This is a genomic window from Corynebacterium sp. ACRPS (genome assembly GCF_022346005.1).
In the GTDB taxonomy this organism is placed as follows: Bacteria; Actinomycetota; Actinomycetes; order Mycobacteriales; family Mycobacteriaceae; genus Corynebacterium.
The window spans coordinates 1-44,244 of the sequence record NZ_JAKRMY010000018.1 but is presented as its reverse complement, the minus strand read 5'-3'; the positions used below and the strand labels follow the sequence as shown (position 1 = coordinate 44,244).

General features: G+C 59.8%; 39 protein-coding genes. 33 read left to right on the top strand and 6 right to left on the bottom strand.

All coding sequences use genetic code 11. The features are described 5' to 3' along the window. The first annotated feature begins 1,137 nt into the window (after window positions 1-1,137). The 6 genes from MHX65_RS10095 (at window position 1,138) to MHX65_RS10070 (ending at window position 6,928) form a co-directional block, all read left to right on the top strand. Window positions 1,138-1,767: a C40 family peptidase gene (locus MHX65_RS10095; RefSeq protein WP_239269954.1), complete on the top strand. Its 630-nt coding sequence runs from the start codon at window positions 1,138-1,140 to the stop codon at window positions 1,765-1,767. Window positions 1,768-1,888: 121 nt separating this feature from the next. Further along, window positions 1,889-2,932: a C40 family peptidase gene (locus MHX65_RS10090; RefSeq protein ID WP_239269953.1), complete on the top strand. Its 1,044-nt coding sequence runs from the start codon at window positions 1,889-1,891 to the stop codon at window positions 2,930-2,932. Beyond that, window positions 2,933-4,036, top strand: coding sequence for a glycosyltransferase family 4 protein (locus MHX65_RS10085; RefSeq protein ID WP_239269952.1), 1,104 nt, complete (start codon window positions 2,933-2,935; stop codon window positions 4,034-4,036). Between the two features lie 38 nt (window positions 4,037-4,074). Further along, window positions 4,075-5,007, top strand: coding sequence for an ROK family protein (locus tag MHX65_RS10080; protein WP_239269951.1), 933 nt, complete (start codon window positions 4,075-4,077; stop codon window positions 5,005-5,007). Window positions 5,008-5,030: 23 nt separating this feature from the next. Further along, a complete protein-coding gene (locus MHX65_RS10075) occupies window positions 5,031-5,771 on the top strand; it encodes a lysophospholipid acyltransferase family protein (RefSeq protein ID WP_239269950.1) in 741 nt (246 codons plus the stop codon). Between the two features lie 62 nt (window positions 5,772-5,833). Then, window positions 5,834-6,928: an acyltransferase family protein gene (locus MHX65_RS10070; protein WP_239269949.1), complete on the top strand. Its 1,095-nt coding sequence runs from the start codon at window positions 5,834-5,836 to the stop codon at window positions 6,926-6,928. On the opposite strand, the gene MHX65_RS10065 is transcribed toward MHX65_RS10070, so the two are convergent. Then, on the bottom strand, window positions 6,834-8,021 hold the full coding sequence (locus tag MHX65_RS10065) for a glycosyltransferase 87 family protein (RefSeq protein ID WP_239269948.1): 1,188 nt from the start codon (window positions 8,019-8,021) through the stop codon (window positions 6,834-6,836). The two genes, MHX65_RS10070 and MHX65_RS10065, sit on opposite strands and share 95 nt — an antisense overlap. A 75-nt stretch (window positions 8,022-8,096) precedes the next feature. Between MHX65_RS10065 and MHX65_RS10060 the strand changes: the two genes are divergently transcribed. Together MHX65_RS10060 and MHX65_RS10055 are read left to right on the top strand one after the other, a co-directional pair. After that, on the top strand, window positions 8,097-8,606 hold the full coding sequence (locus tag MHX65_RS10060) for a polyadenylate-specific 3'-exoribonuclease AS (protein WP_239269947.1): 510 nt from the start codon (window positions 8,097-8,099) through the stop codon (window positions 8,604-8,606). Window positions 8,607-8,650: 44 nt separating this feature from the next. Beyond that, entirely contained in the window at window positions 8,651-10,039 is a 1,389-nt protein-coding gene (locus MHX65_RS10055) for a class II 3-deoxy-7-phosphoheptulonate synthase (RefSeq protein ID WP_239269946.1), read from the top strand. A gap of 6 nt (window positions 10,040-10,045) precedes the next feature. Here the strand turns inward: MHX65_RS10055 and MHX65_RS10050 are convergent, their stop codons facing one another. Next, a complete protein-coding gene (locus MHX65_RS10050; RefSeq protein ID WP_239269945.1) occupies window positions 10,046-11,401 on the bottom strand; it encodes a serine/threonine-protein kinase in 1,356 nt (451 codons plus the stop codon). Window positions 11,402-11,411: 10 nt separating this feature from the next. Between MHX65_RS10050 and MHX65_RS10045 the strand changes: the two genes are divergently transcribed. Next, window positions 11,412-11,816: an Rv2175c family DNA-binding protein gene (locus tag MHX65_RS10045; RefSeq protein ID WP_239269944.1), complete on the top strand. Its 405-nt coding sequence runs from the start codon at window positions 11,412-11,414 to the stop codon at window positions 11,814-11,816. Here the strand turns inward: MHX65_RS10045 and MHX65_RS10040 are convergent. From MHX65_RS10040 to MHX65_RS10030, 3 genes are read right to left on the bottom strand one after another with little or no spacing between them, the layout of a single operon-like run. Then, a complete protein-coding gene (locus MHX65_RS10040) occupies window positions 11,785-13,308 on the bottom strand; it encodes an alpha-(1->6)-mannopyranosyltransferase A (RefSeq protein ID WP_239269943.1) in 1,524 nt (507 codons plus the stop codon). The genes MHX65_RS10045 and MHX65_RS10040 overlap by 32 nt on opposite strands. An 8-nt stretch (window positions 13,309-13,316) precedes the next feature. Then, the gene (locus MHX65_RS10035) at window positions 13,317-14,396 is read right to left on the bottom strand and encodes a polyprenyl synthetase family protein (protein WP_239269942.1); all 1,080 of its coding nucleotides are present in this window, start codon (window positions 14,394-14,396) and stop codon (window positions 13,317-13,319) included. A 51-nt stretch (window positions 14,397-14,447) separates the two neighbouring features. Next, window positions 14,448-15,002 carry a GNAT family N-acetyltransferase gene (locus MHX65_RS10030; RefSeq protein WP_239269941.1) on the bottom strand — a complete coding sequence of 185 codons (555 nt, stop codon included), beginning with the start codon at window positions 15,000-15,002 and terminating at the stop codon, window positions 14,448-14,450. Between the two features lie 235 nt (window positions 15,003-15,237). Between MHX65_RS10030 and MHX65_RS10025 the strand changes: the two genes are divergently transcribed. The 21 genes from MHX65_RS10025 (at window position 15,238) to MHX65_RS09925 (ending at window position 37,382) form a co-directional block, all read left to right on the top strand. Further along, entirely contained in the window at window positions 15,238-15,681 is a 444-nt protein-coding gene (locus tag MHX65_RS10025; protein ID WP_239269940.1) for an SAV_6107 family HEPN domain-containing protein, read from the top strand. 130 nt (window positions 15,682-15,811) lie between these two features. Continuing rightward, entirely contained in the window at window positions 15,812-16,213 is a 402-nt protein-coding gene (locus MHX65_RS10020) for a DUF3040 domain-containing protein (RefSeq protein ID WP_239269939.1), read from the top strand. A 440-nt stretch (window positions 16,214-16,653) separates the two neighbouring features. After that, window positions 16,654-17,088: a division/cell wall cluster transcriptional repressor MraZ gene (mraZ, locus tag MHX65_RS10015; protein WP_034654127.1), complete on the top strand. Its 435-nt coding sequence runs from the start codon at window positions 16,654-16,656 to the stop codon at window positions 17,086-17,088. Between the two features lie 168 nt (window positions 17,089-17,256). Next, window positions 17,257-18,297 (top strand): 16S rRNA (cytosine(1402)-N(4))-methyltransferase RsmH, encoded by a 1,041-nt coding sequence (rsmH, locus tag MHX65_RS10010; protein ID WP_239269938.1) that lies wholly within the window; start codon window positions 17,257-17,259, stop codon window positions 18,295-18,297. Beyond that, complete coding sequence (locus MHX65_RS10005) at window positions 18,294-19,124, top strand: hypothetical protein (protein ID WP_239269937.1); 831 nt, start codon at window positions 18,294-18,296, stop codon at window positions 19,122-19,124. The genes rsmH and MHX65_RS10005 overlap by 4 nt, the downstream gene beginning before the upstream one ends. A gap of 211 nt (window positions 19,125-19,335) precedes the next feature. Continuing rightward, window positions 19,336-21,204, top strand: coding sequence for a peptidoglycan D,D-transpeptidase FtsI family protein (locus MHX65_RS10000; protein WP_239269955.1), 1,869 nt, complete (start codon window positions 19,336-19,338; stop codon window positions 21,202-21,204). A 9-nt stretch (window positions 21,205-21,213) separates the two neighbouring features. Continuing rightward, a complete protein-coding gene (locus MHX65_RS09995) occupies window positions 21,214-22,749 on the top strand; it encodes a UDP-N-acetylmuramoyl-L-alanyl-D-glutamate--2,6-diaminopimelate ligase (RefSeq protein ID WP_239269936.1) in 1,536 nt (511 codons plus the stop codon). A 2-nt stretch (window positions 22,750-22,751) separates the two neighbouring features. Next, complete coding sequence (locus MHX65_RS09990) at window positions 22,752-24,281, top strand: UDP-N-acetylmuramoyl-tripeptide--D-alanyl-D-alanine ligase (protein ID WP_239269935.1); 1,530 nt, start codon at window positions 22,752-22,754, stop codon at window positions 24,279-24,281. A gap of 30 nt (window positions 24,282-24,311) precedes the next feature. After that, window positions 24,312-25,424 (top strand): phospho-N-acetylmuramoyl-pentapeptide-transferase, encoded by a 1,113-nt coding sequence (gene mraY, locus MHX65_RS09985; protein ID WP_239269934.1) that lies wholly within the window; start codon window positions 24,312-24,314, stop codon window positions 25,422-25,424. Window positions 25,425-25,463: 39 nt separating this feature from the next. Then, window positions 25,464-26,861, top strand: a complete 1,398-nt coding sequence (gene murD / locus MHX65_RS09980) for a UDP-N-acetylmuramoyl-L-alanine--D-glutamate ligase (RefSeq protein ID WP_239269933.1) — start codon at window positions 25,464-25,466, stop codon at window positions 26,859-26,861. Window positions 26,862-26,885: 24 nt separating this feature from the next. After that, window positions 26,886-28,289 (top strand): FtsW/RodA/SpoVE family cell cycle protein, encoded by a 1,404-nt coding sequence (locus MHX65_RS09975; protein WP_239269932.1) that lies wholly within the window; start codon window positions 26,886-26,888, stop codon window positions 28,287-28,289. A gap of 20 nt (window positions 28,290-28,309) precedes the next feature. After that, a complete protein-coding gene (gene murG, locus MHX65_RS09970) occupies window positions 28,310-29,419 on the top strand; it encodes an undecaprenyldiphospho-muramoylpentapeptide beta-N-acetylglucosaminyltransferase (RefSeq protein ID WP_239269931.1) in 1,110 nt (369 codons plus the stop codon). Then, on the top strand, window positions 29,420-30,883 hold the full coding sequence (gene murC, locus MHX65_RS09965; RefSeq protein ID WP_239269930.1) for a UDP-N-acetylmuramate--L-alanine ligase: 1,464 nt from the start codon (window positions 29,420-29,422) through the stop codon (window positions 30,881-30,883). After that, on the top strand, window positions 30,883-31,554 hold the full coding sequence (locus MHX65_RS09960; RefSeq protein ID WP_349819903.1) for a cell division protein FtsQ/DivIB: 672 nt from the start codon (window positions 30,883-30,885) through the stop codon (window positions 31,552-31,554). Before murC ends, MHX65_RS09960 begins: the two co-directional genes overlap by 1 nt. 310 nt (window positions 31,555-31,864) lie before the next feature. After that, window positions 31,865-33,217 (top strand): cell division protein FtsZ, encoded by a 1,353-nt coding sequence (ftsZ, locus tag MHX65_RS09955; RefSeq protein ID WP_239269928.1) that lies wholly within the window; start codon window positions 31,865-31,867, stop codon window positions 33,215-33,217. Between the two features lie 24 nt (window positions 33,218-33,241). Beyond that, the gene (gene pgeF / locus MHX65_RS09950; RefSeq protein ID WP_239269927.1) at window positions 33,242-33,979 is read left to right on the top strand and encodes a peptidoglycan editing factor PgeF; all 738 of its coding nucleotides are present in this window, start codon (window positions 33,242-33,244) and stop codon (window positions 33,977-33,979) included. After that, entirely contained in the window at window positions 33,972-34,670 is a 699-nt protein-coding gene (locus MHX65_RS09945; RefSeq protein WP_239269926.1) for a YggS family pyridoxal phosphate-dependent enzyme, read from the top strand. Before pgeF ends, MHX65_RS09945 begins: the two co-directional genes overlap by 8 nt. Before the next feature lie 102 nt (window positions 34,671-34,772). After that, window positions 34,773-35,246, top strand: a complete 474-nt coding sequence (locus MHX65_RS09940; RefSeq protein WP_239269925.1) for a cell division protein SepF — start codon at window positions 34,773-34,775, stop codon at window positions 35,244-35,246. Window positions 35,247-35,340: 94 nt separating this feature from the next. Further along, window positions 35,341-35,631 (top strand): YggT family protein, encoded by a 291-nt coding sequence (locus MHX65_RS09935; RefSeq protein WP_005278444.1) that lies wholly within the window; start codon window positions 35,341-35,343, stop codon window positions 35,629-35,631. A gap of 208 nt (window positions 35,632-35,839) precedes the next feature. Further along, window positions 35,840-37,036 carry a DivIVA domain-containing protein gene (locus MHX65_RS09930; protein ID WP_239269924.1) on the top strand — a complete coding sequence of 399 codons (1,197 nt, stop codon included), beginning with the start codon at window positions 35,840-35,842 and terminating at the stop codon, window positions 37,034-37,036. A gap of 139 nt (window positions 37,037-37,175) precedes the next feature. Next, on the top strand, window positions 37,176-37,382 hold the full coding sequence (locus MHX65_RS09925; RefSeq protein WP_005278448.1) for a hypothetical protein: 207 nt from the start codon (window positions 37,176-37,178) through the stop codon (window positions 37,380-37,382). 336 nt (window positions 37,383-37,718) lie between these two features. Here the strand turns inward: MHX65_RS09925 and MHX65_RS09920 are convergent, their stop codons facing one another. After that, window positions 37,719-38,717 (bottom strand): HNH endonuclease signature motif containing protein, encoded by a 999-nt coding sequence (locus MHX65_RS09920; RefSeq protein ID WP_239269923.1) that lies wholly within the window; start codon window positions 38,715-38,717, stop codon window positions 37,719-37,721. A 285-nt stretch (window positions 38,718-39,002) separates the two neighbouring features. Between MHX65_RS09920 and ileS the strand changes: the two genes are divergently transcribed. The 3 genes from ileS (at window position 39,003) to MHX65_RS09905 (ending at window position 43,969) form a co-directional block, all read left to right on the top strand. After that, the gene (gene ileS / locus MHX65_RS09915) at window positions 39,003-42,167 is read left to right on the top strand and encodes an isoleucine--tRNA ligase (protein ID WP_239269922.1); all 3,165 of its coding nucleotides are present in this window, start codon (window positions 39,003-39,005) and stop codon (window positions 42,165-42,167) included. A gap of 439 nt (window positions 42,168-42,606) precedes the next feature. Next, complete coding sequence (locus tag MHX65_RS09910; RefSeq protein ID WP_239269921.1) at window positions 42,607-43,116, top strand: hypothetical protein; 510 nt, start codon at window positions 42,607-42,609, stop codon at window positions 43,114-43,116. A gap of 142 nt (window positions 43,117-43,258) precedes the next feature. Then, window positions 43,259-43,969 carry a hypothetical protein gene (locus MHX65_RS09905; RefSeq protein WP_239269920.1) on the top strand — a complete coding sequence of 237 codons (711 nt, stop codon included), beginning with the start codon at window positions 43,259-43,261 and terminating at the stop codon, window positions 43,967-43,969. The last annotated feature ends 275 nt before the right edge of the window (window positions 43,970-44,244 follow it).

Here is a 44,244-nt window from a genome sequence, read left to right as displayed (position 1 = left end):
CCAAAAAGTAGTTAGACATCCTGTCCATAAACTTCCTGGACTCCGCGTCAAAAAACTAACTGGACTCCGAGTCCAAAAAGTCAATGGACTCCGAGTCCAAAAAGTCACTAGACATCACAAGACTTACCTAGGTCCTTTGCTACAGCTTTTTGCCGATGCCAGGACTCTTCGAGCGTATCGTCTCCATGAGCAGTCGCAGGATCCACGTTCGTATCCTCTTCGCCATTTCGCCTGGGTAATTTAAGAGCACCGTGCTCTGTGCAGACACTTGGCTTGAGACTCGTCGGGAGCCGGCAGGCGACCGTTCCTCGGAGCGCGAAGAGTAGGCGTTATTCTCCGCCCTTAGATACTGCAGTGAGGTTTTCGTTCGTGCCGGACCTTTAAAACAAGTATTGCCGGCCGCTGCAATGACTAGGCGGACCAAGGCCTTTCTATAGGGGCGCACGCCGTAAAGCGAGGGACCGGGCTAGACTCATCCTCCTTTGCCCGGTGGGTAGTGGAAGCGGCGTTACCTAACAGGGCCCAGTGCTTGGCAACAAGCCGGGGGATGGGCCCCTAGGTTTAACGCGCAATAGGCTCGCGGGTTCAGTAAAACCCCGGAGGGGGTACCGCTGCATAGGGCGGCCGGTTTTACGCGATCAGAGGGCGTTAAAGGACGGGGCTGATGGTACGAAAGTGATTGTCACACATAGTATGTGTCGAAAGTCACCAAATATAATTTTTGAACTTGTTGAAGCCCTCGTTTATGGAACGAGTAACCGCCGGAGGTGGGGTACGCCTAGGCTATTGTCCCAGTGTAGGGGCCTTAAAAATCAGTAATAGCTTTATTGAATCTTCGACAGGTCCGGTTTGTCTCGGCTTGGTCAAAATAAGATAACGAACGTGTAACAAAGCTAGATCCGGGGTAGTGAATGGACATTGATTGTGATGATTTCGTAACCTATTCGGGACATTGAGTTACCGCCCGAAAGGTGCTCAATAGGAAATGAAAATTTAAAGCGTCGCATCTGGCTCCTCCTAGTGAGGGGCCGAGTGGAGGAAGGCCTAAAGGAACGGTCTTCTAATGAACACTAGGCCCTAGGGTCAGAGCTTTTCTACAAGGAAAGTAGACGCGTAGGAAGATTTGGAGTTTTTCTCGTGGCAAAGCACCGTCGTCAGGGCACTGTAAATACCCGTCGTATCGCATCTACTGCAGCTATCGCTGCAACCGCAGCTGTCGCCGCCCCGGGCGTCGCTCAGGCTGCCGAGGTCGTTGTTCCTAATACCGACTACCGTTTCGAGGTTGCCGGTCTGGAAAACGTCCCGAACATTGACCAGGTCCCAAACATTGACAAGTACGTCCCGTCCTTGGGCCAGGTTTCCAACCAGGGTGGCGACGACTTCGTCGCTGCTGCAGAGCAGCAGGCTGCTCCGGCCCCGTCCACCGTTGGTCAGAAGGCTCTGGAAGCTGCACGCTCCGTCCTTGGCTCGCCGTACGTTTATGGCGCTGCTGGCCCGAACGCTTTCGACTGCTCCGGTTTGACCAGCTGGGCTTACTCCCAGGCTGGCGTTCAGATTCCGCGTACCTCCCAGGCTCAGGCTGCTGGCGGTACCCCTGTTTCCTTGGACCAGCTCCAGCCTGGTGACATCATTTCCTACTACGGTGGCGCTTCCCACGTCGGTATCTACACCGGCAACGGGACCATCATTGACGCGCTTAACTCCGGCACCCCTGTGCAGGAGCGCGACTTGAACTACATGCCGATTAACAATGCCGTGCGCTTCTAATTGGCAGTGATATGACATGCCCTTCCCTTTGTGAAAAAGGGAAGGGTTTTGTTGTGCAACGGCGGCTAAAACCCGCTATAGTAAATTTGATTTTTGAAAATTTTGAGTTGAAGGTCTTTTCGTGTCTAAACGTGTGCTCCCAGCTGCCGCATTAACCGCAGTCCTCGCTGTCACTTCACTTTCTGGCCTCCCGCAAGTTATTGCGCAGGAGGCGGAACCGAACCAAGAGTCTGCTTCTGAAAACGTCGATGATCTGGTCGATCGCGTCGGAGAGGTTGCTCGAAAGGTCTCGGCGAAGAATGAGGAAGTCAAAGAGCTAGAAGATAAGCTCGCGGCCAAGGAAGAAGAGGTCGCTCAAGCGGAGCAAGACTCCGCAGAGGCCCAAAAACGCGTACATGACGCGCAGGGCGATGTCTCCACGCAGCAAGGCCGCGTGGACGACTTGGCACAGTCTCGCTACCGGGGAGACTCCCGTTCCGCCGTTTCGGGTGCGCTGGCTGCGGAAGACCCAGCAGACGCCGTAGAGCGCATGGGATACTTGGGCGCGCTTTCGCGCAAGGCGCAACGCACCCTCGATGCCAAGGCAGATGCAGCCTCAATGGCTGAAGCGGTTCAGCAAGAAGCCGCTGACGCTGCGAAAAAGGTGCGCGAGGAAAAGAAGGACCTCGAAAAGCAGCGCGATGAACTGGTAAAGCAAAAGGATGCGCTGGAAGAGCAGCAGGCAGATATCGAAGCTCAGGTGGATGCGCTGAGCGATGAGCAGCGCGAAGCTTGGGAAGGACAATTCGGCGGCACGGATAAGCTGGATTTCGACTTGGGAGAGATCGCCGATGGCGCTAGCTCTGCGGCTCTGTCCAAGTTGGGTTCGCCCTACGGCTGGGGTTCTGCCGGTCCGAACCAGTTCGACTGCTCTGGCCTGATGTACTGGGCATACCAGCAGATTGGAAAGACCATTCCGCGTACCTCGCAAGCACAAATTGCAGGTGGCACGTCCGTGCCGGTGGATCAGCTGCAGCCCGGCGATATCGTGGGCTACTACCCAGGAGTTACCCACGTCGGAATGTACATTGGCAACGGCCAGGTAGTACACGCCTCGACCTATGGCGTGCCAGTTCAGGTCGTGCCACTCAACTCGATGCCTATTTCGGGGACTGCGCGATTCTAAGTGGCCCGCATACTGCTGGTAACGAATGACTTTCCTCCCAAAGTCGGAGGAATCCAGTCCTACCTGCGGGACTACCTAGAAGCGCTCAACCCAGACGATGTCGTAGTATTCGCTTCGACCCAAGAGCCACCTGAGGACTATGACGCCTCTGTCGCCTACAAAGTCATTCGGTGGCCACACCGCGTGATGCTGCCCACCCCGGCCACCATGCGCCGCATGCAGGAAATCATCCGGCAAGAGGCCATTGAGGTTGTGTGGTTTGGTGCAGCGGCACCGCTGGCGCTGATGGGAAAAGCCGCGCGGCAGGCGGGGGCGCGCCGCGTGGTGGCAACGACGCATGGCCACGAGGTGGGGTGGTCTATGGTTCCACTGGCCCGGCAATGCCTGCGGCTGATTGGCAATAACGCCGATGTCATTACGTATATCTCGGATTACACTCTACGGCGCCTGCGCGGGCCGTTTGGTCCGCACCCGGAGTGGGCTCACCTGCCTTCTGGGGTCAGCCTAGATTCACTTTCCCCCGCAACCCCTGCGCAGCGCGCGGCCGCGAAAGCGGAGTTCGAGGTGAGCGGGCCAACCATCGTCTGTATTTCCAGGTTGGTCCCGCGCAAGGGGCAAGACCAATTATTGCGGGCGATGCCGCAGGTCAGAGAAGAATTCCCCGATGCGCAGCTAATGTTGATTGGTCGCGGGCGCTATCACGACGTACTGCAAGAATTGGCAGAGGTGTACTGTCCCGATGCAGTGATTCAGCCTGCCCCCAGCATTGAGACCGCGCTTCATGCCGCAGATATTTTTGCCATGCCGGCCCGCACCCGGGGCGGCGGCTTGGATGTGGAAGGCCTGGGCATCGTCTATCTGGAAGCACAAGCCTGCGGGCTGCCGGTCGTTGCCGGTGATTCTGGGGGAGCGCCGGAGACCATTACGGAAGAGACGGGGATCGTCGTCAAGGGCGCGTCCGTCGATGAGCTCGTGGAGGCCTTGAAGCAGCTCTTGCGCTCGCCAGAAATGCGTGATCGTATGGGGCAGGCGGGGCGCAGGGACGTTGAAAAGCACTGGAGCTGGGAGATCATGGGGCAGCGGCTGAGAAAGCTTATGGCTTGATGTGACCCTGGCCCGGTTGTCGGTATATTCTGATATCCATGCTTGAAAACAACTCCGCCGATCTTACTATCGGCTTCGATGTCGGTGGCACCAATGTGCGCGGTGGAGTAATCACTCGAGACGGGGAAATCCTTGCGAGTCGCACCATGCCAACCTCGGGGGATCCGCGCCAGCTTAATGATGACCTGGTAGCGATCGTCGAGGAGCTGCGCGCGGACTACCCCGTGGGCGCGGTGGGCCTTGCCGTGGCGGGATTTTTAGACCCAGAGTGTGAGACAGTCCGCTTCGCCCCGCACCTGCCGTGGCGGAATGCCCCGGTCCGGAGAAACCTCGCGGAACGCTTGGGGCTGCATGTCCGGCTGGAGCATGATGCCAACTCCGCTGCTTGGGGAGAATGGCGCTTTGGCGCGGGGCGCGGCGCGAAGGATTGGGTGTTTTTTGCCGTTGGCACCGGCATTGGCGCTACCTTGATGACTCACGACACCATCTACCGAGGCGCCTTTGGCACTGCTCCGGAATTTGGTCATATCGTCGTGGTGCCGAATGGCAGGCAGTGCTCGTGCGGCAAACGAGGCTGCTTGGAGCGCTATGCCTCAGGCACGGCCCTGCCGGATACCGCGCGCGAACTGCGGCCAGACTATGAGACCTCCTTGCCGCCGTATCCCACCGGTGAGCAGGTTGCACGCGCGGCACGTGGGGGAGACCCACTCGGTATTGCGGTAATGGAGAACTTTGGACAGTGGTTGGGCCAAGGCTTATCCATCGTGTCTGATGTGCTCGATCCGGAGCTCATTGTCATTGGCGGCGGGGTGTCCCAAGATGCGGATATGTACTTAGAGGAAGCCACCGCTGCCATGGGCCGGGATATAGTCGGCGCTGGACATCGCCCCCTTGCTCGCGTTGCAACCGCGGAATTGGGTTCGGCAGCAGGTATGATTGGCGTAGCTGACCTGGCCCGCCGCGGCCACTAGAATGAGCGAAGGACGAGCTGGAGATGAAAAACAAATGGTACTGGGCGTTTAAGCACATCTTTTTCGGGCCCGCCCTGCGTGTATGGAACCGCCCTTGGTCAGAAGGAATGGAAAAAATCCCTGCTGAAGGTCCCGCGATTTTGGTATCCAACCATCAAGCGGTGATGGATTCCTTCTTCTTCCCCCTGCTGTGCCCGCGCCAAATTACTTTTTTGGCCAAGTCAGAGTACTTCACCACCCCCGGCCTCGTGGGCGGCATGCAGAAATGGTTTTTTAGCTCCGTCGGGCAAGTTCCCATTGAACGGGATCATGAATCAGCCAGCCAGGCCATGCTCGAGACCGCGCGAAAGATTTTGGGGCGCGGTGATCTCTTTGGTATCTACCCAGAGGGCACTCGGTCCCCAGATGGACGTGTGTACAAGGGGCGTACCGGGATGGGGCGCATTGCCATGGAGACCAATCAGCCGGTCTATCCCATCGCTATGATCAATTCCCGCAAGGCTAACCCGATCGGTTCGTGGATTGTCCGCCCCGCCAAGGTGGGAGTGCGAGTGGGAGACCCCATTTACCCGCATGACTGGGCGCGCGAACACGGCCTGGATCCGCAGCAGCACGAGACCATACGCGCGTTCACGGACATGGTCATGGGGACATTAGCCGAGCTCTCCGGCAACCCCTATGTGGATGTCTATGCGGCTGATGTAAAGGAATCATTAAAGGCCGGCCACGGGTACCCCGCCGGTGCGGAGATTAAAGGGAGGTAATTACAATTCCTCAGGCCCGCTTAGCGTGGCCGGATACCGCAAAAGGAATTTCTATCATCGGCGTGGTGCTCCTACACATCACGCTGAAGGTGCCAGGAGCCGAACAAACGTGGCTAGCAAGTCTCAATACCTATCTCGACCCCCTGCGCCTTCCCCTGTTCTTTCTGGTCTCCGGCTACTTCTCTTATAAAGTCTTTCGTTACAGTTTCGCGGAGTTATTTACCCGCCGGCTCTGGTTTTTCCTCATTCCTTATTTGGTGTGGATGTCCGTGGAGCATATGACCAAACAGCTGGAATACCAGTGGGTTTTCGGTGACTCCTCCATGGGTATGACCGAGATGCTGCAAAATCTTTTACTTGGCCATACGATGGCGTGGTTTATCCACGCGCTCATTTTGTTCAACCTATTTCTGTGGTGCGTGCGCAAATTGCCTGCGTGGGCGGGCATCGGGCTGAGCTTTACCCCCGTTATTTTTATTGCCTGGCAGGAACAGTTTCAGTTTATTGGCAAGGCCATTATGTTCCTTCCCATCTTTGTAGGCGCCGCCTACCTTCGCGAACCGATTACCCGTTTTGCGGCCGCGGCAGAAGAAGTATTCCACGGCTCGTGGACCGTGCGCAGTGTTGGAGCGTATGCCGCGGCCATCGGCGCTTATTGTGCAGGCCTGGCCCTGCGCCACGCGTGGGACGGCAACGAAGCAGACATTGCTTTTAACTGGCCCCTGCTGGGCGCGGACTTTTTGGGTTGGGGAGATATAAACCTATTAGTGCGCTTTGTGGAACAGGTGCTAGAGGTGCCCGCGGGCATTATTGGGGCCGTGCTCATTAGCCACATTCCGTGGATTGCAGAAGGCGTGAAGTTCGTCGGCCGGCACACGCTGCCGATTTATCTCTCGCACCCCATCGGCTTGACCGTGGGCTATGGGTACTACATGGCGCATCATGACTATGCTGTGTCTTTGGCCGGGTCGTGGCCGCTGGAAAATACGTGGTTCTGGATCGCCATGTGCTTTATCTTTACGGCCATTTCTTCCCTGGCGCTGTGGGCGCTGGGGAAGGTCCCTATCCTTGGCTGGACGCTGGTTCCGCCGCGGATCGGTAGGCGCCGCCCCGCCGTAGAGCCAATGGTAGCGAACAAGCAACCAACAACACGGTGATGATGACGTAGTCATTGCCAACGATGTGCTGCCACCACGTCCAATCCAGCTCTTGGTCCTCGGTATGCGGAACCTGCCAGTGGCCGCGGGCGAAAAGCGCCAGCCAGGTGAGAGCGGCGAGAATCCAGCGGCGGCTGGCCACTAGGTAGATGCCCACTAAAACCAGCCAGGTGAAGTGGTGCGACCACGATACGGGGGAGCACAGCAGCGATACGGAGGCTGCCAGGAGCATGAGCACAACCTGGTTACCGTGAGACAGGCGCTCCATGGCAAACCACACGATCGCGATGACGACGATGACGCCAACGAGCCACAGGGTTTCTGCGTTATTGGGGCTGAGGCGGGTAAACAAGCCGCGCAAGGATTGGTTGGCGCTATAGGCTAGGCCGCCGATGCGCTCGGAATCGCGCAGGGTAGAGGTCCAATACTCAATCGAGCTATGCGGATTGGCAACAAAGGCGATGAGGCCGGCGGCCACGAAGGAACCCAGGGTGGTAAAGAAGGCCTTCCATTCGCGTCGGACGAAGAAGACAGCCAAAAAGACCGCCGGGGTGAGCTTGATGGCGATGGCGATGCCGGTCAGGATGCCGCGGGTCTTTTTCACCCATAGCAAATCAATGACCACGAGTGCGGTGAGCAGGATATTGATTTGGCCAAAGCTAAAGGTCTGCGTAATTGGCTCGGCCAGCATGGCGGCAAAAAGCCACCACGCCGCCCATTGTTGGCAGTTGAGGGTACGCAATACCAGCGCAATGCAGACCCACAAGGCGAGCACGGAGAGGACCGTGATCACCACGGCGGCAGCGGTGAGGGGGATCCACTGGAGCGGGGCGAAGAGCAGGGCCGCAAACGGTGGGTAGGTAAATGGGAGAGAGACGTTGCGGTCGGTGCCTACGAAATAGTCGCGGTTATAAAGGTCGCTGCCGAATCCGGCCCCGCCTTCGCGGTAAACATCGAGGTCAATGTGGTAAAAGGCGCGAAAATCACCGGAGAATAAGGCAGGAATATCGATAATCCACCACAGGGCGGCAAGCGCTGACAGGATTAGGGGGAGGGCGGTGGTCCACAGGGATTTATTATCGGTTCGGCTCACCTGCAAAATTTTACAGCGGCGCGATCGTGGGGCCAATTTCCCGCGCCCATCGCCGCAGCGCTAGGCTTGTACAACGTGCGTTACTTCTATGACACCGAATTTATCGAGGATGGCAAGACCATTGAATTGGTCTCCATCGGCATCGTCGGTGAGAACGGAAGTGAATATTATGCCGTATCCACGGATTTTGACCCGTCCAAGGCCAACTCTTGGGTTAAGGAAAACGTCTTGGCCAAACTGCCCAGTCCCCAGGATTCCGCATGGAAGCCGGCGAGCACCATCCGCACGGAAATCCTGGAGTTTCTAACGCGCAGCTCTACGCCCATTGAATTGTGGGCGTGGGTCGGCGCGTATGACCACGTGGTATTGGCGCAGCTGTGGGGCGACATGGCGAGTTTTCCCAAGCGCCTGCCGCGCTATACTCGCGAGCTAAAGCAGCTGTGGGAGTTCGCCGGGCGTCCTAGCTTGCCGGCCGTGCCTAAGGGCAACCACGATGCGCTTGTCGATGCCCGCCATAACCTCGTCAAATTCCGCGCCTGCACCGAGGTCTTGCCCTTGTCCAAGGGTAATAGAATCAATTTCTAGCAGTTAACTACCAAGCGACAGGCATTAAATGGTTAAATGGAAGAGTGAGTTGGACAGTAGATATTCCCCAAAGTGTTCTGCCTGATCTTCCGCCCTTGCCTGAGGGCATTGAGGAGGTCTTCCAGGACGTCATCAAGCGCGATGCAAAGCAACAGCCCAGTTGGGATCCCACCCAAGCCGATAACGTGCGCAAGATTCTCGAGTCGGTGCCACCCATCGTGGTTGCCCCAGAGATTGAGAAGCTCAAGCTGCAGCTTGCCGATGTCGCACTAGGCAACGCCTTCCTGTTGCAAGGCGGCGATTGCGCCGAGACCTTTGAATCGAATACCGAACCGCATATTCGCGGCAACGTTAAGACCCTGCTGCAGATGGCCGTCGTATTGACCTATGGCGCGTCCGTTCCAGTGGTGAAGCTGGGGCGCATTGCTGGGCAGTACGCCAAGCCGCGTTCCTCGGATACGGACGCGAATGGCCTGTTGAATTACCGCGGGGACATCGTCAATGGCGTGGACCCCACCGATGAGGATCGCCGCCACGATCCTGCCCGCATGATCCGTGCTTACGCTAACTCTTCTGCCGCCATGAACTTGGTGCGCTCTTTGACCTCCTCCGGCACCGCGGATCTCTACCGCCTGCACGAATGGAACCGCGAGTTCGTCCGGAAATCGCGCGCCGGTGCCCGCTACCAAGACTTGGCCCGCGAGATTGAAAATGGCTTGAAGTTCATGAATGCGTGCGGCGTGCAGGACTCCACCCTGCACTCGGCGGATATTTACTGCTCGCACGAGGCGCTGCTCAAGGATTATGAGCGTTCCATGCTGCGCTTGGGCCAAGATGATAATGGCGATACCAAGCTCTATGACCTCTCCGCGCACCAGGTGTGGATTGGTGAGCGCACCCGTGGGCTGGATGACTTCCACGTTAATTTCGCCGCCATGATCGGCAACCCAGTGGGCATCAAGCTCGGACCTGGAGCCACGCCTGAGCAGGCCGTGGAATACGCCGAAAAGCTAGATCCCAACCGCGAGCCTGGCCGCCTGACCATCATCTCCCGCATGGGCCACGACAAGGTTCGTAGCGTCTTGCCGCCCATCATCAAGGCCGTCGAAGACTCCGGGCACACCGTAGTGTGGCAGTCCGACCCCATGCACGGCAATACCTTTACCTCGTCCAACGGGTACAAGACCCGTCACTTCGACAAGATCGTCGACGAGGTGCAGGGCTTCTTCGAGGTACACCGCGATTTGGGCACCCACCCGGGCGGCGTGCACCTCGAGTTCACCGGCGAAGATGTTACGGAATGCCTCGGCGGTGCCGAGGACATCACCGACCTGGATTTGCCGGGCCGCTACGAATCCGCCGTGGATCCGCGCCTGAACACGCAACAGTCCCTCGAGCTTTCGTTCCTCATCGCGGAGATGCTGCGAAACTAGCCCCGACTAGACCCAGAGGGAAGGGGTTCCTTCGTAATAGGAGGAACCAAACCACCACCCGCTGATAGCGACCGCACCGGTTGCCACCACCACTGCGAGGAGAAAGACCAGCAGTGAGGCAGGATGGCGATTGGTTAGCGGCCGTTCGGCGGGTTCTTCTTCTGCCGCCTGTGCCGGAGGATGCGCGGGAGAATGTGCTGCTGCTCCCGCACCCGTAGCGGGCGCAGGTCCGGGGACAGGCGCTGGGGCTGGGGTCGGTGCTGGAGCAGGAGCCAGCGGCGGCTCGGGGGAATCGTCGACGGGCGCCTGGGGTACATCGAGGCGCGTTTCAAAGTCTGGCTGCGGCGGATCCGGCTCGGGCTCGGGAGGAATAACCTCGGTGGGCCCGCCGTCTAAATGCTCGGTGGCGCCCTGTGGGATTGTCCGCGTGGGCTCAAATACATCCGTGGCGCCGATGCCGGAATAGTCAGTGGGTGTTTGTGCGGTGCGCGCGGCAGCGGCGTTGCGGGGGACCGGGATGGTGACCGTGGGTAGATCCAACTCTCGGCAGATATCCTCGATGGCATCGAGAAACTCCCCCGCATCGGCAAAGCGCTCGCGGGGATCGCGGGCAGTGGCGGTGGCCACGAGGGCATCGACAAGCTTAGGCACGCCCTCAGCGCGCGTGGATGGGGCGGGAACATCCGCGTATAGGCGCGCGGTGGCGTGCGCGATCGGGGTATCCCCAGAGAAGGGCACGGTCCCGGTCAAGAGCTCAAAAAGCACAATGCCGGCCGAATACACGTCGGTGGCGGGGGTTATATCTTCACCGGTGACCTGTTCCGGCGCCAAATACGAGACGGTGCCGACGATCATATTCGAGGTCGCCTGCGCATTCCTCGCACGCACCAAGCCGAAATCGCCCAATTTCACCCGGTGATGCGAGGTAATGAGCACGTTATCCGGCTTAATATCGCGGTGGATAAGCCCCGTGGAGTGCACCTCGGTCAAGCCTTGGAGCACGCTCCGCAGCGTCGATAATGCGGCAGGAACGGTAAGCGGGCCACCTTCGGCAAGCAGCTCTCGCAAAGTGCCGCCATCGATAAGCTCCATGATGAGGTAAATGGGCTCGCCATCGGCGGAAAAATCATGAATGGCCACAAGGTTGGGGTGCTGCAACCGCGCCATCGCGCGGGCCTCGCGGGAAAAGCGCTTGATAAAAACCGGGTCATCGTCATAGCGCTCATCCATGACCTTTGCGGCCACTTGGCGGCCCAAGCGCATATCCACGCAGCGATAGACGGTAGACATACCGCCGCGGGCGATGGGGCGATCGATGCGGTAACGGTCTTCCAACACGTCACCAATTTCCAACCTAGTCATACCTCCCAGTATGGCCGATCCCCTAGGCCGCGTTAAAATAGGTGGCGTGACTAATGCAGAAAATTCCCTGAATTCCTTATTGGCCGGCGAAGAGCTGCTCAGCATGCAGCAGGTGGCAGACAAGCTAGGTCTTCCCATCACGCGCGCCTATGACCTGCTCCAGGATCGCAAATTCATTGTCTGGGACTCGCCCGAAGGCAAGCGCGTGCCGCTGGCATTCTTCAACGACAAGGGGAGCATCGCCAAGCACGTCACGGGCGTTATCACCGTGCTTACCGATGGCGGCTATGACGACGAAGAAATCCTGCGCCACCTTTTTACCGCAGATGATTCCCTGCCTGGCCGGCCAATCGACGCCCTGCACGGGCACCTGGCGCGCGAGGTCATTCGGCGGGCTCAGGCGTCTGCTTTTTAGCCCAGCGCTTGGGGAGTTGAGGGCCTTTTTGGCTCACGCCATCGAACATCCACTGCGTTGCGGACCAGGACAAAACGATGACGCCAATGACCCAGAACCAGTTATAGAGCTGGTGGTTGCCATCGCCGGAAAAGCTCAAGCTGATAAATAGCGCTACGCCAGAGGTAAACTTCAGCAGCCACAGCGGCGGGCGGAAGGTGCCCATGAGCGTAAAGATGGAGGCGTAGTACCACGGCAGGGTCACCGAGTTGAAGACGAAGGCAACCTGGTAGGCCGCCGCGGTGCCCATAATCGCATCGCGGGCCGTGTGCCGGCTTAGCCACCACACGATGACCAGCCCGATGAGCATGCACACCATCGCGATGGTGCGCAGGACGCCCAGGATGGCGTTATAGGATGCGTCCGGGTCAAAAATGTGGACCGCTGGGACGATGATGTCTGCGGCCAATGTCGGGCCCGCCAAGGGGTTAATCACCTTAGAATTTCCGCTGACCTGGGATAGCCAGCCCCATGAGGTGCCGGAGGCCCAGGTAATAAGCGCCACGGAGGCGATGATTTCCACGGCAGCGATGAGCCCTGAGCAGACGAAAACTACCGCCGTGCGCGCCGCGGTAGAACCCTTGGGCGCGTAGCGGTGCAGCATCAGCCAGACGATGAAGGGGGCTGCAAAGATCGCGGTAGCCTTCATCGCCACCGCCGTGCCGACTAGCAGTAGCGCGGCGTGGAAGCGCTGGTGCAGCGCGGCCAAAAGCCCCAAGGACACCAGGCCGACCATGAGGGATTCATTATGCATGCCGCCAATGAGGTGCAAGATGATGACCGGGTTGGCAACGCCAATCCACAGCGCGACCGCCGGGTCCGCGCCGAGCTTTCTGGCGATGCGCGGGACCGTCCACGCAATGAGGACAAAGCCCGAGAGCGAAAGCAGCTTATAGATGATGATCCCGGCGGTGACGTTATCGCCCACAACGGTGGTCACGATCTTGCCTATCCACAGGTGCAGCGGACCGTACGGGGTGGTGGTATTGCGCCAGTCTTGGGAGACCTCCAGCAGGAAGGGGCCGGGGTTGATGGCGGCGCCCTCGGTATAAGGGTCGAACCCATCGCGGACCATGGCGCCCTGCATGAGGTAGGAATACACGTCCCTAGAAGCCATGGGGCCGGCGAAAAGCAGTGGGGTGACCCAAGCGATAAGGATGCGTCGTAGCTCGCGCACCCCTCCCTCTGGGCGCGGGTTTTTAAGCTGCCGGCGGATAATCATGCGCCCGGCAAGCACCCAGGCGGCGGCGAGGAGGAAAATGCCCACCCAATACAGCACCAACCCAAGGTTGCGCCCGTGACCATAGGAGAAGAAGCCGATATTGAGCGCTTCGAGCACGCCGCCGCGATTGCGGGTCGAGCCGCCGGAAAAGGACGAGAAAAGGAGCACACACGAGGCCACGAGGCCCAGCGGGAGCGCGCGGGGGACTGGCAAGGAGTAGGTTTTGGCCACGGTGATACCTACTTTTGGCGCGTCGTCGCCTGAATGGCCAAGTGCTCTAGCGTTTCCGTGATCTGCGGATCCACGTTCGCCGCACGCAGATGGGCTAACCCGGATTCCGTCAACGCGGTAATGCGGCGCTCAATCTCATCCGGGGCGCCGGAATCCGCAATGATTTGGGACAGGCGCAGCAAGTCCTGCGTATCGGAGGTGCGGCCGATGAATTTCCGCAGGGTAGCGGCGGCACTGGGGTCGCGTTCATCGGCGCGCTGTAGCGCTAAGGCAAGAAGCTCCGTGCGCTTGCCCTCTCGCAGATCGTCGCCGGCGGGCTTGCCCGTAATTTCGGGGTCCCCAAAGACCCCCAGTTGGTCATCGCGGAGCTGATACGCGATGCCGATATCGTGCCCATAGCCGCGGAAAGCCGAGATTAATTCTTCGCTTGCTCCCGCGATGGCAGCGCCCAAATGCAGGGGCCGCTCGATGGTATAGGCGGCGGTTTTATAGCGATTGACGGAATTGCTCAGCGCCACCGATTCCGAACCGGCTGCCTCGAGGGAAATATCGAGCAATTGGCCGCCCAAAACCTCGGTGCGCATTCCCCGCCAGGGCTCGCGCGCACGCTGCAAAGCCTCTGGGCTGAGCCCAGAATCCTGAAACATATCCTCGGCGTAGACCAGCGCAAAATCGCCCACCAAGATGGCCACGGACGTGCCAAAGAATTCCGGATCCCCTAAGAAATCGGACTCCCGGTGAAGGCGCTCTGCTTCCCGATGCACCGTCGGTTTCCCGCGCCTCGTATTCGACGCGTCAATGATGTCATCGTGGATAAGCGCGCAGGCTTGGATGAACTCCAGCGAGGATGCCGCGCGCAGCATCGCCTCTGGGGATTCCGAACCGCGCCCGGCGGCAAGGTAACCCGCCCACGCGTACATGGGGCGCACCCTTTTCCCGCCATCGAGGACGAATGATTCCAAAAAGCTCATGGCGGTACTGACCGGGGCACCGATTTCTGCCACGTGTTCCCGGCGCTGATCCAAGAAGATGGCCAGTTTTTCGCGCACCGCGCCGGGGATATCCGCAAGCTCAGGAATATTCGTCATAGTCACACTTTCACACGATACCGCCTAGAGCCGAGAAGAAATAACGCAGGTTTATAGCGGCAGGCCCACTCCTAAAATGGCAAAGGGCCGGGGATCCGCCGGGTAGCGATGGTGGCGCACGACATCAAAGAAGCCCACAGACCGGTAGAGGCGAAAAGCCCCGTTGGCTTCCCGTGGCGATTCCGGCGTTGATAATAAAGCATATTGGGCAGGGATATTCCACAGCAGCCCTTTTAGTAGCTGCCTGCCTAAACCGTGTCCTTGAAAGGAAGGCAGCACGTGTACTTCGGCCACCTCAAAGTAGCTGCGCAGCATGCCCCATTCGGACTCAGTTATCCCGCCATTGCGGCGCAGGGCGCGGCGCAGTTCGGAATCCCACCAAGTATCTGGTGAGCCTAAAAATCCATAGGCCACTCCCACGACGCCGTTGTCATGCGCAGCGATAAGCGCTGTAAACCCGGGCCGCATGGAATCCGACTGCCAATTGTCCACGCTGCGCGAAAACGTGACCGGGTCATATCCCATGGCCTCGATGTAGATCTCCACGAGTTGGGGAGCCAGCATAGAGAACTCTTGCGGGGTTAAGCGGCGGATTTCGAAACTCACGGTATCTATCACACCAGATACGTGTGGCTACCGGCGGACGAGGGTGGGGGCGGGGTTATTCAGTCGAACAAAGAAAACTATCGAACGTTGTTCGATATGCATCGATTTATGGCTGGTAAAACTCTTGAGTAATTCGAACAGGTGAACTATAATAGGGGGTAGATGTCCGGTTGGCTACTTAAAGTCAACGGCAATCGAACACGGTTAGTTATTAGCGCAGTACAGGAGAAAAACAATGGCACAGATTATTTCGGCAACGCAGTCCCGCTCTACCGGTCGCTTCGCTGGCAAGCAGGGCGCAAAGCGGGCCCACTTTCTTTTCCAGGCCCGCGAGCTTCTAGATCAGGCCAGAAGCTACGCGGCGGATGGTCGCTTTGACCAAGCGCTAGAGGTGGCTTATCAGTCCGCATTGCGTACGGCGGGTGCGCGAGTAGCCGTGTCGGTGGTCTCTCGCCGCCGGCGCCTGCCAACGAGCGCGTGGGACCGCTTGGCTCTGGTCGGGGCCGAAGAAAAGCAGTGGGCGGAAGCTTTTAAGACCTATTCTCGTACTCGCGCCCGGGTGGGATCTGGCTTGGATGCAACTCCGGATGAGGAGTATGTCTACGGGCTAATGGAGCAGGCGGCGCAATTTTTAGATGAGAGTGAAACCGAGACGATTCTGGGATCCTTTGCGGCATAGCAGCAGCATTGCGGCGCCATAATCACTGTTGAGGGGAATAACTACCTTTTGGGGAACATACTGGTTACTCTGGGCGTTAGTATTGGTAGAAGATATATCGGCCGAAGCCCAGTCCCTAGTTGGAGGAAAAGTGTCTCTTTCTGAGCAGGAGCAACGCACGCTCCGTGAAATAGAGGAATCGTTATTAGCGGACGATCCTAAATTTGGCGCTTCTGTGTCTGAATCTACCTCGATCGGCGGATCCGGCGGCGCAGTTACCCTACGTGGGGTCGCGCTCATCGTGGTTGGTTTGTGCATGCTTGTTGGCGGCGTGGCCTTGGCGCAGCAAAGCTTGTGGTTTATTGCGCTCTCCATCGCCGGATTCCTCGTCATGTTCGCCGCTGGCGTGTGGATGCTCCGCGGCGACCAGCCCGCTAGTGCAGGAAAGAAAAAGTCCACCAATGGGCGGTCAAAGAAAGCAGCCTCGTCTCGTAACAGTGGGGTAGGCAGCAAGTTGGAAGAAAACTTCCGTCGGCGCTTTGAGGAAAGCTAGCTGCGAACTCTTCATTTCCCCAGTCACCAAGAAGGGTGGCTGGGGATTTTTTACGCCTTACCAAAATTTCCCACTTTGCCCCACCTTCTGACCAAAACCGCGGCGCGGTGGGGGCTTGTGGGTGGCAGAGGGTGGTAGCAGGTCGGATATGCAGGCATTGCGCTGTAAGTGGTGTATGAGGTGGGGCGATCTCGATGTTGTAAATGGGGCTAAAGGGGTGGATTTTCGGGGTTGTCAAGGTGGGGCGCGGGATTTCTCCCCACCGTAAAAATACCCTTTTAACTGCACATATTTTTTGAGTTATTAAGAATATGGCGATTTAAGTGGGGTATGTGGGGGAACGTGGGGTAGAGTGGGGCGCAGCGGAGGAATGGGGTTGAAAAACTCTCTTCTGACGTGAGGGAATCCGGAGTTGTCGAGTGAGGAAGGTGGACGCCGGGATGTTTCTCGGAACCTACACTCCGAAGCTTGATGACAAAGGGCGCTTAACGCTTCCTGCAAAATTTCGCGACGAGCTCGCCGGTGGCCTGATGGTTACCAAGGGGCAGGACCATTCTTTGGCCGTGTACCCGCGCGAAGAGTTCGCCGAACGCGCACGGAAGGCTGCGGCGGTTTCTCGAACCAACCCGGAAGCGCGCGCTTTCATTCGTAACTTGGCGGCAAGTGCGGACGAACAGCGGCCCGACGGGCATGGTCGCATCACCTTGTCCGCAGGCCACCGTGAGTACGCGGGCTTGTCCAAAGAGTGCGTGGTGGTTGGCTCAGTAGATTTCCTCGAAATTTGGGATGCAGCCGCGTGGGCTGAGTATCAATCGCAAACTGAAGATGCTTATTCGGCAGCAGATGCCGATGACGTACTTGCGGGCTTGCTGTAAAAGCCCGCATCTCGAGTGCGTGTAAGGACTCTGTCCGAGGCGGATGATTCTGGTGTACTTCCCCGATATCAGAAACCTGCCTCGGACAGGGCCCTATATGCACTCGTCGTGCTTTCCACGATAGGAAGTCCTGCACAGCGGAAATAAGAAAGGGGGACGCGGGGAGTAATGGCTACAACTGACCTTAATTACAATGTGGCGGATAACCACGGCCATGTGCCGGTCATGCGCGAGCGCATGGCAGAGCTCCTGCGCCCCGGAGTGGAGGCTGCGGGCTCGCAGGCTGTGCTTGTCGATGCCACCTTGGGTGCCGGCGGCCACAGCGAGTACTTCCTCCAGACCTTCCCGCAGGCACGCGTTATCGGTGTGGACCGCGATGAGCAGGCATTGCGCAATGCTTCGGCCAGGCTAGAGCCCTTCGGCCCGCGTTTTTGCGCGGTTAATGCTCGCTTCGATGAGTTGGGTACCGCCATTGCCCAGGGCGAGGGTGATATCTTTGATGCTGCCCGCGCCCACGGAATCGCGGGAGCCCTCTTCGATTTGGGCGTTTCTTCCATGCAGCTGGATCAGGCAGAGCGCGGCTTTGCCTATAAGACGGACGCACCGCTGGATATGCGGATGGATCCGAGCCACGGGCTTACCGCCGCTGACGTGCTCAATACGTATTCGCACGGGGACCTGGCGCGGATTCTCAAGACCTATGGTGACGAGCGCTTTGCGGGCAAGATTGCCTCCGCTGTGCTCAAGGAGCGCGAGAAGGAACCGTTTAGCACCTCGGGCCGCTTGGTTGAGCTTCTATACTCGACCATCCCTGCGGCAACGCGCCGCACGGGTGGGCATCCCGCAAAGCGCACGTTCCAGGCGCTGCGAGTAGAGGTCAACCGCGAGTTGGAGGCCATTGAAAATGTGCTTCCCGTAATCACCAGTGCGCTTTCCATTGGGGCGCGCGCGGTCTTTATGAGCTACCAGTCCTTAGAGGACCGCCTCGTAAAGGCAGCATTCAAGGAGCTATCTACGTCCACCACGCCTGTCGGTCTACCGATGGACCTGCCGGGCACCGCACCGGAATTCGCCACGGTTACCCGTGGGGCCGAAAAAGCATCTGCGGCGGAAGTAGAAGAAAATTCCCGCGCCGCGTCGGTGCGCGTGCGGGCTCTAGAACGGCTCGAAGGCACGCCAGAATTTTTACCCCCGGGAGGCAAGAAATGAGCACCATCCCACGCCGAAACCAGCACTTGACGGACAGCCGCGACAGAGAGGCCACTCGCAGCATGGGCGCCAGCCGAGACTTCACCACCGGAATCGACACCGGAGTGCCTACCGCTGTGCGCGAGCGCACCGCCCCTAGGGTTACCGGGAAAACGGCGCGCCGGACGGCTCCTAGCCGTACCCGGGTTCCGCACCGCGGGGCGAAGCGGCTTGGTTCGAAGCAGGTCGTCAGCTTCCGCGGCCGGCGGGTGCAACAGCAGACGAAGCAGAATAATGCTTTTACCCGCGTTGCTGTCTTAGCCGTTACCTTGCTGATTGGCGGGGTAGTGCTGGCCATGTGGCTATCTGGTTTGTCCACCTCGCAGACGTTTAAGATCCAGCAGCTAACGGTGCAGGAATCGCAGTTGGATAATCAGATTGAGTCGCTGAACCGTGATGCAGAGAACTTAAGCTCCTCGGCGGATATTGCCCGCCGCGCGGATGAGCTGGGCTTGGCCGTACCCAAGCAACCCGGCGTGACTGAGGTCGGCGGGGATGGCGAGATCATCGCCAAGCGCGAAGGCACTCCTGATACGGAAAAGCTTATCGATGTTAACGGTGAACCCATCCGCCCGGGCCAAGCCTCGAGCGACCCGAAGGATACGGAGGGAATGTCTGATTCCCTTAACGCTGTGCCGCGCGGGCAGCAGCAACATGCGCGCGGTAATGATGCGGACGAGGATCGGGATGAGCACCGCGGCAGCGATAACGACGATAATCGCGATGACGCCAGCGATAATCGCCCCAACCTTCCCGCCCGCGCGCCGTACACCAGCCAGGCCGATTAAACGGACAGAATAAGTGGTGAAATTCTCTGTGCTCGCGCGTGGTAGCGCGGGCACTGCCCATCTTGTAGGGCACAATCGATACACGCAAGAACCTGTGGCGGCGAAGGGAAGGTGACTGAGCACCGTGACTGCACCGAATAATGGTGGCAACCGTGGATACCGTCCGCGGCCGCGCCGCACCGCTAGCTCTGTTGTGCCCCAAAAAGCGATCATGCGCCAGCGCCTGCGCATCATTTTGACCTGTGTTGTCGTCGCCACCGTCGCCTTGGGCGGGCGCCTTGCGTGGGTCCAATTGGTCTGGGGCCCAGATCTTGCGGCAAAGGCTGTTACCCAGCGCGAACGCGTCTATATCGACCCGGCCCGCCGGGGAGAGATCCTGGACCGGGATGGCCAGCGTTTGGCCTATACAATGAAGTCTCGTTCCTTGACTGTCTCTCCCACGCGCCTGCGCGATGAGCTCAAAGAGCAGGCCAAGATGGAAGCCACCTCCGAGGGAAAACTCGAGGGCATGGATGAGGGCAAGAAGGACGAGTACCTCACCAAACAAATGGAAGACAAGCTCAAGGAGATGGCTGAGGGCATCCCGAAGATGATTGAGGATTCGGGTGCCTCTGCCTCCAAGGTTGATGCGAGCGATATTAAAAACAAGCTCAAGGCCGATACCCAGTACGAGGTCTTGGTCCGCAATGTGGACCCAGATGTCGCCGTAGAGATTTCCAATAAGTACCACGGCGTGGCGGCCGACCGGCAAGATATCCGCCAGTACCCAAATGGGGCGATTGCAGAAAACGCTGTGGGCAAGGTCTCTATGGATGGCCACGGCCAATTCGGCTTTGAGGCGGCCCGCGATACCGAGCTGACCGGCATTGATGGGCAGTCAACGGAGGATGTCTCCGCCGATGGGCAGGTCATCCCCGGCACGCTGCGCGATGTTGTGGATGCCGTCGATGGTCGCGATGTCACCCTCACCCTGGATTTGGACCTGCAGACTTACGTCCAGCAAAAGCTGGAAAAGGCCAAGGCCAATTCCCAGGCGGAGGGTGCCGAGGCCGTTGTGCTTGATGCCGCGACGGGCCAGGTGCTCGCCATGGCTAATACCGACACGGTGGATCCGAATAAGAATATCGAAGACCAGCTTAAAGAGGGCAAGGACTTCGAGAACCGTAGCATCTCCCACCCCTATGAGCCGGGTTCCGTTGCCAAGATAGTGACGGCGGCAGCCGCATTGCAGGAGGGTATTACCACTCCGGATGAGGTGCACCAGGTTCCGGGCTCCATCGACATGGCTGGCGTGACCGTCAACGATGCCTGGAATCACGGCACCGAGCCGTATACCACCACCGGCATCTTTGGTAAGTCCTCCAACGTGGGCACCTTGATGATCGCGGATAAGCTTGGCCCCGAGAAATATGCCGAGTACCTGAAGAAGTTTGGCTTGGGCGCTAACACGGGCGTTGAGCTTCCGAATGAATCCGCCGGCACGGTGCCAGACCAAGAGCAATGGTCCGGCGGCACCTTTGCCAACTTGCCCATCGGCCAGGGCCAGGCGTGGACGACGCTGCAGATGGCTAGCGTGTATCAAGCATTGGCCAACGGCGGCGAGCGCATCGAACCGCGCATCATCGACGAGATCAAAGACCCCGATGGCGAGACGGAAAAGCTACCCGAGCCTAAGAAGACCCAGGTAGTGGACAAGGAAACCGCCAAGACTGCGGTGGATATGTTCCGCGCCGTCTTCCAAGATGACGATGCCGGGGTGCAAAACGGTACGGCCGCCAACGCCCAATTGGATGGCTACCAGCTCTCCGGTAAGACCGGTACCGCGCAGAAGGTGGACCCGAATTCCGGGGCGTATTCTAATTCTGCCTACTGGATCACCTTTGCGGGCATTGCGCCTGCCGATGACCCACGATTCGTCGTCGCAGTCATGCTCGATGAGCCCAAATCCGGCGTGGAAGACAATGGCGGCGGCGGCCAGTCTGCGGCCCCAATCTTCCGGGATATCTCTTCCTGGCTGCTTAACCGCGATAATATTCCTACCTCGACACCAGCGCCGCGGATGACCCTGCGGGAACAATAGGAGCTTGAAATGTCTGTTTCCTTAGAAAAACTTGCGCAGCTTTCGCACGGACGCGTCATCGGTGATGGCACCGTTGAGGTCAGCGCGTGCGGCTTGGATTCCGCGAGCCTTCCCGAAGGCGCATTATTTGCCGCCCTTCCGGGCACGCGCGTGCACGGCGCCCAGTTCGTCGGCGATACCAAGGCGGGCGCGGTGCTTACCGATGCCCCCGGGCTCGATCACCTTCGCCAGGCTAACGAAACCCGGCCGATCATCGTGGTAGAAGATATCCGCGCAGTCCTAGGTCCGATTGCAGCAGAAATCTACGGACACCCCACCCGCGATCTCACGGTCTTGGGTATTACCGGCACCTCCGGCAAGACCACGACTAGTTACTTGCTGGAGGCTGGCCTCTTGCAGGCCGGGCACTCCGTCGGCCTTATCGGAACCACCGGCACCCGCATCAATCGCACGCCGGTGCCCACCTCTTTGACCACGCCGGAAGCCCCACGGCTGCAAGAACTTTTCGCCCGCATGAAGGACGAGGGCGTGACTCACGTGGTCATGGAGGTCTCCTCCCATGCTTTGGAGCTCGGCCGCGTGCGCGGAACCAACTTTGCTGTGGCCGGGTTCAGCAACCTCAGCCAAGACCACTTGGATTTCCATCCCACGATGGAGGAGTACTTTTCGGCCAAGTCCCGGCTATTCCTAGGGGAGCAGGCCGCCCAGCGCGCGGTCATCTGTGTTGATGATGAGTGGGGCGAGCGCCTCCGCGGAAAGATAGAAGACGCCGGTTCTCCGGTTACGACGGTGGCAACGCGTACAGGCGATGCCACGATCTCCGCCCGGCAGACGGCTACCGAGGCGACCGGTGCACAGGAGGTTGACCTCAACCTAGACGGCACCGACTATTCCTTCCGGCTACCGCTGCCCGGCGAATTCAATATCGCCAATGCTGCGCTCGCCCTAGGGATGGCTACTGCGGTGGGCGAAGACCCGCAGGTCTTTTTGACCGGCGTGGAAAACGTCGCCGTTCCGGGGCGCATGGAAAGGATCGACCGCGGTCAGGACTTCGTGGCCGTGGTGGATTATGCCCACAAGCCCGCGGCCATCGCGGCGGTGCTCGATACCCTGCGCCTGCAATTGGAGGGCACTACCGGTCGCGTCGGCGTCGTCGTGGGCGCCGGCGGTGACCGCGATAGCACCAAGCGCCCGATTATGGGAGAGGCTGCGGCCACCCGGGCGGATCTCACGGTGGTGACCGATGATAATCCGCGCACCGAGGACCCAGCCGCGATTCGCGCAGCGGTCATTGAGGGCGCTCGCCAGGCCGCACCGGACGCCGATATTCGGGAGCAGGGCTCGCGCGCACACGCCATCGATGAAGTGGTGGATTGGGCGGAGCCGGGCGATGCCATCATCGTCGTCGGCAAGGGCCATGAGGTAGGCCAGCTCGTCGGCGAGCGCACGCTGCACTTTGATGACCGAGAGGAAATGGCGCGCGCCATTGAGGAAAAGCTGGCAGGAACGGCGCATCGCGATACTCTTAGGGATACGAAGGAGTAGTAATGATTCCACTTTCTATTGGAGATATCGCCGCGATAACCGGCGGTAGCCTGGATGGCGTTGATGATCCCGATGAACGCGTGACCGGCTTCGTGGAGTTTGATTCGCGCAAGGTCACCACCGGCAGCTTGTTCGTAGCCCTGCCCGGTGCCCGCGTCGATGGCCATGATTTTGCAGAAAAAGCCATAGAGCAAGGCGCCGTGGCCGTGCTGGCCGCTCGGCCGGTGGGGGTACCGGCGATCATCGTCAAGCCCCAAGGCCGCGTGACCGGTAACGCCGCCAATGCCGATATTTATGCCAACGATGAGGATGGCTCCGCCGCCGCTGTGATCGGGGCATTATCCGATCTCGCGCGCGAGGTGACCTCCCGCCTCGCCGCGGAACAGGGCTTGGATATCGTCGGCGTTACTGGCTCTGCGGGCAAGACTTCTACCAAGGATTTGCTGGCTACCATTTTCCGCGCCGAGGGCGAAACCGTCGCCCCGCCCGGCTCCTTCAATAACGAGGTAGGCCTTCCCTATACCGCCCTGCGCTGCGATGAGCACACCCGCTTCCTCGTGGCGGAAATGTCCGCGCGCGGCATCGGCCATATTCGCCACCTGACCGAGATCACGGCCCCGACGGTGGGCGTGGTGCTCAACGTGGGCACCGCCCACCTAGGCGAGTTTGGCTCGCGGGAGAATATCGCCCAGGCCAAGGGCGAGCTTATCGAGTCCCTGCCCGCCGCGGCAGACGGCGGGGTAGCGGTCCTGAATGCGGACGATCCCTTCGTCGCCTCGATGGCACCGCGCACGCAGGCCAAGGTGGTCTATTATTCCGCCAACCGCCCGCAGGCCGCGGATGCGCAGTACTATGCCACCGATATTGAGCTTGACGATGTCGCCCGCCCGTCCTTTACCTTCCACGCCCCCGGCGTCGAGCCGATGAGCATTAAGCTACAGGTCTTTGGCAAGCACCAGGTCTCTAATGCCCTGGCCGCGGCCGCAGCGGCCATTGAATCGGGCGTGGAACCCGCCGTTGCCGCGCGGGCGCTCAGCGGACACCAGACGAGCTCGGCGCACCGCATGGACGTGCGCACCCGCCGCGATGGCGTCACCGTCATCGATGACTCCTATAATGCCAACCCGGATTCGATGCACGCGGCGATTGCCGCCTTGGCCTATACCTCCGCGGCCCGCCCGGATGCCCGCTCCATCGCGGTGCTGGGGGAGATGGGCGAGCTTGGCGGCGAAGCCGTCGAAGCTCACCGCATCCTAGGATCGGTGCTCTCGAAATACCACGTGGATCACCTCGTTGCGGTAGGAGAAGGCGCGCATACCGTAGCCATGGTGGAGGCCGCGCACGCGCACGGCATCCAGACCGAACTTTGCCCCGATATTGAGGCCGCGACGACGGCCGTAGAAAATATCCTGCGGGTAGCCCCTGCCGGGGTGGAGGACTGGTCCACGCGCGCGGCCAAGGACGTCGTCCTCGTGAAATCCTCGAATGCCCAGCGCTTGTGGCGCGTGGCAGAACAGCTCAATCGCCGTTAGTCCCTATCTCAAGGAGAAAGATCTCTAGCAATGACTCAGATCATTATCGCGGGCGTCGTTAGTTTCCTCGTCGCGATTTTTACCACCCCAGTTTTGGTTCGGTATTTTTCTGGCGTCGGAAAAGGCCAAGAAATCCGCGAAGACGGCCCGCAGCTTCACCTGCGCAAGCGGGGCACCCCGACGATGGGCGGTCTGGCGATCTTGCTGGCCATCACGGTGGCCTACCTCATCGTGGGCATCTATGCCCGCGCAACCGGCAACGGTGGATTTAGCCCCTCGGGGTTATTGGTCTACTTCTTGACCATGGGACTCGGCGGCCTGGGTTTTGCCGATGACTTCATCAAGCTGTTCAAAAAGCGCAACCTCGGCCTTAATAAAACAGCCAAGCTGGTAGGCCAGCTGGCCATCGCGCTCATCTTCGGCATCCTCGCCCTACAATTCCCGGATGCCAATGGGCTAACCCCTGCCTCGACCAACCTGTCCTTCGTCCGCGATTTCGATACGTTCGATATCGCCGTTGGCGGCGCCGTGATTGGCACGATCATTTTCTTGGTCTTTTTATACCTGCTCATCGCCGCGTGGTCGAATGCGGTCAACCTGACCGATGGGCTGGACGGCCTCGCCGCCGGTACCACCGCCATGGTGATGGGTGCCTATACGCTCATTAGCTTCTGGCAGTTCCGCAACTCGTGCTCGATTTCCCCGGCCGCCGGCTGCTACGAGGTCCGCGATCCCTTGGATCTCGCAGTGCTCGCAGCCGCGGGCCTGGGCGGCTGCCTCGGCTTCCTGTGGTGGAATGCCGCACCGGCGAAGATCTTCATGGGCGATACCGGATCGCTCGCGCTTGGCGGCCTCGTCGCCGGCCTTTCTGTGACCACCCGCACCGAGCTGCTGATGATCGTCATCGGCGCCATCTTCGTCATTGAAACGGTCTCCGTGGTCATCCAGATCGTGGTCTTCCGCACGACGGGCAAGCGCTTTTTCCGCATGGCGCCCATCCACCACCACTTTGAAAACGGCGGCTGGGCCGAAACCGCGGTTGTCACGCGTTTCTGGCTATTAAGCGCGATGGCCGCGATGGCGGGCATCTGCATCTTCTACGGCGATTGGCTCTCTGCAGCCAGCTTTGGAAACCTGCAATAAAGTTTTGGCACTAGATACTTAAGGATTGAGGCACTCATCATGGCTGAGCTACCACCTTTTCTGCGCGGGCGCGTCCTCGTCGCAGGAGCCGGCGTCTCTGGCCGCGGGTGCGTGGCGATGCTCGCGCGCCTCGGCGTGGATACCACCGTCGCCGATTCCAACGCCGCGGCCCTAGCGAGCCTGGCGGAAGATTTCGGCGTAGCGACGGTATCAACCGACGCCCCAGCACCGGGTGAGTATGACCTAGTGGTGACCTCGCCGGGATGGCGGCCCGATTCCGCCCTCTTAGATTCCTTCCAGGCCGCCGGCGTGGAGGTCATCGGCGATGTCGAGCTGGCCTACCGACTCGACCGCGCCGAGGTCTTCGGTCCACAGCGCACCTGGCTCGTTGTTACCGGCACGAACGGCAAGACCACCACCACGGGAATGCTGACCAAAATCATGCAGGCCGATACCGCCCGCAGCGGGCAGCGCGCGCAAGCCGTGGGCAATATAGGCGTCTCGCTTTTTGATGCCTTGAGCGCCACCCCGCGGGTCGACATCCTGTGCGCCGAGCTTTCGTCCTTCCAATTGCACTGGTCCAGCGAGCTTCGCCCAGATGTCGGCGTGCTGCTCAACGTGGCCGAAGACCACTTGGATTGGCACGGTTCCTTTGACGCTTATGCCCGCGCCAAGGCCAAGGCATTGCACGGCACGCGCGCCGTGGTGGGCAAGGACGATGCCGCGGCGGGCCGCTACGCCGAGGGGATCGACGGCGTGTATGGCTTTACCGCCGGCGAGCCAGCAGCCGGTGAGGTCGGCGTGAGCGCCGGGCGCTTGATATCCAGGCTGGACGGCGAGGACGCCATAGATCTCGCCTCCGCCGAGGGCATCGAGCCGGCAGGCCTTGCGGGAGTCCTCGACGCGGCGGCGGCCGCGAGCGTGGCCCATTTGGCAGGCGCCAGCCCCGACGCCATACAGGAAGGCCTGGCCGCCTACGCGGTGGCTGGTCACCGCGGCGCAGTGGTGCACGAGCACGGCGGGATTTCCTATATCGATAATTCCAAGGCCACCAACCCGCATGCCGCCGATGCCGCCTTAGAAGGCTTTGATTCGGTGGTCTGGGTCGCCGGCGGCCAGCTCAAGGGAGCGGACGTGGATGAGCTCATCGCCACCCACGCCGCGCGGTTGAAGGCGGCGGTACTGGTGGGCATCGACAAGAGCATCATCGCCGAGGCGCTGGTCCGCCGCGCCCCGCAAACCCCGGTTGAGCTCATCGAGGCTACAGACCCACAGGTGGCGATGGACGCTGCAGTGCGCGCCGCCGTGCAACACGCCGAAGCGGGCGATACCGTCCTCTTGGCACCGGCTGCGGCATCGTTGGATATGTACACCGGAATGGCCCAACGCGGCGACCTTTTTGCCGCGGCGGCGCGGGATATCGCCCGCGCGCATTAGACCTTTTTCAATCTAGGAGACTTCATGACGGCCACCTCCCCGCAGCGCCCCCGCGCAAAGAGCATGCGCGAGCGCATTCGTGATGTGCGCGAACAAGCCCGCCAGCAAGCCGGGCTAGATTATCAGCTGCTGCGCCTGATTATCTTCTCGCTCATTGGTATTGGCGTGGTCATGGTCTTTTCCTCGTCCATGGCTACGTCGCTGACAGAAGATGGTGGCGTGTGGAATCAGGCGCTGCGGCAAACCGCGATGGTTATTATCGGCTTGGGTGCATTCTGGCTCGGCCTCAAAGTTTCCCCGCACACGCTGCGCAAATTCATCCCGTGGCTATTGGCCCTTTCTATTTTGCTGCTCATCGCGGTGCTCATCCCCGGCATCGGTACCGGCCGCGAGGAGGTGGGCTCCCAGTCGTGGATTTATATCGGCCCGATTTCCCTGCAGCCCTCCGAGCTTGCGCGCATCACCGTGGGCATGTTCGGTGCCTCTGTCCTCGCGGATAAGGAACACCATTCCCTCAAGCTCTCGGACCCGTTCATGATGTACTCGCTCATCGCGGGCCTCATGTTCCTGCTCATCGTGGGGCAGGGTGACTTGGGCATGGCCCTGTCCTTTGCCCTCGTTGTGGTCTTCACGCTCTTTTTCGCCGGCGTTAACAGGCGCGTGCCCATCATCATCGGCATTCTTTGTGCGCTGGGCCTGGTCGCCGTCTTCCTCATCGGCGGCTTCCGCTCCCACCGTTTCCACACCTATTTCGACGCCCTCTTTGGCAATATCTCCGATACCCAGGGCACGGGTTTCCAGTCTTACCAGGGCTTTCTCTCGCTTGCCGATGGCGGCTTCTGGGGCGTTGGCCTCGGCCAATCGCGCGCCAAGTGGTTCTACCTGCCAGAAGCCAAGAATGACTTCATCTTCGCCATCGTGGGTGAGGAGCTCGGCCTGTGGGGCGGCGCGCTGGTGATTTTCCTCTTTGCAGCCTTGGGCTATGTGGGGCTGCGCACCGCAACCCGCGCGCAGAACCAGTACCAATCCCTGCTGGCCGCGACGCTGACCATTGGCGTGGTGACCCAGGCGTTTATCAATATCGCCTACGTCGTCGGCTTGCTGCCGGTGACCGGTATTCAGCTGCCGATGATTTCTGCGGGTGGTACGGCTGCGATTATCACGATTGGCTCGATGGGCATTTTGTGCAACGTCGCGCGCCACGAGCCGATGCAGATTTCTGCCATGCAGAACTTTGGGCGCCCGCTATTTGATCGCCTCTTTTTCATTGGCGAGCCGCAACCGCTGACGGCGAGGAAGCAGAAAAAGCGGGGCCGGCACGCCCAGCCGCAGGAGACCCGTCCGCGGGTGCGCGACGAGCGCTACGGCCGGCCGGTGACCGGAAGTGGGCGGAGGTATCCGCGCGCCGAGCACCGCCCGAGGCGGTAGGCGCTGGTAGCCTTTAGGCTATGAATTCCACGCCATTTTCCGTCGTCCTTGCAGGTGGCGGCACTGCAGGACATATTGAGCCCGCCCTTGCCGTCGGTGAAGCTTTACGCGAGCGCTACGGCGCCAGGATTACCGCATTAGGGACCGAAAAGGGGCTGGAAAGCGATATTATTCCCGCCCGCGGCGTGGACCTGCGCCTAATTACGCCCGTGCCGATTCCCCGCAAGGTGAGCACCAACCTGGCCAAGTTACCCGTCAAGCTTGCGCGGTCCGTCCGCCAGGCGCGGAAGGTCTTAAAGGACGTGGAGGCCGATGTCGTCTTCGGCACCGGCGGATACGTCTCTGGGCCCGCCTATATAGCGGCGAAGACCTTAGGTATTCCGTTTTACGTCCTCGAGACCAATGCCTTGGCAGGTATGGCCAATAAGCTGGGCGTGAAGCTCGGCGGCATCGGCCTTAATGCCCACGCCAATTCCGGCATGGAGGGCGAGGTCATCGGCATCCCAGTGCGCCCCAGCCTGGCCGCGGCTGCCGGGGATAAGGACGGGAATACCGCTGCGGATGCCCGCACGAAGTGGGATTTAGCGCAGCTGCCCACCATCCTCATTACCGGCGGCTCCCAAGGAGCGGCCAGCATCAACGGCGCCGTAGCGGGCGCAGCGGAGGACCTCACTAAGGACTTCCAGCTCTTGCACGCCTATGGCAAGAAAAACGATTCGCCCAAGCCGTATCCCAACTACGCCGCTCTGCCGTATATCGACGACATGGCCGGTGCGCTCGCCGCGGCGGACCTCGTGGTGTGCCGTTCGGGCGCGATGACGGTGGCAGAGGTTTCCGCCGCGGGCCTTCCCGCCATCTACGTCCCGTTGCCACACGGCAATGGCGAGCAAGCGCTGAACTCGCGCGAATTGGTAGAAGCCGGTGCTGCGGTGCAGATTCCCGATGCCGAATTGGGCTCCGATCGCCTCATCGAAGAGGTCCGCGCCATTCTTGATGATCCAGAGCGCCTGAAATCCATGACGCAGGCCGCCGCCCAGTCTAAGGCGGGGGATGCGGCGAATATCATCGCTGACCGCATCGCCACCCGCGTGCAGGACGCAGAATTGCAGGCCGGAAAGAAGGATAAGTAAATGACCGATCCCGCACAGTACGATCTCAGCCGCGTCCACCTCATTGGCATCGGTGGTTCCGGGATGTCGGGTCTTGCCCGCATCCTCGCCGCACGCGGCGCCGTCGTTACCGGCTCCGATGTGAAGGACTCCACCTCGGTGGAGGTTTTGCGCTCGATGGGTGCCAAGGTGGCCATCGGCCACGCTGCGGACAACCTCAAGCTTTCCGGCGAGCTGCCCACCACCGTCGTCACCTCCTTCGCGGCGATTCCGCAAGATAACCCGGAGCTCGTCGCCGCGCGGGAGAATAATATTCCGCTCATTCGCCGCTCGGATCTGCTCGCCGCGCTGATGGAGGGCCACACCCAGGTGCTGCTGGCGGGCACGCACGGCAAGACCTCGACAACCTCGATGGCCGTGAGCGCCATGCAGCACGCAGGCCTGGATCCCTCCTTTGCCATCGGCGGCCAACTCAACCGCGCCGGCACCAACGCGCATGGCGGCACCGGTGAGGCCTTCGTTGCCGAGGCCGATGAGTCCGATGCCTCGCTCTTGCGCTATAGCCCCGATATCGCCGTCATCACCAACGCGGAGCCGGACCACCTTGACTATTTCCACTCCGCGGACGCCTACTTCAAGGTCTTTGCGGACTTCGCGGACCTGGTCACCCCGGATACCGGCTACCTCGTTGTGTGCGCGGAGGACGAGCACGCGGCTGAGATCGGTGAGCAGGCGCTCAGCCGCGGCATCAACGTCATCGGCTATGGCGGCGCAGAGAAGGCCCGCACCACCTCCGTTCCGCTCGCCGCGACGCTGACCGCGGAGGAGACCACCGCCGCTGGCATGGCGTGTACCGTGCAGCTGTCCCTGCCCGGCGTGGAGGAATCCGTGAGCTACCAGCTGCAGATTCCCGGCCACCACATGGTGCTCAACTCCATGGCGGCGCTAATCGCCGGCGTGCTATCGGGCGGCGATCCCAGCACCATCGCGGAGGGCCTTGCGGATTTCAGCGGCGTGCGCCGCCGCTTTGAGTACCGGGGCAGCGTGGACTGGCAGGGCGGCAGCGTCCGTGTCTTCGACGATTATGCCCACCATCCCACCGAGGTCGCCGCGGTGCTGCGGGCCGCGCGCGCCAAGGTTGCTGCCGAAGGCAATGGCGGGCGTGTTATCGCCTGTTTCCAGCCGCACCTGTACTCGCGCACCATGGAATTCGACGCCGAGTTCGCGCAGGCGCTTGCGCTTGCCGATGCCGCCGTTGTACTCGACATCTACGGTGCCCGCGAGCAACCCGTGGAAGGCATTACCTCCCGCATTATCACCAATAAGATGCCGGAGGAGATGGAGGTTATCTTTGAACCAGACTTTTCCGCCGCGGCCAAGGACGTGGTCTCCATCGCACAGCCGGGCGATATCATCTTGACCATCGGCGCCGGTTCCATCACCCTTGTTGCCGCGGAAATCCTCGATGAATTGCGGGCCCACTAGTGCGGGTGTCGAAGAAGCTCATTTTCGGCATCGTTGGCGGCCTGCTCGCCCTCGTGCTGGTGGTGGGCGCCGCGGTATGGGCGTTGCCCATTTTCAAGGTGAAAAACTTTGAGGTCGAGGGCGTGCACCAGCTCGATTCCGCCCAGGTCCAGGAGGCCGCGGGCGTGCCCGAGGGCGAAAACCTCTTGCGGGTGGATGCACACGAGGCCGCCAGTGGCGTTGCCAGCCTGGACTGGGCGGATTCGGTGACGGTTTCGCGCGACCTGCCATCGACCTTGACCATCTCTGTGCAGGAACATAAACCCGTCGCCTTCGTGAAGCGAGATGACACCACCTACCTCATCGATGACAAGGGCGAGGAATTTACCTCCGCCGAGCCGCCCGAAGGTGCGGTGGAACTTACCGGGGACATCGACAGTGGCTCCACCGAGGCCCAAGACGCGGTAGCTGCCATCGCCGCGCTTTCCGATGACGTGCGCCACCAAGTCGCCACCCTCGAAGTCACCGATTCCTACTCACTGCAGTTCACCATGAAGGATGATCGCCGCATTTTCTGGGGTGCGAGCGATAAAAATAACGACGATAAGGCCCGCGCCTTCGCCACCGTGCTGAAGATGGAGGGCCGAGAATGGAATATCTCTAACCCCGAACTGGTCACTACCCGCGGATAGGGTAGATACCTAGGCGGAGGCCTCGATAGACCCGAAAAATCCCCTGCCGCGCCGCGCCCGAAGCGTATGCGCTGCAGGGTCTTTTATTTTCTCTTTTAGGTGGTGTCAATGGTGTGGAAGTGGCGGACAAAACCGCAGGCCAACAACCCTAAAGTGGTACTTGAGAGTCCCGACACGCGTAAAATGAGCATGAAAATTACAGGTGTGTCGTTAAAGATGGAGGGGAACGCGATTCACGCTCGTGAAGCGCATACAATCCTCGTTTAATGCACGTGCAGACTTAAAGTAGCGAAAGGTGAGACCTGCTCACATGATCTCTTCCAACAACAATCTCGCGGATATCAAGGTCGTCGGCGTCGGCGGTGGCGGCGTCAACGCCGTGAACCGCATGATCGAAGAAGGCTTAAAGGGCGTCCAATTCGTCGCCATAAACACCGACTCCCAGGCGCTGATTTTCTCCGATGCCGATACCAAGCTCGACATCGGCCGCGAGGCCACCCGCGGATTGGGCGCAGGCGCTAACCCTGAGGTGGGCAAGACCTCCGCGGAAGACCACAAGTCCGAAATCGAGGACGCCTTGCAGGGCTCCGATATGGTCTTCGTTACCGCCGGCGAGGGCGGCGGCACCGGTACGGGCGCTGCACCCGTAGTCGCTTCCATCGCGAAGAAGATGGGCGCGCTGACCGTGGGCGTTGTCACCCGCCCCTTCAAGTTCGAGGGCGCGCGCCGTACCCGCCAGGCCATGGCCGGCATCGAGGAGCTGCGCGAGGTTTGCGATACCCTCATCGTTATTCCAAATGACCGCCTGATGCAGCTCGGTGGGGAAGAGCTTTCCATCGTGGAAGCCTTCCGCGCGGCCGATGAGGTTCTGCACAATGGTGTCCAGGGTATTACCAACCTGATCACCATCCCGGGCATGATCAACGTCGACTTTGCTGACGTTCGCTCCGTCATGTCTGATGCCGGCTCCGCCCTGATGGGCATCGGCTCCGCACGGGGCGATAACCGCGCCATGACTGCCGCCGAGCAGGCCATCAATTCGCCGCTATTGGAATCCACGATGGAAGGCGCCAAGGGCGTGCTGCTGTCCATCGCCGGCGGCTCTGACCTGGGCCTGCACGAGGTTAACTCCGCGGCCTCCATGGTCGAAGAGCGTGCCGACGAAGACGTCAACCTCATCTTCGGCACCATCATCGATGACACCTTGGGCGATGAAATCCGCATCACCATCATCGCCACCGGTTTCGATGCCGAGGCCAATGCCGCCCAGGCAGCATCTTCACAGCGTGCTCCCGAGCAGCGCAAGCCCGGCTCGCTCTTTGATAACCGCGACCGCGAGTCCGGCAACTCCGCCACCCCGGCACCTACCCAACCCGCCGCCGATGACTACGCACCGCGCCACTCCTATGAGCCGCGCGCCGGCCAGGACCGTGGCGTAGAAGAACGCCGCGCTGATGAGCGCCGCGTGGACGATCGCCGCTACGACGACCGCCGCGTGGAAGAACGCCGCCCCGAGGAGCGCCGCAGCGAGTCTGGCGGCCTGTTCACCAACTCCGATCGCTTCCGCGAGGAGCGTCGCGAAGACTACCGCCTGTCTCGGCCAAGTCAGCGCCGCGATGATGATGGCGATGATGATCTCGATGTGCCGTCCTTCATGCGCTAAGCGCAAACCGCTACGCTGGTGTGCATGCCAGTAAACGAGGAACATCGCACCAGCCGCCCCGTCCGCATGGTTTTTACCAGCCGTGCAGGCGGGGCGTCTGCATATCCATATGAGTCTTTCAATCTTGGCGGGCACGTCGGCGACGAACCAGCCAACGTCGCGGCCAACCGCGAGCGCCTCCTGCGCGTGACCGGGCTCGAGAATATCGTGTGGATGGAACAGCTCCACACCAATACGGTCACCGTCATCGACGGCCCGCGCGATACCCCGGTTCCAGCCACGGATGCGGTGGTGACCACGCAGCGCCGGCTTGGCCTCGGCGTCCTCGTCGCCGATTGCACGCCCGTGCTGCTTGTCGATGTCCCCGCCGGCGTCATCGCCGCCGTGCACGCCGGCCGGCTCGGCGCCCGCAACGGCATCGTGGTCAATACCGTGCGCGAGATGCAGAAACTAGGCGCTCAGCCGGAGCGAATCCAGGTGGTCATGGGCCCGGCCGCATCTGGGAAAAGCTACGAGGTTCCGGAAGAAATGGCCAACGATGTCGAACGGCGCCTTCCCGGCTCGAAGTGCAAGACCTCGAAAGGGACGTGGGGCATCGACGTGCGCGCTGGGCTTATCCGCCAATTGATGGGCCTGGGCATTACCAATATCGATTCTGATCCGCGCTGCACCATTGAGGACACGGATTTCTTTTCTTATCGCCGCGAAGGAACCACTGGCCGCCAGGCCGGTGTGATTTGGTTGGAGGCTAATCATGAGTAACCGGAAACAAGAACTGGCAGATAACCTCGCCGCAACAAAGGAACACATTAGCGCCATCGCCGCCGAGCATGAGCGCCCGGCACCGCAATTGCTGGTCGTGACCAAGTTCCATCCCGCAGAGGACATCGCCCTTTTGGCTGAGCTCGGGGTGGAAGACGTCGCGGAAAACCGCGAGCAAGAAGCCCGGGCAAAGGCACAGGAGCTAGAGCAGCTGCGCTTTCACATGATTGGCCAGATTCAAACCAAGAAGGCCAACCACGTCGCGCGGTGGGCTACTAGTGTGCATTCGGTGGATTCGGTGAAGCTGGCCAACGCGCTGGACCGCGGCGTGAGCCTGGCAAAAGAACGCGGCCAGCGAGAGAACAACCTCCCAATATTCATTCAGGTTTCTGCCGATGGCGATACGTCGCGCGGGGGAGTAATCCGCGAGGAATTGGATGAGGTGATCGAGTCCGTCGAGGCGGCGGAGCACCTAGAATTCGCCGGGCTCATGGTGGTTCCTCCTCTCGATGCCGATGCGCGGGAAGTATTTTCCACGGTGCGCGCAGACGTGGATCGCCTGTCCGAACGCCTTGGCCGGCAGCTCAAACTATCAGCCGGGATGAGTGCAGATATGGATGCGGCGATTGCTGCGGGCACCGATATTGTGCGTGTCGGAACCAGCATCATGGGAAAGCGCCCAGTAGGTTAAAAATATCGCAAAAGCGCATTTCACAGCGTAAATCACATGAGTCACATCATTCACATTTGCGCGCTTGAACTTGAACAAATTTAGGTCAGAGGGAGACCCAAAATGTCATTCATTGATAGGACGAAGAATTTCTTCGGGCTTGGTCCGATGGATTTCGAAGAAGACGACGCCTACTACAACGACGAGCCGCGTTACGCGGGCAACGGAGCTGCCACTTCTGCGGCCTACGCCCCACGCCGCGCCCCGCAGGCCTATGAGCCAACCCCAGCGCCTGCGCCCGTCGAGGAGAAGTTCGTTCCGACTATCGTGGCAATCTCCTTGACCTCGTTCAACGATGCCGCCAAGGTGGGCGAACCCTTCCGCGATGGCGATGCAGTGGTCTTTGAGCTTACCGATGCCGAGCGCGGAACCGCCAAGCGCTTCATCGACTTCGCCGCAGGCCTCTGCTTCGGCCTGGAAGGCCGCATGCTCAACCTGTCGAAGGGCATGGACACCCAGCGCAAGGTATTCGCCGTCGTGCCTAAGTCCGCTGATATTGCCAAGCCTGAACTAGAGCGCGCCGCCGGTCTGCGCTAGGTTCGCGGGCTAGGTAAAACGACGCACATCCCATTAACCCCCGTACGGTGCGCAATGCGCACGTGCGGGGGACTATTCGATAGGCTGAGTAATCGTGACTGAAATTGGAATTATTCTCATCTTCTTGGTGAGGGTTTATACATGGGTATTGATCGCCCGGATTATTATTGAGATGATTCAATCTTTCTCGCGGCAATTCAACCCGCCGCGCTGGTTCATGATCATCGCTGAGCCCCTTTTCGCCATCACGGATCCGCCGGTCAAGGCGCTGCGCCGGGTCATTCCTCCGCTGCAGATGGGTGGAATCGCGCTAGATGTTTCCGTCTTAGTGCTGTTTTTCATCCTGTCGTTCCTGACGCTTTTCCTGCAGGTAATTTTCTTGTAGGACGACCCCGCATCACCCCGTAACCTGTGGTAGACATTGAGAGTCAGCGTTACGTCCATTATTGTGGACTTTCGGTTACAATAAAATGCGATAATCCGTATCATGAACCACATATAACTTTGTGGGGAAGGTTTAGATAAACTGGAACCGCAGCTCCTAAGGCCCTGGAACCTCCGGGGTTCTATCAACTCGAAGGGGAAGACAAGTCATGCCACTGTCACCAGCTGATGTACACAACGTCGCGTTCAGCAAGCCGCCGATTGGCAAGCGTGGCTACAACGAGGATGAGGTAGATCAGTTCCTCGACCTCGTTGAGGACGCCCTTGCCCAACTGCAGGATGAGAACGAAGACCTGCAGGCGCAGGTGAGCGATCTTAGCTCAGGCGCCAAGGCCGGCGGAGCAGGGGCTGGTGCCGCAGCCGCCGCAACCTCCGGTGCAGATGAAGAAGCTCTGCGCAAGGAGATTGAGGCCAAGCTGCGTGCTGAATATGAAACCAAGTTGGCAGATTCCAAGTCCGAGGTCTCTCGCGCTAAGGAAGAAACCAAGAAGGCCCAGGAGCAGGTAAAGGCCGCCCAGGCCGAGGCCGCAAAGGTCAAGGAAAGCGGTGCCGATGCCACCGCAGCGGGTGCTACCGCCGCCGCTAATACCGCCGAGCTTAAGGCTGCTCGCGACGAGGCAGCAAAGGCCAAGAAGGAAGCCGAGGAGGCTCGCGCAGAGGCTAAGCAGGCCAAGGAGAAGCTGGAGTCTTCCCAGCGCGAGAATGAGAACCTGAAGAAGTCCGCTTCTGCCGCTGGTTCCTCCAACTCGGCCGCCTCCAGCGCCGCAGCGGCCGCCGCAGGTGCTGGTGCAGCACAGGGTGCAGACGGCCTGGCTACCCCTGATACCCACATGCAGGCAGCGCGTGTGCTGGGCTTGGCCCAGGAGATGGCGGATCGCCTGACCTCTGAGGCTCGCGCCGAGTCTGAGTCCATGCTGACCGAGGCCCGCACGGCCGCAGAAAAGCAGCTTTCTGATGCCGACTCTCGTTCTAAGGCACAGCTTGCCGAGGCGCAGAAGAAGTACGACGCTCAGGTGCAGGATGCAGAAACCCGCTCCAAGAAGCTGGTTTCTGAGGCAGAGGAGAAGGCTCAGCAGACCGAGTCCGATGCTTCCTCCCGCGCCGAGGCGCAGATTCGCCAGGCGGAGGAGAAGGCCGCATCGCTGCAGGCCGATGCCGAGAAGAAGCACACCGAAGTCATGAACACCGTCAAGCAGCAGCAGACCGCCTTGGAGGCGCGCATCTCCGAGCTGCGCACCTTCGAGCGCGAGTACCGTACCCGCTTGAAGACCCTCCTCGAGTCCCAGCTGGAAGAGCTCGAGACCCGCGGAACCGCCGCACCAAACGGCGATGCCGGCAAGAACTAAGTAGCCGGTTGGCAGTAACTAAGCCAAAATAGTTACCCGTAGCGCCCACGCCTCTAGGGGAGTGGGCGCTATTGTGGTTTTATCCACCTCGCTATGATTGTTCCCATAGCTACTTTTACCCCCTCTGAGAGGAACTGACATGCTCGTTGCTGCCCTCGTCCTTGCCCTTGTGGCCTTCGTGGCTTTGGTGATGTATGTCTTAAACACCGCCGATTGGGCGTTGTACCTTGTCTTCATCGCAGCGGGCTCCGGCATCGTGTTGTTTATTATCGACTGGGCGCGCAAGTACCGTGCGGATAATAACGCCCTTGAAGAAGACCTGTCCCAAGGCTGGAAACAGAACTAGGCCCAGAGCCGTCCAGGATCGCTCAGCCTTGATCCGGCTGGGTCAGGCTGGGGTAGATTCGGCCATGTTCCGTCAGAAGTATCAGCTCCCGCCATTGCGGCATGCCAAATTAGGCGCACGGCGGCGCCTCGTCTAGCCGGTGGGGTCCAACGCCAGTGCCAGCCGCACTAACCGCACCACCCCAACTGCCCGCACCGCCCGCAATCATCCGCACCATCTGCGGTTTACCGGATCGCGGTTTCCTCGGATCCCTCGGAACCCGCGTCCGGTTCCTGAATCCCGTTCCTGCGGCGGTCCCCTCCGGGGACCCGCCACGAACCCCCGTAAAAGATCTAACTAATCTGGGGGCTCCCACCTGATCGTCCCATTCCGGCGAACGAGGTGCCCGCGCAGTGGCGGGGCATTGGGGTCATCGTCGTTGACCCCGTTGTGGTAGGCGCAGGCTGTGGATAAGTTACCTATGTTGGTCAACCCACCGTGCAACCACGGCTCCAAATGATGAATCTGACATTCGTCTGCGGGCTTGTTGCACCGCGGCCACGGGCAGATTGGGTTTTCTGCCGCGGCCATCAGGCGTTGTTTCGCATTGGCGAAGCGCTCCGTGCGGTACAGGTTCACCGCTCCCTCATAGGGACTAATGAGGGTAATCAGCCCGCGTTCCTTCAGCGCGCGCTCGAGGTACTCGGCGCCGGTAAGAGTAGCGCCATTGGTCATTTGGAGCTGGATTTCCTCGCCATCGCCGTTGATGATGCGCACGTAGTCATCCAGGTTGACCAGGACATTGGTCATCACCGTGGTCTTTACGGCGGAGCCGCCGCCGAAAAAGGTCTGTTCCACTGCCTCGAGCGGCTCCTTGCCGCTCTCTTTTAGCGCGGCATGAAGATCCGCAATAAGCGAGGAACGCGCATCGATGGCCAGGGTCCACGGCGCGTTCTTGCGGCGAATGATGCGCACCCCAGGCTTAACCTTCTTCTTTTTCGCAGGTAGCTTGGATTTTGCCAGTTTTTCTAGATCCGCCGTGCCGGCGTTGGTGGTGCAGAGCTGCTCGCGGAGAAGCCAGGCATCGAAAAGCGTGGGCATCTTGCGGGCATACTTTTCGATGATGGACAACGCCACGATGGAATGGCCATTGCGCCGGGCACCGTCCATGGCTCGCCGGCGCCGGCCGGTGAATTTGGTGTTTCCGCAATAAGCCTCTTTGAGCAGGATAAGCTCCCGCGCCGTGTGCTCCGGCGCGCCATGCGCCCGCAGATCGTCCTCAGACAGGCCAGTGCACCCGGCGACAATATCCATCCCCGGGGCCATAGCTGCTAAGTAATTCTCGAGCGCGGTCATGCTTCATAATCTATGGCCACGCACAACCGCGTACAACAGGAAAATTTCTACCTGTGGATAACTTTTGTGCACAGCGTTCGTGTGGCGCTATACTGGCGGGCACATGCGATGATCCGGCCATCACCGGGGGAGCAATTCAGAAGAACGGTCATAAGGCTCAGTAGAACTGAACGGGTGGGACCGTTATCTCCTTCACCGAAATGAAGCGGAGCTTTCAGCTCAAGCAGGGTGGTACCGCGAGCCACTGGCCCGTCCCTGCATCAAGTTATAGCGTGAAGGAAGACAATGGTGAAAAAGATTTACCCCAAGGTCGATATGACCGGCGGCTCGAGCCGCTTCCCGGACATGGAAGAAGAAGTCCAGAAGTACTGGAAGCAGGACGATACGTTCCAGGCTTCTTTGGAAAAGACCAAGGACTGCCCCGAATACATCTTTTATGACGGCCCTCCCTTTGCCAATGGCCTGCCGCACTACGGCCACCTGTTGACCGGATACGTGAAGGATATCGTGCCGCGTTACCGCACGATGGCCGGAAATTACGTCCCCCGCGTCTTCGGCTGGGATACCCACGGCTTGCCCGCGGAGCTGGAGGCAGAAAAGCAGCTCGGGATCACCGATAAAGCCCAGATCGAGGACATGGGCCTGGACAAGTTCAACGAGTACTGCGCTAAGTCGGTGCTGGAATACACCGATGAGTGGGAAGATTACGTTAACCGCCAGGCGCGCTGGGTGGACTTTGATAATGGCTACAAGACCATGGATATCAACTTCATGGAATCGGTCATGTGGGCCTTCAAGGAGCTGTATGACAAGGGCCTAATCTACAAGGGCTTCCGCGTTCTGCCTTACTCTTGGGCGGAGCATACCTCCTTGTCCAACCAGGAAACGCGCTTGGATGATTCCTATAAGATGCGCCAGGATCCCACCTTGACTGTGACTTTCCCGGTCGCAGGTGCTCGCGAGGGCACCGCGGCGGAGAAGACATTGGCGGATTACCCCGCGCTTGCCGATGCCTCCTTCCTCGCCTGGACCACCACCCCCTGGACCCTGCCGTCCAACGAGGCGCTGGCGGTTCACCCGGAGGTCTCTTACGCACTATTTAAGGCCACCGACGGCGAATTCGCTGGCCGCACGTTCATCATGGCTGAAAACCTGCTGGGTACCCTGGAAAAGGAGCTGGGTGAGGCGCAGGTGCTGGGCACCTTCACCGGCGCGCAGCTTGAGGGCTTTAAGTACGAGCCGATCTTCGGATTTTTCCCAGACCTGCGCAATGCCTACCAGGTACTGTTGGCGGACTACGTCACCACCGAAGACGGTACGGGTGTTGTCCACCAGTCGCCCGCCTTTGGTGAAGACGATATGAATACCACCAACGAGTACGACATCGAGTTGGTGGTCCCAGTGGATGAGGACGGTAAGTTCACCTCCCAGGTGCCGCCGTACGAGGGTCAGCTGGTCTTCGATGCGAATAAGTCCATCATCAAGGACCTCAAGGCCGCTGGGCGAGTGGTGCGCCACGTCACCATCGAGCACTCCTACCCGCACTCTTGGCGCTCGGGCGAGCCGCTTATCTACATGGCGCTGCCCGCATGGTTTGTGAAGGTCACCGAATTCCGCGATCGCATGGTGGAGCTTAACCACAACAAGATCGAGTGGCTGCCGGAGCACATCCGCGATGGCCAATTTGGCAAGTGGCTGGAAGGCGCCCGCGACTGGAATATCTCCCGCACCCGCTACTGGGGCGCGCCCATCCCAGTGTGGATGTCCGATAATGACGAGTACCCGCGCATGGACGTCTACGGCTCTTTGGATGAGCTGGAGAGGGACTTCGGCAAGCGCCCGGAGTCGCTGCACCGCCCGCACATCGATGAGCTGACCCGCCCCAACCCGGATGATCCCACCGGTAAGTCCACGATGCGCCGCGTGCCGGACGTGCTGGACTGCTGGTTCGAATCCGGCTCCATGCCGTTTGCGCAAAAGCACTACCCGTTTGAAAATAAGGAGTGGTTTGAAACCCACTCGCCGGCGGACTTCATCGTGGAGTACTCCGGGCAAACCCGCGGTTGGTTCTACCTGCTGCACGTGCTGTCCACTGCGCTCTTTGATCGCCCGGCATTCAAGAAGGTCGTGGCCCACGGCATCGTCTTGGGCAATGACGGGCTTAAGATGTCCAAGTCCAAGGGCAACTACCCGGATGTCAACGAGGTCTTTGACCGCGATGGTTCCGATGCCATGCGCTGGTTCCTGATGTCCTCGCCCATCCTGCGCGGCGGCAACCTCATCGTTACCGAGCAGGGTATCCGCGAGGGCGTGCGCCAGGCGCTGCTTCCCATCTGGAATGCGTACACCTTCCTGCAGCTCTACGCCGAGCAGGAGGCGAAGTTCGATACGAGCTCCACGCACGTGCTCGACCGCTACATCCTGGCTAAGACCCACGACCTTGTGGCCAACGTCGATGCAGCGCTGGCGGGGACCGATATCGCCACCGCCACCGAAGAGGTGCGCCTTTTCGCTGACGTGCTGACCAACTGGTACGTCCGCCGCTCCCGCGATCGCTTCTGGGGCGGCGAGGATGCCAACCCGGAGGCCTTCAATACCCTCTACACCGTGTTGGAGACCACCACGTGCGTGGTTGCCCCGTTGCTTCCGCACGTCGCCGAGGTCATCTACCGCGGCCTGACCGGTGAGCGCTCCGTCCACCTGGCTGATTTCCCCAAGGCCGAGGACTACCCCGCGGATGCGGACCTGGTGTCTGCCATGGACGCTACCCGCGCGGTGGCATCGGCTGCGTCCTCGGTGCGCAAGGCCAATAAGCTGCGCAACCGCCTGCCGCTGCCGAAGCTCACCGTGGCCTTCGCGGGTTCGCAGAGCCTAGCGGACTTCGCCGACATCATCCGCGACGAGGTCAATGTCAAAGAGGTTGAGCTTACTGACGATGTCGATTCCGTCGGTACCTTCCAGGTGGTCTGCAACGCCAAGGTTGCCGGCCCGCGCTTGGGCAAGGATGTCCAGCGGGCCATCAAGAATCTTAAGGCGGGCAACTACGAGCGTCGCGGCGATGAGGTCGTGGTTGACGGGGACATCGTCTTGAGCCCTGAGGAATACACCGAGCGTTTGCAGGCGGCGAACCCGGACTCCACGGCCCGCATCGAGGGCCTGGATGGCCTCGTCGTCCTGGATACCGAGGTTACCGAAGAGCTCGAGGCCGAAGGCTGGGCCGCCGATGTCATCCGTGGCTTGCAGGATGCCCGCAAGAACTCCGGCTTCGACGTATCTGACCGCATCTCCGTGGTCCTTTCCGTGCCCGAAGAAAAGAAGGAGTGGGCGCTGCGTCACGCTGACACCATCGCTGGCGAGGTGCTGGCTACGGAGTTCTCCGTAGTCACCGAGCAGCTTGCCGATGCCCACGATATCCTCACCGGAGTCACCGCCACCGTAGCCAAGAACTAAGAGCACACAGGCTAAACGTTAAGCGGCCCGGCCGGATGCTATCTACAGCGTTCGACTGGGCCGCTTTGCGCACTTATCAATCGGTGGGTTCAATATGCGTAAGAATTAAAATAAAAGAAGAAATGGGGATGTGGACTTTGTTGTGGGGCTTGCTGGAGAAGCTGAAGTAATCGGTGGTCTCTGTTTAGCGAGGACGCCATTGTCAGCCTTGACATCATGTACGAAAGCCGTGTTCATTAAGTGATCTCGCACACTTTTTCGGGTATACACTTTTGGGTAAAAAGCAATATGGTTTACTAATCTTGCGTTTAAAAACGTAAATAGCACGATAGAGATCGTGTTATTCCGCTTTCTGCGGTGTCCGCCCGCGCTTTACATTTTTGAAAGCACATCGTGGCATACAGGGCCCGTAGTTCGAAGTACCCCTTGGAAGGTTCGTATGAAACTCAATAAGCGTGTTCTCGCTTCTGCAGCTATCTCTGCATCTCTCGTGGCTACCGCAGTTACCCCAGTTGCTTGGGCTACTGGTGAGCATCTTAACTGTGCACAGAACTTCCGAGCCGGCGTCGATTTCGATGCTGGCATCAATGCCAACGTTGCGGAGCATCTGCAGCGTAACTGCAAGTTGAGTGTGGGTCAGATCACTGAGCTAAGTGTTAGCGAAATGGCACAGACAGCTAGGGAACTCTTGGGGAAAGACAACACGCCTCTTTATTCTGAAGAAGAGTTGAAGCGTTTGTCACATTCTGAGGTTGTCAGGGAAGCGCGGATCAATGGCATTTCTTCCGACGATGATGGCAAGGGTCCTGCTGAAGGCGGACAGCAGTCAGAGGCTCCTCTAATGGTGAATGATGTCAAAGCAGGGGACAGGGAAATCACTGGCTCGGTGTTTTGCTCCCAGGTCAAAAGAAGACAGTTCAAGTTACTTTCCCAAACTTCAGGGCATTAACTACGGACCTACATCTTAAGGAAAATCTGCTGAGGAAGGTGGAGCCTCTAATGGTAAAGCTGTCACCTTTAAATTCGACGTTCCTGAAGGGATTAACCTAAAGGCAGGTGAAACACTACTCTTTAGTTCGCTATATGATTCCTTGGCTCCGGACGATAGCAAGAGCAAAGCCATACCAGTAGTTGTTAAACCTGCGGATGTGGCCGAGGAGGAAGGCCCAGATTCTGGGGACTCTGAAGGCGAATTCCCGTTCGCTGTTTCCGCGGAAGTAAATGACATCAAGGCAGGAGACAAAAAGGTTACCGGTAAGGTTCGTTTGTACCCAGGCCAAGAGGTGGAAATTGAGGCTTATTTCCCCGGCGGAAGGATTCAGACAACCGTCGTGAAGCTGGAGAAAAAGTCTGCACAGAAGGGCCAAGTTCCTGAAGGTGAGTTTGTCCCGTTTGAAATCGATGTACCTGCAGACGTCAAGTTAATGGCAGGTGACAAGGTATCCGTTTCTCCGATCCCTCATGTCACGGATCCGAAAACCGGTGAAAGCAACAGCGTAGGGCTCATTGTGAAGGCTGCTGATAAGGGCAGCGAGTCGCAACCCGACCAGACCTCTGGTAACGGTAATGGCAAGGGCAAAGAGGGAGGCAGCGGTTCCACAAAGCCGGCACAGCCATCGGTTCCGGGCGCTGATGATAGCCCTGGTGCTGGAGAAGGCAGCTCTAAGTTTGGCAAGGTCTTTGAAGTAATTCCTGGTTTGGGTGCTTTGGTGGAAGGTGTTGCCAAGTTCTTCAACAAGAACTCAGGCCTCGCTCGCCTCTTGCAACCGCTGCGTAACTTCTTCTCACTGTTTAAGTTCTAATCTCGTCTGAGTTAGTGGATTAGTGCGGGCTTGATGCGCGGACTAGGCTACCGACAGTGACTGAACCGGAGCCCTCCATGAGGAGGTGCTCCGGTTTCTGTGTTGTCTGGCCAAATGTTGCGGGACTTGGCCTAGCGCACTGGGCCGGGCAGGTGTGACGCGGGCTTGTTTTAGGGACCGGTAAGGCGGTACCAGGTACCGGGGTGGCGGTAGCCGCCCGGTAGCCGGTTTTACCCCCGCTTATCGTTTGGACCGTTGACGTTGCTTGAGCTGTT

Bases quoted from the DNA above. Each gene is read 5' to 3' on its own strand.
- mraY (WP_239269934.1), top strand. From the start codon at position 24,312: ATGACTCAGATCATTATCGCGGGCGTCGTTAGTTTCCTCGTCGCGATT.
- MHX65_RS10045 (WP_239269944.1), top strand. From the start codon at position 11,412: ATGGCCGATCCCCTAGGCCGCGTTAAAATAGGTGGCGTGACTAATGCA.
- MHX65_RS09925 (WP_005278448.1), top strand. From the start codon at position 37,176: ATGCTCGTTGCTGCCCTCGTCCTTGCCCTTGTGGCCTTCGTGGCTTTG.
- MHX65_RS10075 (WP_239269950.1), top strand. From the start codon at position 5,031: ATGAAAAACAAATGGTACTGGGCGTTTAAGCACATCTTTTTCGGGCCC.
- MHX65_RS09920 (WP_239269923.1), bottom strand. From the start codon at position 38,717: ATGACCGCGCTCGAGAATTACTTAGCAGCTATGGCCCCGGGGATGGAT.
- MHX65_RS10000 (WP_239269955.1), top strand. From the start codon at position 19,336: ATGCGCCAGCGCCTGCGCATCATTTTGACCTGTGTTGTCGTCGCCACC.
- rsmH (WP_239269938.1), top strand. From the start codon at position 17,257: ATGGCTACAACTGACCTTAATTACAATGTGGCGGATAACCACGGCCAT.
- MHX65_RS10025 (WP_239269940.1), top strand. From the start codon at position 15,238: ATGGCACAGATTATTTCGGCAACGCAGTCCCGCTCTACCGGTCGCTTC.
- MHX65_RS09990 (WP_239269935.1), top strand. From the start codon at position 22,752: ATGATTCCACTTTCTATTGGAGATATCGCCGCGATAACCGGCGGTAGC.
- murG (WP_239269931.1), top strand. From the start codon at position 28,310: ATGAATTCCACGCCATTTTCCGTCGTCCTTGCAGGTGGCGGCACTGCA.
- MHX65_RS10050 (WP_239269945.1), bottom strand. From the start codon at position 11,401: ATGACTAGGTTGGAAATTGGTGACGTGTTGGAAGACCGTTACCGCATC.
- MHX65_RS09945 (WP_239269926.1), top strand. From the start codon at position 33,972: ATGAGTAACCGGAAACAAGAACTGGCAGATAACCTCGCCGCAACAAAG.
- mraZ (WP_034654127.1), top strand. From the start codon at position 16,654: ATGTTTCTCGGAACCTACACTCCGAAGCTTGATGACAAAGGGCGCTTA.
- ftsZ (WP_239269928.1), top strand. From the start codon at position 31,865: ATGATCTCTTCCAACAACAATCTCGCGGATATCAAGGTCGTCGGCGTC.
- MHX65_RS09910 (WP_239269921.1), top strand. From the start codon at position 42,607: ATGAAACTCAATAAGCGTGTTCTCGCTTCTGCAGCTATCTCTGCATCT.
- MHX65_RS09995 (WP_239269936.1), top strand. From the start codon at position 21,214: ATGTCTGTTTCCTTAGAAAAACTTGCGCAGCTTTCGCACGGACGCGTC.
- MHX65_RS10035 (WP_239269942.1), bottom strand. From the start codon at position 14,396: ATGACGAATATTCCTGAGCTTGCGGATATCCCCGGCGCGGTGCGCGAA.
- murC (WP_239269930.1), top strand. From the start codon at position 29,420: ATGACCGATCCCGCACAGTACGATCTCAGCCGCGTCCACCTCATTGGC.
- MHX65_RS10005 (WP_239269937.1), top strand. From the start codon at position 18,294: ATGAGCACCATCCCACGCCGAAACCAGCACTTGACGGACAGCCGCGAC.
- MHX65_RS09930 (WP_239269924.1), top strand. From the start codon at position 35,840: ATGCCACTGTCACCAGCTGATGTACACAACGTCGCGTTCAGCAAGCCG.
- MHX65_RS09940 (WP_239269925.1), top strand. From the start codon at position 34,773: ATGTCATTCATTGATAGGACGAAGAATTTCTTCGGGCTTGGTCCGATG.
- pgeF (WP_239269927.1), top strand. From the start codon at position 33,242: ATGCCAGTAAACGAGGAACATCGCACCAGCCGCCCCGTCCGCATGGTT.
- murD (WP_239269933.1), top strand. From the start codon at position 25,464: ATGGCTGAGCTACCACCTTTTCTGCGCGGGCGCGTCCTCGTCGCAGGA.
- MHX65_RS10080 (WP_239269951.1), top strand. From the start codon at position 4,075: ATGCTTGAAAACAACTCCGCCGATCTTACTATCGGCTTCGATGTCGGT.
- ileS (WP_239269922.1), top strand. From the start codon at position 39,003: ATGGTGAAAAAGATTTACCCCAAGGTCGATATGACCGGCGGCTCGAGC.
- MHX65_RS09975 (WP_239269932.1), top strand. From the start codon at position 26,886: ATGACGGCCACCTCCCCGCAGCGCCCCCGCGCAAAGAGCATGCGCGAG.